General features: G+C 40.6%; 50 protein-coding genes (1 of these 50 running past the window's edge). 29 read left to right on the top strand and 21 right to left on the bottom strand.

Features of this window, described 5'->3' with window-relative positions; genetic code table 11:
• Nucleotides 1-112, bottom strand: partial view of an isoprenoid biosynthesis glyoxalase ElbB gene (gene elbB, locus CWC30_RS03085; RefSeq protein ID WP_028834474.1) — the 5' portion only. It extends 536 nt beyond the left edge of the window; the window shows 112 of its 648 coding nt (coding positions 1-112); the start codon lies at nt 110-112; its stop codon lies off the left edge, out of view.
• A gap of 510 nt (nt 113-622) precedes the next feature.
• Here elbB and polA point away from each other — a divergent pair.
• The 3 genes from polA (at nt 623) to CWC30_RS03070 (ending at nt 4,960) form a co-directional block, all read left to right on the top strand.
• Complete coding sequence (gene polA, locus CWC30_RS03080) at nt 623-3,358, top strand: DNA polymerase I (protein WP_138626391.1); 2,736 nt, start codon at nt 623-625, stop codon at nt 3,356-3,358.
• A 499-nt stretch (nt 3,359-3,857) separates the two neighbouring features.
• Nucleotides 3,858-4,445, top strand: coding sequence for a YceI family protein (locus tag CWC30_RS03075; protein ID WP_036981054.1), 588 nt, complete (start codon nt 3,858-3,860; stop codon nt 4,443-4,445).
• Complete coding sequence (locus CWC30_RS03070) at nt 4,442-4,960, top strand: DUF1285 domain-containing protein (RefSeq protein WP_138626390.1); 519 nt, start codon at nt 4,442-4,444, stop codon at nt 4,958-4,960. Before CWC30_RS03075 ends, CWC30_RS03070 begins: the two co-directional genes overlap by 4 nt.
• Here CWC30_RS03070 and yihA read toward each other — a convergent pair whose 3' ends face one another.
• The gene (gene yihA / locus CWC30_RS03065; protein ID WP_138626389.1) at nt 4,961-5,617 is read right to left on the bottom strand and encodes a ribosome biogenesis GTP-binding protein YihA/YsxC; all 657 of its coding nucleotides are present in this window, start codon (nt 5,615-5,617) and stop codon (nt 4,961-4,963) included.
• Between the two features lie 280 nt (nt 5,618-5,897).
• Here yihA and CWC30_RS03060 point away from each other — a divergent pair, with 280 nt between their 5' ends.
• The 3 genes from CWC30_RS03060 (at nt 5,898) to CWC30_RS03050 (ending at nt 8,376) form a co-directional block, all read left to right on the top strand.
• Entirely contained in the window at nt 5,898-6,530 is a 633-nt protein-coding gene (locus tag CWC30_RS03060) for a c-type cytochrome (protein ID WP_013463877.1), read from the top strand.
• A gap of 733 nt (nt 6,531-7,263) precedes the next feature.
• Entirely contained in the window at nt 7,264-7,848 is a 585-nt protein-coding gene (yihI, locus tag CWC30_RS03055; protein WP_036981057.1) for a Der GTPase-activating protein YihI, read from the top strand.
• Between the two features lie 12 nt (nt 7,849-7,860).
• A complete protein-coding gene (locus CWC30_RS03050; RefSeq protein WP_024602131.1) occupies nt 7,861-8,376 on the top strand; it encodes a DUF2489 domain-containing protein in 516 nt (171 codons plus the stop codon).
• Between the two features lie 69 nt (nt 8,377-8,445).
• Here the strand turns inward: CWC30_RS03050 and hemN are convergent, their stop codons facing one another.
• Together hemN and yjgA are read right to left on the bottom strand one after the other, a co-directional pair.
• Nucleotides 8,446-9,819 (bottom strand): oxygen-independent coproporphyrinogen III oxidase, encoded by a 1,374-nt coding sequence (hemN, locus tag CWC30_RS03045; RefSeq protein ID WP_036981059.1) that lies wholly within the window; start codon nt 9,817-9,819, stop codon nt 8,446-8,448.
• A gap of 115 nt (nt 9,820-9,934) precedes the next feature.
• Nucleotides 9,935-10,459, bottom strand: a complete 525-nt coding sequence (gene yjgA, locus CWC30_RS03040) for a ribosome biogenesis factor YjgA (protein WP_013463882.1) — start codon at nt 10,457-10,459, stop codon at nt 9,935-9,937.
• Between the two features lie 145 nt (nt 10,460-10,604).
• Here yjgA and pmbA point away from each other — a divergent pair, with 145 nt between their 5' ends.
• The 3 genes from pmbA (at nt 10,605) to CWC30_RS03025 (ending at nt 14,855) form a co-directional block, all read left to right on the top strand.
• Complete coding sequence (gene pmbA / locus CWC30_RS03035) at nt 10,605-11,954, top strand: metalloprotease PmbA (RefSeq protein ID WP_138626388.1); 1,350 nt, start codon at nt 10,605-10,607, stop codon at nt 11,952-11,954.
• A gap of 109 nt (nt 11,955-12,063) precedes the next feature.
• Nucleotides 12,064-12,543: a DciA family protein gene (locus CWC30_RS03030; RefSeq protein WP_036955747.1), complete on the top strand. Its 480-nt coding sequence runs from the start codon at nt 12,064-12,066 to the stop codon at nt 12,541-12,543.
• A 239-nt stretch (nt 12,544-12,782) separates the two neighbouring features.
• Nucleotides 12,783-14,855: a M13 family metallopeptidase gene (locus CWC30_RS03025; protein ID WP_138626387.1), complete on the top strand. Its 2,073-nt coding sequence runs from the start codon at nt 12,783-12,785 to the stop codon at nt 14,853-14,855.
• Between the two features lie 84 nt (nt 14,856-14,939).
• On the opposite strand, the gene mutT is transcribed toward CWC30_RS03025, so the two are convergent.
• On the bottom strand, nt 14,940-15,338 hold the full coding sequence (mutT, locus tag CWC30_RS03020; protein ID WP_138626386.1) for an 8-oxo-dGTP diphosphatase MutT: 399 nt from the start codon (nt 15,336-15,338) through the stop codon (nt 14,940-14,942).
• 70 nt (nt 15,339-15,408) lie between these two features.
• The gene (gene secA / locus CWC30_RS03015; RefSeq protein ID WP_036981064.1) at nt 15,409-18,117 is read right to left on the bottom strand and encodes a preprotein translocase subunit SecA; all 2,709 of its coding nucleotides are present in this window, start codon (nt 18,115-18,117) and stop codon (nt 15,409-15,411) included.
• Nucleotides 18,118-18,733: 616 nt separating this feature from the next.
• Between secA and CWC30_RS03010 the strand changes: the two genes are divergently transcribed.
• Entirely contained in the window at nt 18,734-19,504 is a 771-nt protein-coding gene (locus CWC30_RS03010) for a Rossmann-fold NAD(P)-binding domain-containing protein (RefSeq protein ID WP_069438804.1), read from the top strand.
• Here the strand turns inward: CWC30_RS03010 and hutH are convergent.
• From hutH to hutC, 3 genes are read right to left on the bottom strand one after another with little or no spacing between them, the layout of a single operon-like run.
• Nucleotides 19,501-21,033, bottom strand: coding sequence for a histidine ammonia-lyase (gene hutH, locus CWC30_RS03005; protein WP_138626385.1), 1,533 nt, complete (start codon nt 21,031-21,033; stop codon nt 19,501-19,503). The two genes, CWC30_RS03010 and hutH, sit on opposite strands and share 4 nt — an antisense overlap.
• Complete coding sequence (gene hutU, locus CWC30_RS03000) at nt 21,030-22,709, bottom strand: urocanate hydratase (RefSeq protein ID WP_069438806.1); 1,680 nt, start codon at nt 22,707-22,709, stop codon at nt 21,030-21,032. Before hutU ends, hutH begins: the two co-directional genes overlap by 4 nt.
• 22 nt (nt 22,710-22,731) lie before the next feature.
• Nucleotides 22,732-23,460 carry a histidine utilization transcriptional repressor HutC gene (hutC, locus tag CWC30_RS02995; protein WP_138626384.1) on the bottom strand — a complete coding sequence of 243 codons (729 nt, stop codon included), beginning with the start codon at nt 23,458-23,460 and terminating at the stop codon, nt 22,732-22,734.
• 110 nt (nt 23,461-23,570) lie between these two features.
• Here hutC and hutI point away from each other — a divergent pair, with 110 nt between their 5' ends.
• Together hutI and CWC30_RS02985 are read left to right on the top strand one after the other, a co-directional pair.
• Entirely contained in the window at nt 23,571-24,818 is a 1,248-nt protein-coding gene (gene hutI, locus CWC30_RS02990; protein WP_138626383.1) for an imidazolonepropionase, read from the top strand.
• Nucleotides 24,819-24,877: 59 nt separating this feature from the next.
• Nucleotides 24,878-26,602 carry a GGDEF domain-containing phosphodiesterase gene (locus CWC30_RS02985; protein ID WP_138626400.1) on the top strand — a complete coding sequence of 575 codons (1,725 nt, stop codon included), beginning with the start codon at nt 24,878-24,880 and terminating at the stop codon, nt 26,600-26,602.
• A 6-nt stretch (nt 26,603-26,608) separates the two neighbouring features.
• Here the strand turns inward: CWC30_RS02985 and CWC30_RS02980 are convergent, their stop codons facing one another.
• Entirely contained in the window at nt 26,609-27,658 is a 1,050-nt protein-coding gene (locus CWC30_RS02980) for a formimidoylglutamase (protein ID WP_138626382.1), read from the bottom strand.
• A gap of 1 nt (nt 27,659) precedes the next feature.
• A complete protein-coding gene (gene rraA / locus CWC30_RS02975) occupies nt 27,660-28,157 on the bottom strand; it encodes a ribonuclease E activity regulator RraA (protein ID WP_008115004.1) in 498 nt (165 codons plus the stop codon).
• A gap of 427 nt (nt 28,158-28,584) precedes the next feature.
• Here rraA and CWC30_RS02970 point away from each other — a divergent pair, with 427 nt between their 5' ends.
• Nucleotides 28,585-30,465: a methyl-accepting chemotaxis protein gene (locus CWC30_RS02970; RefSeq protein WP_138626381.1), complete on the top strand. Its 1,881-nt coding sequence runs from the start codon at nt 28,585-28,587 to the stop codon at nt 30,463-30,465.
• A gap of 70 nt (nt 30,466-30,535) precedes the next feature.
• On the opposite strand, the gene CWC30_RS02965 is transcribed toward CWC30_RS02970, so the two are convergent.
• The 5 genes from CWC30_RS02965 to priA form a co-directional block, all read right to left on the bottom strand.
• Nucleotides 30,536-30,910, bottom strand: a complete 375-nt coding sequence (locus CWC30_RS02965) for a gamma-butyrobetaine hydroxylase family protein (protein ID WP_036981078.1) — start codon at nt 30,908-30,910, stop codon at nt 30,536-30,538.
• A 65-nt stretch (nt 30,911-30,975) separates the two neighbouring features.
• Nucleotides 30,976-32,304 (bottom strand): ATP-dependent protease ATPase subunit HslU, encoded by a 1,329-nt coding sequence (hslU, locus tag CWC30_RS02960; RefSeq protein WP_013463899.1) that lies wholly within the window; start codon nt 32,302-32,304, stop codon nt 30,976-30,978.
• Nucleotides 32,305-32,316: 12 nt separating this feature from the next.
• Nucleotides 32,317-32,835 (bottom strand): ATP-dependent protease subunit HslV, encoded by a 519-nt coding sequence (gene hslV / locus CWC30_RS02955; RefSeq protein ID WP_008115012.1) that lies wholly within the window; start codon nt 32,833-32,835, stop codon nt 32,317-32,319.
• 80 nt (nt 32,836-32,915) lie between these two features.
• Nucleotides 32,916-33,443 (bottom strand): SPOR domain-containing protein, encoded by a 528-nt coding sequence (locus CWC30_RS02950; RefSeq protein WP_028834485.1) that lies wholly within the window; start codon nt 33,441-33,443, stop codon nt 32,916-32,918.
• Nucleotides 33,444-33,463: 20 nt separating this feature from the next.
• Nucleotides 33,464-35,647 (bottom strand): primosomal protein N', encoded by a 2,184-nt coding sequence (gene priA, locus CWC30_RS02945; protein WP_138626380.1) that lies wholly within the window; start codon nt 35,645-35,647, stop codon nt 33,464-33,466.
• A 230-nt stretch (nt 35,648-35,877) separates the two neighbouring features.
• On the opposite strand from priA, the gene rpmE reads away from it, so the two are divergent.
• Together rpmE and CWC30_RS02935 are read left to right on the top strand one after the other, a co-directional pair.
• Nucleotides 35,878-36,093: a 50S ribosomal protein L31 gene (gene rpmE / locus CWC30_RS02940; protein WP_008115018.1), complete on the top strand. Its 216-nt coding sequence runs from the start codon at nt 35,878-35,880 to the stop codon at nt 36,091-36,093.
• A gap of 524 nt (nt 36,094-36,617) precedes the next feature.
• Entirely contained in the window at nt 36,618-37,859 is a 1,242-nt protein-coding gene (locus tag CWC30_RS02935; protein WP_013463901.1) for a malic enzyme-like NAD(P)-binding protein, read from the top strand.
• Nucleotides 37,860-37,926: 67 nt separating this feature from the next.
• On the opposite strand, the gene metJ is transcribed toward CWC30_RS02935, so the two are convergent.
• The gene (gene metJ, locus CWC30_RS02930; RefSeq protein WP_008115021.1) at nt 37,927-38,247 is read right to left on the bottom strand and encodes a met regulon transcriptional regulator MetJ; all 321 of its coding nucleotides are present in this window, start codon (nt 38,245-38,247) and stop codon (nt 37,927-37,929) included.
• Between the two features lie 198 nt (nt 38,248-38,445).
• Here metJ and metB point away from each other — a divergent pair, with 198 nt between their 5' ends.
• The gene (gene metB / locus CWC30_RS02925) at nt 38,446-39,693 is read left to right on the top strand and encodes a cystathionine gamma-synthase (RefSeq protein WP_069438812.1); all 1,248 of its coding nucleotides are present in this window, start codon (nt 38,446-38,448) and stop codon (nt 39,691-39,693) included.
• A gap of 49 nt (nt 39,694-39,742) precedes the next feature.
• Nucleotides 39,743-42,088 (top strand): bifunctional aspartate kinase/homoserine dehydrogenase II, encoded by a 2,346-nt coding sequence (gene metL, locus CWC30_RS02920; RefSeq protein WP_036983361.1) that lies wholly within the window; start codon nt 39,743-39,745, stop codon nt 42,086-42,088.
• A gap of 48 nt (nt 42,089-42,136) precedes the next feature.
• Here the strand turns inward: metL and CWC30_RS02915 are convergent, their stop codons facing one another.
• On the bottom strand, nt 42,137-44,611 hold the full coding sequence (locus CWC30_RS02915; protein ID WP_138626379.1) for a penicillin-binding protein 1A: 2,475 nt from the start codon (nt 44,609-44,611) through the stop codon (nt 42,137-42,139).
• A gap of 131 nt (nt 44,612-44,742) precedes the next feature.
• On the opposite strand from CWC30_RS02915, the gene CWC30_RS02910 reads away from it, so the two are divergent.
• From CWC30_RS02910 to CWC30_RS02870, 9 genes are all read left to right on the top strand, one after another.
• Nucleotides 44,743-45,822, top strand: a complete 1,080-nt coding sequence (locus tag CWC30_RS02910) for a pilus assembly protein PilM (protein ID WP_036981089.1) — start codon at nt 44,743-44,745, stop codon at nt 45,820-45,822.
• Nucleotides 45,810-46,382, top strand: coding sequence for a PilN domain-containing protein (locus CWC30_RS02905; RefSeq protein WP_069438813.1), 573 nt, complete (start codon nt 45,810-45,812; stop codon nt 46,380-46,382). The genes CWC30_RS02910 and CWC30_RS02905 overlap by 13 nt, the downstream gene beginning before the upstream one ends.
• Complete coding sequence (locus CWC30_RS02900) at nt 46,372-46,974, top strand: type IV pilus inner membrane component PilO (protein ID WP_036981094.1); 603 nt, start codon at nt 46,372-46,374, stop codon at nt 46,972-46,974. Before CWC30_RS02905 ends, CWC30_RS02900 begins: the two co-directional genes overlap by 11 nt.
• Nucleotides 46,974-47,510, top strand: a complete 537-nt coding sequence (locus CWC30_RS02895) for a pilus assembly protein PilP (protein WP_036983362.1) — start codon at nt 46,974-46,976, stop codon at nt 47,508-47,510. Before CWC30_RS02900 ends, CWC30_RS02895 begins: the two co-directional genes overlap by 1 nt.
• Nucleotides 47,497-49,587 carry a type IV pilus secretin PilQ gene (locus CWC30_RS02890; RefSeq protein WP_138626377.1) on the top strand — a complete coding sequence of 697 codons (2,091 nt, stop codon included), beginning with the start codon at nt 47,497-47,499 and terminating at the stop codon, nt 49,585-49,587. The genes CWC30_RS02895 and CWC30_RS02890 overlap by 14 nt, the downstream gene beginning before the upstream one ends.
• A gap of 447 nt (nt 49,588-50,034) precedes the next feature.
• Nucleotides 50,035-50,553, top strand: a complete 519-nt coding sequence (gene aroK / locus CWC30_RS02885) for a shikimate kinase AroK (RefSeq protein WP_008466255.1) — start codon at nt 50,035-50,037, stop codon at nt 50,551-50,553.
• A gap of 29 nt (nt 50,554-50,582) precedes the next feature.
• A complete protein-coding gene (gene aroB / locus CWC30_RS02880) occupies nt 50,583-51,653 on the top strand; it encodes a 3-dehydroquinate synthase (protein ID WP_138626376.1) in 1,071 nt (356 codons plus the stop codon).
• A complete protein-coding gene (locus CWC30_RS02875; RefSeq protein WP_069438816.1) occupies nt 51,654-52,970 on the top strand; it encodes an AAA family ATPase in 1,317 nt (438 codons plus the stop codon).
• 53 nt (nt 52,971-53,023) lie between these two features.
• Nucleotides 53,024-53,875, top strand: a complete 852-nt coding sequence (locus CWC30_RS02870; protein ID WP_036981101.1) for a Dam family site-specific DNA-(adenine-N6)-methyltransferase — start codon at nt 53,024-53,026, stop codon at nt 53,873-53,875.
• On the opposite strand, the gene CWC30_RS02865 is transcribed toward CWC30_RS02870, so the two are convergent.
• Together CWC30_RS02865 and CWC30_RS02860 are read right to left on the bottom strand one after the other, a co-directional pair.
• Nucleotides 53,838-54,023, bottom strand: a complete 186-nt coding sequence (locus CWC30_RS02865; RefSeq protein WP_008115053.1) for a DUF2970 domain-containing protein — start codon at nt 54,021-54,023, stop codon at nt 53,838-53,840. The two genes, CWC30_RS02870 and CWC30_RS02865, sit on opposite strands and share 38 nt — an antisense overlap.
• Nucleotides 54,024-54,027: 4 nt before the next feature.
• On the bottom strand, nt 54,028-54,327 hold the full coding sequence (locus CWC30_RS02860; RefSeq protein ID WP_028834491.1) for a hypothetical protein: 300 nt from the start codon (nt 54,325-54,327) through the stop codon (nt 54,028-54,030).
• A gap of 302 nt (nt 54,328-54,629) precedes the next feature.
• Between CWC30_RS02860 and rpe the strand changes: the two genes are divergently transcribed.
• Genes rpe through trpS form a run of 3 tightly spaced genes read left to right on the top strand, consistent with a single transcriptional unit; the run spans nt 54,630 to nt 57,016 of the window.
• Nucleotides 54,630-55,313, top strand: coding sequence for a ribulose-phosphate 3-epimerase (gene rpe / locus CWC30_RS02855; RefSeq protein ID WP_036981104.1), 684 nt, complete (start codon nt 54,630-54,632; stop codon nt 55,311-55,313).
• Complete coding sequence (locus CWC30_RS02850; RefSeq protein WP_069438818.1) at nt 55,313-55,978, top strand: phosphoglycolate phosphatase; 666 nt, start codon at nt 55,313-55,315, stop codon at nt 55,976-55,978. The genes rpe and CWC30_RS02850 overlap by 1 nt, the downstream gene beginning before the upstream one ends.
• A gap of 33 nt (nt 55,979-56,011) precedes the next feature.
• On the top strand, nt 56,012-57,016 hold the full coding sequence (gene trpS / locus CWC30_RS02845) for a tryptophan--tRNA ligase (protein ID WP_138626375.1): 1,005 nt from the start codon (nt 56,012-56,014) through the stop codon (nt 57,014-57,016).
• 172 nt (nt 57,017-57,188) lie between these two features.
• Here trpS and CWC30_RS18595 read toward each other — a convergent pair whose 3' ends face one another.
• Nucleotides 57,189-57,479 carry a hypothetical protein gene (locus CWC30_RS18595; protein ID WP_249929815.1) on the bottom strand — a complete coding sequence of 97 codons (291 nt, stop codon included), beginning with the start codon at nt 57,477-57,479 and terminating at the stop codon, nt 57,189-57,191.
• Nucleotides 57,480-57,671: the final 192 nt, after the last annotated feature.

The following is a 57,671-nucleotide window of genomic DNA, read 5'->3' as shown; positions in this document are numbered from 1 at the left end:
ACTGATACTGAGCATTATTTTTTTCAATGTGTAATAAAGTCAGTACCACCTCATTAATTTCACTACCATCAAACACACCACAACCTGCTAAAATTACAGCTATATTTTTCATATCATTTCGCTCCATTAAAGTCTCTTAAATAAAGTTTAACACGATGAATCAGCCGATTTAAAAATTTATTTGCTCGTTTTTTAGGCGCAAAGCACCTTGTTATGCGCTATATGCCATTTAGTGATTAGTAGCCATGAAAAAAATTATAAAGGATCGCTATGATCTTTGATCCATTATGCTAGAATGCCCATCCAGTTATTTAAATGGACGTAAATAATTAAGGTGGGTTATAAAACCAGTGACGGTATAAATGCTTTTTCCACACTAATAAAAAAATAATAAAAAAGAACCTCGAATTATCTTTTTTTAGACAAAACAATAAATTACAAATTAATCTAGGCATTTTAAGATGCTTCGGATGAATTGTTCGTGGGTGTTATCTACATAGTTATCCACAACTTACCAAAAATGTAGCGCTATTACTCACATTAATTCACAGTCGTTTTATTTACTGCCTTATGGCATGCTTACACTCATATTACTTTTTTGTATTTAGGATCCAATTTTACCATGGCTCAGATCCCCGAAAACCCGCTTATTTTAGTTGATGGCTCTTCATATTTGTTTCGTGCTTATCATTCACCACCACATCTAACCAACTCTAAGGGTGAGGCCACCGGTGCCATTTATGGCGTGGTAAACATGCTTAAAAGTTTGATCAAACAATATGATCCCTCACATATGGTGGTGGTATTTGACGCCAAAGGTAAAACCTTCAGAAATGATATGTACAGTGAGTATAAAGCGAACCGTCCGCCAATGCCTGATGATCTGCGTACTCAAATAGCGCCGCTGCACAGTATTATCAAAGCAATGGGTTTTCCGTTAATTAGTATTGAGGGCGTGGAAGCCGATGACGTAATCGGTACTTTTGCACGGATTGCCTCTGAGCAACAACGTCATGTGCTGGTATCGACTGGTGATAAAGATATGGCGCAGTTGGTCAATGAGCATGTAACCTTGATTAATACCATGACCGACAGTATTTCAGATCCCGAAACTGTGGTTGAAAAGTTTGGTGTTGGACCTGAACTTATTATCGATTATTTAGCTTTAATGGGCGACAAAGTAGATAATATTCCTGGCGTTGAGGGTTGTGGACCTAAAACAGCAGTTAAATGGTTACAAAAGTACGGATCGCTTCAGGGCGTAATTGATAATGCTTCTGATATAAAAGGTAAAATAGGCGAGAAACTGGCAAAAGCGATTGATCATTTACCGTTAAGCTATGAGCTTGCCACTATTAAATGTGATGTTGAGGTTGAAGCTGATCTTGATACTTTTAAATTGCAAACACCGAATAAAGACGAATTAATTGCCTTATACGGTGAATGTGAGTTTCGTCGTTGGCTAGCTGAATTGCTAGACAACCCAAAAGATGCCGACACACATTTAGCAGTCCCAACGCAAGAGAATGAGCTGCCAAAAGTTGAAGATACGCACTATGAAACTATTTTAACTGAGGCCCAATTTGAGACATTAATAGAACAGCTTAATGAAGCTGAGCTATTTGCTTTTGATACAGAAACAACCAGTTTAGAGTATATGAAAGCGCAATTGGTCGGTATGAGCTTTGCGGTTAAAGCAGGGGAAGCGGCTTATTTACCAATAGCACACGATTACCCCGGTGCGCCCGAGCAGTTAAGCCTTGAATTTGTGATGCAAAAGTTGGGGCCGATATTAGCAGACGAAAATAAAGCTAAAGTAGGTCAAAATCTAAAATATGATAAAAGCGTGCTTGCCAATGCAGGCTACGAATTAAATGGTATTAAGTTCGACACTATGCTGGAGTCTTATGTATTTAATAGCGTAGGCACCCGTCATGATATGGACTCATTGGCGCTTAAATACTTAGGCCACAAAAATATTAGCTTTGAAGATATTGCTGGTAAAGGTAAAAAGCAGCTTACATTTAATCAAATAGAACTTGAAAAAGCAGCGCCTTATGCCGCTGAAGATGCCGATATTACTTTGCGTTTGCACCAAGTGTTATGGCCGAAACTTGAAGCGGATGAAAAACTAAAATCGGTGTTTGAAGATATAGAAATGCCACTAGTAAGTGTTATTTCTGATATTGAGCGCACCGGTGTTGCTATCGACAGCAACATGTTGGCCACGCATAGCCAACGTTTAGGTGAGCGATTACTTGAGCTTGAAAAAGAAGCGTTTGAAATCGCGGGCGAACCGTTTAACTTAAGCTCACCAAAGCAACTACAGGTGCTGTTATTTGAAAAGCTCGAATTGCCCGTTATCAAAAAAACACCTAAAGGCGCGCCCTCTACAGCAGAAGAAGTACTACAAGAGTTAGCGCATGATTACCCATTGCCTAAAGTGATTATTGAGCATCGTGGTTTATCTAAGCTCAAATCAACCTACACCGATAAGTTACCCTTGATAGTCAATGAACGCACGCAGCGAGTGCATACTTCTTATCACCAAGCGGTAACAGCAACAGGTCGATTAAGCTCAAGCGATCCTAATTTACAAAATATTCCTATTCGTTCAGAGGAAGGGCGTCGTATTCGTGAAGCGTTTATTGCCGCAGATGGATATAAAATTGTGGCTGCCGATTACAGCCAAATAGAACTGCGTATTATGGCGCATCTCTCGCAAGATAAGGGATTACTAAGCGCATTTGCTAATGGCTTAGATGTTCACAGTGCCACGGCTGCTGAAGTATTTGGGGTTGAGCTTGAAGAGGTAACATCAGATATGCGCCGTAAAGCTAAAGCGGTAAACTTTGGCTTAATTTATGGCATGTCAGCATTTGGCTTAGCACGTCAACTTGATGTACCACGCCATGAAGCGCAGCATTATATTGATAAATATTTTGAGCGTTTTCCAGGTGTTTTAGAATACATGGAAACAACGCGTGAGAAAGCGGCCGAAAAAGGCTATGTAGAAACAATTTTTGGCCGTCGCTTACATTTACCAGAAATAAATGCGCGTAATGGTGCTCGTCGCAAAGGCGCTGAGCGCGCAGCAATTAATGCGCCGATGCAAGGTACTGCGGCCGATATTATTAAAAAAGCGATGTTAAGCGTGCATGCTTGGGTTAATCAGCAAGCACCTAATACAGTTAAGCTGCTTATGCAGGTACACGATGAATTGGTATTTGAGATTAAAACAGAATGTACTGAGCAATATACCAAACAGATTTGTGAGCTGATGTCACAAGCGGCGCAGTTAGATGTACCACTTATTGTTGAAGCTGACGAAGGTGATAACTGGGAACAAGCACACTAATTTAGCGCTACTGTACTGGCTTTAATATAGGCCAAATACAGAGTTCAAAAAGATTATCATAAAGCGCCTAACGGCGCTTTTTCTTCATCTTGCAGGTTAAAAAAAAGTTAAATTAAACAGCAGTTTGTATTAAATCGTTAGGGGTTCGTCAATTCGCTACGATTATTAATAATATGCTTGTATTTTTACACTTGCTTTTGGTAAAGTGCCGCCCGTCCTCATCCTGTAGGGCATCCTGTTGATGATGCATCGTAAGATGCAACGTATTAATAGCTTCTCCCCAGTTTGCTATATCGGCCTATCATATATTTGATGGGCCGTTTTTTATTGCCTTGCATCCAAGCGTTAAATTTATTCTCTAATTGCACTTAGCGTTTCAAGTGATACCATCAGTCTACTTAGCATTTTCGATTTACCACACAGTAACTAATGATTTTCAGCTTGGCTGATCAAAGTATTATTTTTACCGGTATAAGTCTTTTTATTTTAGGAGTGCATTATGTTTAAAACGTTAGCTATCGCAGGTTTATCTTTATCATGTTTACTAGTTTCAGGTGCTGCATCGGCAAACTGGCAACTATTGAACGATAAAAGCCAATTAAGTTTTGTATCAATTAAAAAAAATAGCATTGCTGAAGCAAGTCACTTTACTCAGTTAGCAGGGCAGCTGAGCGATCAGGGTCAATTTAGCGTAAACGTTGATTTAACCTCAGCCGAAACCTTTATCCCAATCCGTAACGAACGTTTAAGTAAGATATTGTTTGAGTCTGACACGTTTGCAAACGCAGTATTAACCGCTGACTTATCTGATAAGTTGTCACTTATTAAGCAACCTGGGCAGTACGTATTAAAAGGTATTAGCGCTGAGCTAGACTTTCATGGCCATAAAAAGCCACTTGCTGTTGATGTACTCGTAAGCAGTGCGGCCAATGGAGATTTAAGTGTGGCATCATTCTCCCCTATTATTATCAACAGTGATGACTTTAAGATCACTGAAGGGGTAATGCAGTTACAAAAATTAGCCGGATTACCTTCAATTGCTACTGCTGTACCGGTTACTTTTGCACTAACATTTAAAAAACAGTGATTTCACTTAACGAGCTTAGCAAGCAACTCAGCGAGCCAAGCAAACCTTTTGAACAATGGCAGCCCGCTTATTGCGGGCAGTTACCATTATTGATTGATGAGCAAGGTAAATGGTTTTACGCAGGTAGTGAAATTACCCGTCAATCAATGGTGAAACTTTTTGCCAGTGTATTATGCAACGAAGATGGGCAGTTTTACTTAAAAACACCTGTAGAAAAAATCGCGATTGAGGTTAAGGATGCGCCTTTTATTATTGTAAATTGGCACAGTGAACCGACATCAGAGGGAAGCGTTATTTGTTGTATTGATAATTTAAACCGTACATGGCTATTAAGTCGTTCTGAGTCACTTTATATCAATGACTACAAAGGCGCGGCCGTGCCTTATATGCAGTTACCCTACGGCTGCTTTGCGCGAGTTGCGCGTAATGTGTTTTATCAGTGGGCTGAAATAGCCGAAACAGATGAGCTCGGCTATTTTATTACCTCCGCACAGCAAAAATTTTACTTACAGTAATTATTCGCTATCTGGCGTTGCTAAATCAGCAGGTGGAACGGCCACTATTGGGCCTAAATACCACTCATCTAGCTTTTTAGCGACTTCTGGTAAGCCGGTGCCTTTAAGTGATGAAAATGCATGAACCGTAATATCGCCATCTAATCCACTTAACTCACGACGAACACTAAGAACTTGTGATTTACGCGGACCTTGCTTTAGCTTATCGGCTTTAGTTAATAGTGCCAATACCGGAATTTCACTGCCTACAGCCCAATTAATTAAGTCGCGGTCTAAATCTTTTAATGGATGACGAATATCCATTAATACCACAATACCTTTTAAACTTTGACGTTTTTGCAGGTATTCGCCTAGCGATTTTTGCCATTTCTTTTTCATTTCAATCGGCACTTTTGCAAACCCATAGCCAGGTAGGTCAATTAGGCGCATATTATCTACATCGGCAAGTTCAAAGGTGTTGATCAGCTGAGTACGGCCGGGTGTTTTACTGGTTCGTGCTAACTTTTGATCGGTTAGGGCATTTAGCGCACTTGATTTACCTGCATTAGAGCGACCGGCAAACGCGACTTCAATTCCCGTATCAGCAGGTAATTTAGTGATGTCTGGCGCGCTTGTAACAAAAGACGCAGTGTTATACTTGATACGAGATTTGAGCACAGGCTCTCCTAAAACTTAAAAAATAACATTGGGTAAACCAAATTCACCCGTGACGCGTATTTTATACTATAAAGTAGCTATTAAAAAGTGTATTTGAGCATGTAAGATCATTGCTGACAGTACATTTTAACTGGCTTAGCGTTTAATTTTACTCAAAACCCTATAATTTATAGGTTTAATGTGTGTAGAAAACGTGCCAGAGAATTTAATATCGTGTAGAATATAAAAATCACAACATCCATATTGTAGATGATACAGGGTCGGAAACAGAGAATTCACCATGAAAAAAATAGCACTATCTTTAACTATATTGCTTGGTGCGTTGTCAGCAAGCAACGCAACAGCATTTGATGGCGATGTAAACGCAGGTAAAGAAAAATCAGCAACGTGTGCGGCTTGTCACGGCCCAGACGGTAATGCGCCGGTTAACATCTACCCAAAAATTGCAGGCCAACACGCAGATTACATATACAAGCAGCTTACTGAATTTAAATTAGGTATGACTTCGGGCGGTAAAGAAGGTCGTATGAATCCAGTAATGAGCGGCATGGCAATGCCATTAAGTGATCAAGATATGAAAGACTTGGCTGCTTACTTTGCTTCTTTGAACATGTCTGAAGGTGCTACACCGAAAGATGTTCAAGAAACAGGCGCCATGTTATATAAAGCAGGTGATGCTGAGCGCGGTATCCCATCATGTGCGGCTTGTCATGGTCCACGTGGTAATGGCTCTTCACTTGCTAAATTCCCAAAGATTTCTTTCCAACATCCAGAATACATCAAGTCACAACTTGAACAGTTCAGAGATGGTGTTCGTAATAACGACCTAAATGGTGTTATGCAGGACATTGCAAAGAAACTAACAGATAAAGACATTGAAACACTCTCTAAATACCTTGGTGGTCTACACTAAAGTCGTATTTATTTAGATGTTGTTAACATAATATATTGTTAATTAGTGAAAAAGGCAGCTTTAGCTGCTTTTTTTGTGCCTGCCGTGACCGATAAAGCTCCTTCTCTTGTAAGACATTGACCATGCTTTGATGTAAGAAAAATCTCATTTTATTTTTATTTTTTAATGTAACTTCTTGTAATTAATATTTTTTAGTGCTTTTTATCATGTGTAGTACAATAAAAAAGATATAAATTAGTTGTAACAAAATTATTAACGAGTAAATTAACCCCTGTCGCAAAAACAATAACAAATAGGAAAACGTTATAAGGATAGTAGCGCGGCACGACTGAATAGCACATAGAGTGTGCTACCAAAGGAAATATCAAAAAAGTGTTAGGAAGACCGAAAATAATAAAATACTCATGGAAGTTTAATAATAAAAACAAAATGGAATGCTACACGGAAGATAAATAATAAAAATACGGATAGAAAATAATAATAAAAACAATAAAGGCTAAAAAGTCGAAGGGAGAAGTGTCCATATAACGGCGCTCAGATTAGTAGGCGGTAGAGATGTTTTCTCTACCGCCTTTTTATTTGTCCTGTTACAATACCCCCCGTTTAAAAAAAAGCACCTTAACTGTGCTTTGGCGCACAAAATGCCCAAACTGAATTCTCCTGGCTAGGCCAGCACCGCGATGCCCATTGAGTTGCGCCTCGCTCAAAACCTCTTAAGTGAGACGATCAAGATATGAGTAGAAAGAAAAAGTCACGTAAAATACCATCAAATGGTCCCGTTCGTTTAAGCCAAGATAAGCTTAGAGAAATGCGCGCATTGAAAGAGCAACGTGTTAAAAAAACTAAGGGTGCTAAGCCTGGTTCACGTAATGCACCGGATGCATTGAGTAATGACACTCAAAAAGCAAGTTCGGCTACTAAAGATAAACGCGTTGGTAGTAAAAAAGCAGTGCCATTGGTTGCACCTGCTGCTGAACCAAAAATCGAAATGAAACGTAACCTTAAACCTGTAGCTGAGCTTAAAAAGGCCGTTGAACCAGAATTAACGCCTGAACAAGAGTTAGAAGTCCTTGAAAATGATGAGCGCTTACTTAAATTAGTTGAGCGTCATGAGCAAGGTGAAATGCTAACGGGTAAAGATGCAAAATACTTCAATAGCCGCATAGCGCGTCACCAAGTGCTTTGTAAATTATTAGGCATTGAAGATGAAGAAGAGTTTGAAGATGACTTCAGCGATGAAGACAGTAATTCAGACTTTGATCAATACCTATCAAACGATCTAGCGAATGAATGGCTAGATGACGACGAAGATAAGTAATAAGGACACGCAATGAGTACAGCAGTGATCTTAGCCTTAGTTGTAGGTGCTGCTATTATAGCGGGCTTGGCATTTTATGCGGGTCAGTTGCTCTATAAGCTAAATGTGCAAAAAAAGCTAATTAGCAAAAAACAGGCAGAGCAACAGCAAAAGCTAAAACAGTCGCGTTTAAAGCGTAACGCGAAGTTAGCCGATAGTATTCATTTAATTGCACGTGCTATGAATGAAAAGCAATGTGATTATTCTGAGGGGTGCTTACGTATTTGGGTGCTTATGTCGCAATATAGTTTTGATACTGAGCGCGACCTAACGAGTGCATACCCGGGTATTTATAAAATGTACGACGTGGTAAAAGAAATGCCAACCCATGATTCGCGCAAAAAGTACGCTAAAAAAGAAATTTTTAAGCAAGACACGGCGCGCTGGCGTGCAGAAGAATCACTGAGTGATGAAATTGAAGCTGACTGTAAAAAAATTATTGTTGAGTTTAAAGCAGCCCAAGGCAGCGAAAACGTGGTTTTTAACTAGCGCTTAGATTTTACGGCATATATAAAAAAGCAGACCTTGGTCTGCTTTTCTATACGTGCTAGTTTTAAATTATATAACGCGTGAGAAGCGAGTGGCATTTATCTGTTTTTGTAAATGCGCATCAAAGCACATACAAATAATACGAATAAATAAATTCCCTTTTGGTGTTACGCTAATTAGGTTGTTTTCTATTGTTACCATTTCATCGGCAATTAATGGTGCGAGTGCCTCTAAAGCATCTTGAAAGTAGTCATTAAAGCTGATTTTATGTCTGTTAGCGAATACGCTCATATCAAGCTCAAACTGGCAAATAAGCTGCTTAATCGCATCGGCGCGAATAAGATCATCTTGGGTTAAATGCATGCCTTTATTAATGGCACTGCCTGCTTGCTCATCAACTGCTTGATAATAATGTTTTAACTCTTTTTTATTTTGTAATATCGCTGTGCCTATTTGCGAAATAGACGAGACCCCTAAGCCCAATAAGTCGCACTCACCATGAGTGGTGTAGCCTTGAAAATTACGATGCAGCTGACCAGTATTTTGAGCAATAGCCAATTCATTATCAACTTTTGCAAAGTGATCCATACCTATAAATTGATAGCCCGCCTGCGTCATTTGCTCTAGTGTATTTTTAAACATGGTGAGCTTATTATGCGCACTGGGTAAATCGGCGTCTTTAATTTTACGTTGGGCGGCAAAACGTTCTGGTAAATGAGCATAGTTAAATACTGAAACTCGGTCAGGGTTTAAGGCAATCAGTTGCTCAATAGTTTGCTTAAAACTCTCAGGTGTTTGTAGAGGCAGGCCATAAATCATATCTGCATTAATTGATTTAAAGCCCAACTGTTTTGCTTGGGTAATTAATTGTTTTACCTCATCAACATGCTGAGGGCGATTAACAGCCAGCTGAACCTGATCATTAAAATCTTGAATACCAAATGACACACGATTAAACCCCAACTCGCTTAAATCAACCAGCATATTGTCAGCCAGTGAGCGAGGGTCGATTTCGATACCGCGCTCGCAGGTATCGCTAAAGTTAAAGTGTTGCTCTAGCAGTTTTACTAAGCGCGTCATTTGCGCTGCGGTTAAAAAGGTTGGTGTGCCGCCCCCCAAATGTAATTGCTCAACCCGATAATCTTGAAACAGCGGCGCTTGTGCTGCAATTTCTTTAGCTAAAAAGTCTAGGTAGGTATCGGCTTTAGATTGGTGGCGAGTAATGACTTTATTACAGCCACAGTAATAACAAAGCTGACTACAAAAAGGAATATGGATATATAAAGACAACGAACGGGTTTGCGATGATTCAATAGCGCTAATCAAATCTTGTTGCTGATAACCATCAGCTAACGAAAGTGCGGTCGGGTAAGACGTGTAACGCGGGCCCGATACATTGTATTTGTTTATTAAAGTTTGATCCCATTGAGGAAGTTTAATCATCACGCGCACCTTATCTTTTAAGTTGCTGCGTATTGTAAAAAAGCAAAGGGGAGGAGGCTTTGATCTACAACAAAAAAAGGTGCCGCAGCACCTTTTAATATATAACGCGGCTGCGTTACATTATGGCGTCTTTTAAGTACTGAAATAACTCTTTGTAGCTTCTCGCTGGTTTTTCAGCTTTTACTTCTTTGGCAGCATTACGCACCATTTGGCGCATTTTTTGGCGCTCAAGAGCTGGATATTGTTCAATTGTTTCGTTGATTAAGTCATCGCCTTGTTCAATTAAATCACTGCGCAGTTGCTCAATTTTTTTGATCATAACCTCAGCTTGGTTATTTTTATTTAGCATGACATCAATGATCGCTTTAATTTCTTCAATATTTTCTACCGTACGAAGGGTTTTTGCGATGTAATTTAAATGTCGGCGGTAGGCATCACTTTTATTACTTATTTTATCAGCAACCACCATTGCTTCTTTTAAGTCATCATTGAGCGGCAGGCGTTCGCGCTGCTTTTTACCCATTTTGGCAATTTCAGATCCTAACTGATGAAACTCTTGCGCCTCGCGCTTAAGTTCACTTTTTGATACATATATAATTTCTTCTTCAATTTCAGCAGGCTTGCCTTTTTTCTTCGCCATGGGGTGCTCTTAAGTAAAAATAACTTTATCTATTATACGCGATTCTTTTAGTGATTAATATTAGCTGATGTGGTGCAGTGAGTGTGTTAGCATTTAAATATAAAAAATGTGTGCAACATGGCCTTCAGGGCTCAGGACAGAATTTATGAAAAGCCAACACCAAGATCCAATATATTCGCAAATTTCTCAAGTAAAAGATGCCGTTTCTGAAGTACTTGAACATGCTAAAAAGCTAGGCGCTACTGCTGCAGAAGCTGCTATGTCAAGCACATCAGGGCTATCGGTAAGTACGCGCATGGGCGAGGTAGAAACCATTGAGTTTAATCAAGACGGTGGTTTAGGCATTAGCGTGTATGTTGGTAATAACAAAGGCTCGGCATCAACGGCTGATTTAAATCCTAAAACATTACGTGCTGTGGTCGAAAAAGCCATCGATATTGCTAAATTCACCTCAGATGATCCGTGCAATGGTATTGCTGATAAAGAACTGCTTGAGTTTTCGCCTAAAGATTTAGATTTATTTCATCCTTGGGATGTAAGCCCTGAGCAAGGAATTGATTTGTGTCATGCAGCAGAGCAAGCCGCATTAAACGCCGATGAGCGAATTGTGAATTCAGATGGCGCGAGCTTTTCATCGCATCAAGGTTTGCGAGTGTATGGTAATAGCCATGGTTTAATTGCCGGCTTCCCTCGAACTCGTCACAGCATTAGCACTATGGTAATAGGCAAAGAGGGTGAGCATATGCAGCGCGACTCAGCCTACACGATTTCTCGCGATCAAGCAGGGTTAAAAGATGCAGCAAGTGTTGGACTTGAAGCCGCTGAAGAAACCCTAGCAAAACTAAACAGCCAAAAACTAGGCACCATGAAAGTGCCGGTTATTTTTAGAGCCGATATTGCTAATTCATTGTTTGGCCATTTGGTATCAGCAATTGGTGGTGGCGCACTGTATCGTAAATCCAGCTTTTTATTGGATAGCTTAGGCACGCAGGTATTTAGCAAAACCGTTAATATTTCAGAGCGTCCGCACTTACTTAAAGGCTTAGCATCATCGCCATTTGATAGCGAAGGAGTTAAAACTCTCGACAGAGAAATAATTCACGGCGGCGAGCTGCAAACGTATTTATTAGCAAGCTATGCGGCACGTAAAATGAACATGACCCCAACAGGGCACGCTGGCGGTATTCATAATTGGTTAGTAGAACAAACGCATCAAGATTTAACTGCATTATTAAAAACCATGGGTACGGGCTTATTAGTTACAGAATTGATGGGGCAGGGCGTGAATACCGTAACCGGTGACTACTCTCGCGGTGCGGCTGGTTTTTGGGTTGAAAATGGGAAAATACAATACCCAGTAAGCGAAATTACGATTGCTGGTAATTTAAAAGATATGTTCAAAGGTATTTCTGCTATAGGTGGCGATATAGAGCGACGTGGTGGTATTCAAACGGGCTCAGTGCTGATTGAGCAAATGCAAGTAGCAGGTGCTTAATACCCATCCGCAATAACATTTAATTCAGCGAATTGGTATACACCCACTTTGTTTGCTTAAATTAAGTTTAATTTAAGCAAACCTTCTTTTGATGTTTTTAAGGTGTGATATGGCTAAAGATAGATATGCGCCAAAACCGTTAACCGATATTATGGCTGGGCTGAACAATCGTTTAGCAGCTTATGCGGGAAAAAGCCAAGCACTTGATACACAGCAACAATTGTTGCGCGATTTCTTAGGCCCTAAGTTAGGTGAAAAGTGCCGAGTAAGTAATTACCGTGACGGCACCTTAATGATAGAAGCCGTTTCTGCACCTATTGCGCTTAGGCTAAATTATTTAAAAATGGACATGCAATCGCATTTTAGAGCCGCGGGTATGGCTGAGCTTGGGCAAATAAAAATTACCGCCAATCCACAGGCAACTCAACGGTTAAGCACCCGACCTAAAGTGGCTGATGGCAAACCAACAAACTCCCTTAAAATGAGTGAACAAACGGCTGATTATTTAAATGCGATCGCCGATTCTGCTCCACCGTCATTAAAAGAAAAGCTTCAACGCTTAGCTTTGCATGGTAAAAATAAGCCCTAATTAAATACCATTTAACACCTTACTCGGTTTGTTTTGCTGGCTTTAAAATACTTTGTTACATATTCGATTTTATTGTTATTTAAATCAGGTTTATGATGCCTAGTTAGTACTTCCTAAATTAGGTTGTAGCTGATGCGTATTTCATTAAGCAGATAATAGACTTCATCCTATTGTTGTTTTTTTGAGTTATCAAACCTTAATGAAATGCGTATTTATTCTAATTAATATACGGAATTCTTATGAAAAAAATAACAATGACTGCCGCCAGTATTGCATTGGCGTTAGGTTTGGTTGGTTGCGGCGAAAAGCCACAAGAAATGCAAGCAGAAGCAACAACAGTAACCGCACCGGTGGCAACCCCTGGTGCCTTAGGTGTTGATTTACAAAATATCGATGAAAGTGTTCGTGCACAGGATGATTTTTACTATCACGTAAACGGTAAATGGTTAGAAAAAACTGAAATCCCTAGCGATAAGTCAAACTATGGGTCGTTCTCACAGTTATATGATGAATCGCAAAAGGCAATGAAAACAGTACTAGAAAACGCCAGTACCAATAGCAGCGCAAAGCCAGGTTCGGATGAATATAAGATCGGCGCATTTTATACTAGCTACATGGCTGAAAATGCTCGTGAAGAGTTAGGGATGTTACCACTTGAGCCGGCTATTAAAAGCATTGATACAGTAAAAGATAAAGCCGCGTTGGTCACACTGATGGCACAGCTACAAGTTAAAGGCGGAGATCTTCCTTTTGGCTGGTATGTTAATAATGATGCTAAAAACTCAAGTGAAAATGCGCTTTATGCCTATCAAGCGGGACTTGGTTTACCTGACCGTGATTATTATTTAAAAGATGATGAAAAATTCACAAAAATTCGCGCGGCATATCAAACCTATATTACCGATATTTTAGCTAAAGCTGGCGTTAATAATGCCGCTGATGCAGCCAAAGCGATACTTGCCCTTGAAACGACACTTGCTGATGCACAGTGGAGTCGGGTACAAAGTCGTGATGCAACAAAATCATATAATAAAATGTCAGTAGCTGCAGCTAACGAGCTAATGGGTGAATTTGATTTAAGTGCTTACTTTGAGGCAGTTGGTGTTGATGCCGAAGAACTGATTGTGAGCCAACCGAGTTACTTTGAAAAATTTGCAGACATTTTCAAAAATACAGACTTATCGGTTTGGCAAAACTACTTAAAATTTCATTTTGTTAGTAATTACGCGCAGTTGCTAAATAAAGACTTAGTGGATTTAAAGTTTAATTTTTACAGCACCACGTTACGCGGTGTTGAAGAGCAAGCGCCACTTTGGAAGCAAGCCGTTGATGCTTCAAACAGTGTACTGGGTGAAATTTTGGGTAAAGTCTACGTTAAAGAAAACTTCCCGCCAGAAGCGAAAGCGCGCATGGAAGAATTAGTTGATAACGTGATTAAAGGCTATTCAGTGGCAATTGAAAACCTTGAGTGGATGAGCCCTGAAACAAAAGTTGCGGCGCAAGAAAAGCTGGATAAGTTTACGCCTAAAATTGGTTACCCAGATAAATGGAAAGATTATTCAGATTTAGCGATTAACCCCGATGAGCTAGTAGGTAACTATATTCGCTACAGTGAGTGGGCTTATGCAGATATGATTGCTAAATTAGGTAAGCCAGTTGATCGCTCTGAGTGGCATATGACGCCACAAACGGTGAATGCTTACTACAACCCAGTGAATAACGAAATAGTATTCCCTGCGGCGATTCTGCAGCCTCCTTTCTTTAATTTAGAAGCAGATGATGCGGTTAACTATGGTGCTATTGGTGCGGTTATTGGCCATGAGTTAGGCCATGGCTTTGATGACCAAGGTGCAAAATACGACGGTGATGGCAATTTACGTAATTGGTGGAGCGAGTCAGACCTTAAGCAGTTTGAACAGCGAAGTGCAGCCTTAGTTGCGCAGTATAATCAATATAAACCGTTTGAAGATGCCAGCGTTAATGGTGAGCTGACACTGGGTGAAAACATTGGTGATTTAGGCGGCTTAACCGTCGCTTATAAAGCGTATCAATTATCGCTGGGTGATTCTAAAGCGCCCATTATTGAAGGCTATACGGGCGACCAACGCTTCTTTATGGGCTGGTCGCAAATTTGGCGTCGTAAATACCGTGATGAGGCATTGCGCAATCGTTTAATGACCGATTCACATTCACCGAGTCATTATCGCGTAATTGGTATTTTGTCGAACATGCCGGAATTTTACCAAGCGTTTGATGTTAAAGAGGGCGATAAAATGTATATCAAGCCTGAAGATCGCGTAAAAATTTGGTAATTTAAGCTAAAATTAGCTTAAACTAATCGAAAAATAAAAAGCCAGTGAGCATGATGCTCACTGGCTTTTTAGTTACTTATATACTTAGCTATATTTCGTTTTTATGGCGCTGATAATCTCGACATTGGCTGCAGGAAAATCATAGTTATCAAGTTCGTCTATACTTACCCATTCGCTTGGTTGCCCTTCTGCGCCATGAGCTTGACCATTAAAGTTACTGACCACGTGCACATTAAGTCGTACGCATTTATCGCCATAGTCATGCTTTATAGTGACAAGTTCGCTTGAGCTATGAATAGTCAGTCCTACTTCTTCAAATAATTCGCGCTTCAGTGCTTGAAAAACACTTTCTCCGGCTTCAACTTTTCCGCCTGGAAATTCCCATAAGCCACCTTGGTGCTGTTCATCTGCACGTTTACAAATAAACACATTGTTATTTTTTTTAATTACACCCACAGCAACATTGATGATTACTTTAGTCATTACCTCTCCCTTAAATAGCATAAAAAAAGCGACGCAAGCGTCGCTTTTTATCTAACGTAACAAAGTGGTGTTATTTTAATTTACCACAACATTGTTTGTATTTTTGACCTGAACCACATGGACATGGATCGTTACGACCCACTTTTGGCTCGCTACGCGCCATAACCTGAGCGCTTTGTGGTGCTTCACCACCTACATGCTCTGCTTCTTCATGTTGATATTCGCGAGGGGCATTTTCACTTTTACGGTGTTGCTCTTCTACTTTTTCAACATCTTCTTCAGCGCGAACTTGCACTTTACTTAAAATACCGACGACATCGACTTTTAAGTTTTCTAGCATTTCAGAGAACAATTCAAACGACTCACGTTTGTACTCTTGCTTAGGGTTCTTTTGTGCATAACCACGTAAGTGAATACCTTGGCGTAAGTGATCCATTGCAGCAAGATGGTCTTTCCAATGTTGGTCAAGACTTTGAAGCATAATGGCTTTTTCAAACTGACGAAGTACAGAATCGCCAACCATTTCTTCTTTTTGCTTGTAAGCTTGTTCAACCGCTTCTTCAATACGCTCACGCAGTTTCTCTTCGTATAGTTTATTGTCATCAGCTAGCCATTGCGCGATAGGCAACTCAATTAAGAAATCTTGTTTTAAGCGTTCTTCAAGCCCTGGTATATCCCACATTTCAGCCAAGCTTTGTGGGGCAATGTATTGGTCAATCACACCCGCGAGCACATCACCACGGATAGCGGTAATCGTTTCTGAAATATCACCTTCTTCAAGCAATTCATTTCGTTGAGAGTAAACAACACGACGTTGGTCGTTTGCTACATCATCGTACTCAAGTAGCTGTTTACGCACATCAAAGTTACGTGCTTCTACTTTACGCTGAGCGTTTTCGATTGCGCGGTTAACCCATGGATGTTCAATCGCTTCACCGCGTTGCATACCTAGTTTACGCATCATGTTAGTCATGCGCTCACCGGCAAAAATACGCATTAACGCATCGTCCATAGATAGGTAAAAACGGCTAGAGCCGGCATCACCCTGACGACCAGCACGGCCACGTAATTGGTTATCAATACGACGTGATTCATGACGCTCAGTACCAATAATGTGTAAGCCGCCAGCATCAATTACCGCATCATGGCGAGTTTTCCATGCTGCTTTTATTTCAGCAATTTGTTCGTCAGTTGGGTTCTCAAGTTTTTCAACTTCGCTGTTCCAGTTACCACCAAGTACGATATCGGTACCACGACCGGCCATGTTAGTGGCAATCGTAACTGTACCAGGTAAGCCCGCATCAGAAACAATGTCTGCTTCTTGTGCGTGGAATTTAGCATTAAGTACATTGTGCTTAATTTTTTCTTTGCGTAAAAACTGCGATAAGTACTCAGAGCTTTCAATTGATATAGTACCTACAAGTACCGGCTGACCACGTTCTTGACAGTCTTTAATGTCTGCTAAAATCGCTTCGTACTTTTCTTCCTGCGTTAAGTAAACTAAATCAGCGCGATCATCGCGGATCATTGGTTTATTGGTTGGCATAACCACAGTGTCTAAACCGTAGATAGACTGAAACTCAAACGCTTCTGTGTCGGCTGTGCCTGTCATACCTGCTAGCGTTTCGTACAAGCGGAAGTAATTTTGGAACGTAATAGAAGCTAACGTTTGGTTCTCGTTTTGAATTTTCACACCTTCTTTTGCCTCTACAGCTTGGTGTAAACCTTCTGACCAACGACGTCCTTCCATAGAGCGACCTGTATGCTCATCAATAATGATGACTTCGTTTTCTTTAATAACGTAGTCAACATCTTTTTGGTAAAGCTTGTGCGCACGAAGAGCTGCATAAACGTGGCTAAGTAGCGTGATGTTCGCTGCTGAATACAGTGAGTCACCTTCTTCAATTAGGCCGCGCTCGGTAAGTAACTCTTCTACTTTTATTTGCCCACGCTCAGTAAGATGAACTTGCTTAGATTTTTCATCGATTGTGAAATCGCCATCACCTTCAATTCCTTCCTCGTCTTCTTTTTCTTGTAATTCAAGTAGAGGAACAATGGTATTAATTTCAGTGTATAGCTCAGAGCTATCTTCAGCGGGACCAGAAATAATCAGTGGCGTACGTGCTTCATCAATAAGGATTGAATCCACTTCATCCACTACAGCATAAAATAATGGGCGTTGTACGCGCTCATCAATACTAAATGCCATATTGTCACGCAGGTAATCAAAACCAAATTCGTTATTGGTACCGTAAGTGATGTCAGCTGCATAAGCTTGTTTTTTCTGTTGCGGCATCATGCCCGGAACATTACAGCCTACGGTTAACCCTAAAAATTCAAATAATGGGCGATTGGTTTCAGCATCACGTTTGGCCAAGTAGTCATTCACGGTAATGACATGAACACCTTTACCTGTTAAACCATTTAAATAAGCCGGCAGTGTCGCTGTGAGTGTTTTACCTTCACCGGTACGCATTTCTGCGATACGACCTTGGTGTAAAACCATACCACCTAATAACTGCACGTCGAAATGACGCATACCGTTTACACGTTTTGATGCTTCACGTACCACTGCAAATGCTTCTGGTAGAATATCGCCTAAGCTTTGTCCGTTATTGTAACGCTCTCTAAACTCGGCTGTTTTAGCTTTTAAATCTTCATCTGAAAGCGCTTCTAGCTGCGTTTCAAGTGCATTGATCAGTGCGACCGTCTTTCTTAGGTTTTTAATAGTGCGGTCATTGCGACTACCAAAAATCTTGGTAAATAAATTAGATATCATGATAAAACCGTTACAATGTGTTTTTTTGCTAGCCGTGCATCGGCTAACCCATTTTTTACAATTGATAATTAATGTATTCTTTAAATTAACCTTTAGGACACATTAATTAGCAATTTTGTATTAAGCTGCTTAAAAAGCACTGTTTATTACCTGCGCTACTATACCAGACTCTGCTAAACATCAAACTACCTCAATAAAAAGATCTTCATTTAAAACAGAAAAATGAGATCTCGCTCATAAAAATAGCGTTATGTAACGAAACTTGATTAAAACTGCAGATAAGCAGACCCTGAAGATATGGTGCTGAATAAATTAAAAACAAGAGCAAAGCGCTTAAATTTCACCCTTAAACGCCTTGTTAGCAGCCATCGTTTTTTAAAGCTTAAATTGAGCAATCGTTTTATATATTACTCTCGGTAAGTCACTTAAGTCATACGCTTTATCTACATGTAATGAATGGTTGCGGTATCATTAAAGAGATTACTAATTGCAAAAAAGCGTGTGTAAATATCTTCTGCAACCAGCGTTTGCTAATATTATTTTTAGTCGCATAAAGTTAATTATATTTTTTATCGCTATAAAACGCGTTGATTGAGTTTTAATAAGGGTAAATAAAGTGCAAACCAACAAAGATAATTTAGTCGTTCTTGGCGCTGGCTGGCTTGGCCAAGCCTTATGTATTGATGCACAAAAACAAGGTTGGCAAGTGCAGGGGACTCATCGAAGTGACACTCATCAATTTGATTTTGAACGTCAGTTTGTTTTACAAAACGGCGAGTTGCAGCACCAAGTGGATTTACAAAATGCGTATTGGGTCTGTGCAATCCCGCCTCGCAGTCGAGATAGTCAAAGTGATTATCCGCAAGTGCTTGAGCAGGCGTTAAAGCTGGCAACTGAGCTTAATTGCAAAGGTTTTTTATTGTGCTCATCGACTGGGGTATATGACCAAGAACCTGGCGTTTATAGTGAAAGCAGCGATATATCAGGCACTAACGAGCGACAAATAAAGCTGTATGACGCCGAAGAGCAAGTGCTTGAACAGCAAGGTAAAGTGCTTCGCTTAGCTGGATTGTTGGGGCCAAATAGAGAGCCTGGTCGTTTTGTGGCGGGTAAAGAACTCAATACCTCTAGTAAGCAAGTAGTGAATATGGTGCATCAACAAGATGTGATCAATGCTATTTATGCGGTCCTTAATAACTGGTCGCAAGGACAGAGCATTTATAATGTGGTGAACCCAGCGCACCCGACCAAAGAAGATTATTATGCACAAAAGTGTGAGCTGTATGGCACACAAATGCCAAGCTTTAGTAGTAATGAGGTCGCTGAGCGCAAAGTTATTGGCTCAGCGATAGAAGCACTGGGTTTTAGTTATCAGTATGGTATTTAATAAGAAGGTAAGGGGGAGTGGCTTATGAAGTCACACAATTTACCTTCATTTAGTAGCGTGTTGGCCGCTTCAATATCGGGAGCAAAATACCGGTCTTTGTCGTAATAGCTAACATGTTGGCGTAGCAGTGCTTTGGCACTTTCTACTTTATCACACGCGCGTAGTGGCGCTCTAAACTCAAGCCCTTGGGCAGCACTGAGCCATTCTATGGCCAGTACGCCTTGCGTATTATTAGCCATATCAACCAGTCGTCGTGCTGCAAACGTTGCCATAGAAACATGGTCTTCCTGATTTGCTGAAGTCGGTAAGCTATCTACCGAGGCAGGGTGTGCTAAGGATTTGTTCTCAGAGGCGAGAGCAGCTGCGGTGACTTGAGCAATCATAAATCCTGAATTTACCCCACCGTTTTTTACTAAAAATGGCGGCAATTTTGATAAATTAGAGTCAATCAGTAGGGCAATACGTCGCTCAGCTAAGGCGCCAATTTCGGCAATGGCAATTGCAAGGTTATCAGCGGCCATAGCAACGGGCTCAGCATGAAAGTTTCCACCTGAAATAATATCCCCCACATCGGCAAAAACGAGTGGGTTATCGGTTACCCCGTTTGATTCACACAGTAATACTTCGGCGGCTTGGCGTATTTGGGTTAAACACGCACCAAGTACTTGCGGTTGGCAGCGCAGGCAATAAGGGTCTTGTACTTTTTCACAATTAATATGTGAGTCACTAATTTGTGAGTGGGTGCTTAATAGCTCTCTAAATACGTGCGCGGTATCAATTTGCCCTTTTTGACCACGAACCTCATGAATACGAGCATCAAACGGTGCGCGACTGCCCATGGCGGCCTCAATACTTATAGAGCCAATAACACAGCTTTGTGCGTACAAATCTTCTGCTCTAAATAAGCCCTGCAGTGCGAATGCAGTAGAGGCCTGTGTGCCATTTAATAGTGCTAAGCCTTCTTTAGCAGCTAATGTCAGTGGCTCTAGCCCTGCAATTTTTAACCCCTGTTCTGCGCTTATTAGCTCTCCTTGGTAACGCATTTGCCCTTCACCTAATAAAGGCAAACACATATGCGCAAGCGGTGCTAAATCGCCCGATGCGCCCACGGAGCCCTTTTTAGGCACGCAAGGGTAAACTTCACTTTTAAGCAGCTGCATAAAAAACTCAAGCACAGCTAAGCGAATGCCAGAATAACCGCGCGATAAGGAGTTTATTTTTAGCGTGATCATCAACCTAACGGTGCTGTCATCCATTAACTCACCAATACCTGCGGCGTGTGAAAGCACGATACTGCGTTGTAATAGTTCGAGTTCATCGTCAGCGATTTTAGTATTGGCCAATAACCCAAAGCCAGTATTAATACCATATACAGTGCGATGTTCGTTTATCACGTTTTGTACTGTTTGGGCACTGGCTGCTATTTGCGCCTGTGCATCATTGGCCAGAGTTAAGTGTATGGCTGATTTGTTAATTTTTCTTAGCGTGTTTAAGTCAAGCTGACCCGGTTTGAGTGTATATGAAATCATGACTTGTCCTCATTAAGCATTGGTAAGTCTAGCTGCTGCTGTTGCGCACAGTTTTTTGCAATTTCATAACCCGCATCAGCATGGCGCATTACACCGGTCGCGGGATCGTTCCATAATACTCGAGCAAGACGCTGCTCTGCTTCATCGGTACCATCGGCAACAATCACTACGCCTGAGTGCTGGCTAAACCCCATGCCTACACCACCGCCATGATGAAGCGATACCCAAGTAGCACCGCCTGCGGTATTAAGCAGGGCATTTAATAGTGGCCAATCGGAGACCGCGTCGGAGCCATCTTTCATACTTTCAGTTTCACGGTTAGGACTGGCAACTGAGCCTGAGTCGAGATGATCTCGTCCAATAACTACCGGCGCTTTAAGCTCACCGCTTTTAACCATATCGTTAAAGGCAACAGCAAGGCGCGCTCTATCTTTTAAACCGACCCAACAAATACGTGCAGGCAAGCCTTGAAATTGAATTCGCTCACGCGCCATATCAAGCCAATTATGCAAATGCTTATCATCAGGAATTAGCTCTTTTACTTTTGCGTCTGTTTTGTAAATATCTTCAGGATCGCCAGATAGTGCTACCCACCTAAACGGACCAATCCCTTCACAAAATAATGGACGAATATAAGCAGGCACAAATCCAGGGAAATCAAATGCATTTGCTACGCCTTCTTCGAGCGCCATTTGGCGAATATTATTGCCATAGTCAGTAGTTGCTGCGCCCGCATCTTGCAGTGCCAACATCGCTGTTACTTGAACAGCCATTGACTGTTTGGCCGCTTTGACTACTGCTTGTGGATTATCGATTCGCATTTTTTCTGCATGCTCCATACTCCAACCTTGTGGTAGGTAGCCGTTAAGCGGATCATGGGCTGAGGTTTGATCGGTGACTATATCGGGAGTAATACCACTTTTTACTAAGGTACTAAAAACATCAGCCGCGTTACCGAGTAAACCCACAGAAAGCGCTTCACCTTTGACACAGGCATCGGTTATTAATTTTAATGCATGCTCAAGATCTGTCGCTTTTACATCGACGTACCCTGTTTTTATTCGAAAATCGATACGGCTTTCATCACATTCCACCACTAAGGCACTAAAGCCAGCCATGGTTGCAGCTAATGGTTGTGCACCGCCCATTCCTCCCAGGCCACCTGTTAACACCCACTTACCTTTGGCATCGCCTGAGAAATGTTGTTTTGCCATAGCTACAAAGGTTTCGTAAGTGCCTTGAACAATTCCTTGAGAACCAATATAAATCCAAGAGCCAGCGGTCATTTGGCCGTACATCATCAAGCCTTTCTTATCTAACTCGTTAAAGTGTTCCCAGTTAGCCCAGTGCGGAACAAGGTTAGAATTTGCAATTAATACCCGCGGTGCATTGCTATGAGTTTTAAATACCCCCACTGGTTTACCTGATTGCACCAATAAGGTTTCGTCATCTTCAAGGCGCTCAAGCGTCTCAATTATTTTGTCATAGCTTGGCCAATCACGGGCTGCACGGCCAATCCCGCCGTACACCACCAAAGCTTGAGGGTGCTCGGCAACATCAGGGTCTAAATTATTCATTAGCATGCGTTTAGCTGCTTCGGTTTGCCAGCTTTTAGTAGATATTTGATTACCATGCTGTGCGCGTATTTCACGTTGTGTGTCCAGTCGATGATCCATTGTTCACTCCTGTTAAATAGTGTTAAGCGTTATGGGCTTTATTATTGTTTTTAAATGTTAATTGTCCGCCCAAGCGGTACTTACTACCCGGCGATATAAGTCGTGCAAAGCTAACAATCCCGTTAACCGACCAAGTGCGGCGTATTACTTGTAAGCATGGCTCTTCGTTATACAGGTTAAGCCATTGGCACATTTCACTGCTTGGTGTAATAGCCTCTACGGTGTGCCTTGCTTGTGTTAAAGGGGCAACCGTTGATAGGTATTCGTGTGGGGTGAGAGCGGTAAAATCTTGTTGTAAATAATTCTTGGCAAGTAACGGGTTTACAAAGCGTTCTTCAACTTGCAAGGGACTGTCGTTTTCGTTATGAATAATGACACTTCTATACACCACACTATCTACCTCAACACCTAAAGCAATAGCAATTGGCGCCACGGCATTGATTGATTCCAACACCTGTACTGTGCAGCTGTAGTTTCCGTTTCGCTCTTTGACTTCATGTGCAATGTTTTTTATTTCGAGTAATGATGATTGCGACTTAAAGCTTGCGACAAAAGTACCCAGCCCTTGGCTACGGGTTAAAATGCCTGTATCAGTTAGCTCACTTAACGCTCGACGTGCGGTCATTCTACTTACCGCAAACTGCTTTGCCAGTTCATTTTCTGAGGGCACGCGTTGGTTTTCAAGCCAAAGCCCACTACGTATTTTGTCCACAATAAACTGTTTTATTTGTGTAAATTTAGGTGTTGGCATAGACGCTTTTGATGTATTAAAAATAAACAATACTTAATAAGATGGCATAATTACCTTGTATATACAAGATGTGTTGTTAAACTTGTTTGAACATTATCGCGGAGAAACTTATGCAAGCCACAGAATCTACAGAACAGTTAAATGATATCGATTTATTGCTCACAGATGCCAACATTGCCACTATGGATAGCAATATTGATGCGCCTTATGGGGCAATAGAAAATGCGGCGCTAGCTATTAAAAATGGCAAAATAGTGTGGCTAGGTAAGCAAGCTGACTTACCTAATTTTGATGTGTTAGCCACCCCGATATTAAGTGTAAAAGGGCAATGGTTAACCCCTGGCTTAATTGATTGCCATACACATTTAGTGTTTGCCGGTTCTCGTGCGCAAGAGTTTGAGCAGCGTTTGCAGGGCGTGAGCTATCAGCAAATAGCCGCGCAGGGCGGGGGAATAGCAAGTACAGTTAAAGCAACCCGAGAGGCTGACCACGAACAGTTATTCGTAGCAACAAAAGAGCGTTTAAATGCATTGTTAGCTGAAGGGGTGACAACGGTTGAAATTAAGTCAGGATATGGGCTTGATATAGACAATGAGAAAAAAATATTGGAGGTGGCTAGGCTGTTAAATCAACATCATCCTATTGACGTGGTTAACACCTTTTTAGGGGCGCATGCACTACCTTTGGAGTTTAAAAACCGCAGTGATGATTACATAGATTTAGTATGCAATGAAATGCTAAGCACGCTTGTTGAACATGACCTAGTGGATGCAGTTGACGTATTTTGTGAAGACATTGGCTTTAGCTACGCACAAACTCAACGCGTATTTGATGCAGCTAAAAAACAGGGTTTGGCAATCAAGTGTCATGCCGAGCAATTATCAAATCAACACGGTGCAGCGCTGGTAGCACAATACAATGGCCTGTCGGCTGATCATTTAGAATACCTTGATGAAACAGGCGTTAAAGCTATGGCAAACGCAGGCACTGTGGCGGTATTACTGCCTGGGGCTTTTTATTTTTTAAAAGAAACGAAATACCCACCAATTGAACTGTTAAATAAATACAAAGTACCCATTGCGATCGCCAGTGACTTTAATCCCGGCACATCACCCTTATGTTCGTTGCAATTAATGATGAATATGGCCTGTACCTTATTTAATTTCACCCCAGAGCAGGCATTAACTGGCGTAACAGCACATGCGGCTCGTGCTTTAGGTTTTACTGATAGAGGGGTGTTAAAAGTTGGCGCTCGCGCAGATATAGCTCATTGGCAAATTGACCATCCTGCACAATTAAGTTATCAGTTTGGGGTAAATAAACTGTTAAATCTATGGATATTGGGTAAACTTAGCTAGTTTGTATAAAATTAACTCTTAAACCTATGTTTTATTTAATGTCAGTGAGTACGTCAGCTATGGATGGAACGTTATTGAGCTACATCAATTTAGCTATTTTTTTAAGTGGTGCACTTTTAATGGCAATGGTTGCCACGCTATTAACCGTTAAAAGTAACGTAATGAGACTCAGCTTTGTATGTACTGGGCTCATTGGCTTCGCTATGGTGAGTAGCGCAATACCCTGGCTCGCTATTTTACTAGCGCTTGGTTTTGGTTTTAATTTATATCAAGCGAAGTTACAAAAGCAAAAAAAACCATTTCTTATCAGTGCCTGTGCAAGCGCATTACTTGCTTTATTGTTAATAGGGTATCTCTTTTTTACGCTGCATTTAGCGTGGTTGCTCATGGCTATTTTACTGCTCTCAGTCAGTGGTTTTTTAGCTGATAATGAGCCTAAAACTACTGCGCCTTTAAAGCCACAAACCGAGCCTGAGGTGTATGTTGAAAACTCACCCTTAGCCAGCTTCCCCGATAAACAACAGTTACGTCAAAAGTATAATGAGCTTACTGATGAAGGTCCATTCAGAGCCGCACTTATTGTATTAAGGCTAGAGGGGTTTGCGCAGGTAAATCAACATATTGGACGAGATTTTGGTGACTTATTGTTGTCGCAGTCGGCAAATCGAATAAAAGACTTACTAGACAGTGATGAAGTGTTGTTCCTTGCTCCGCACGCTAAATTAGCGCATTTAGGCGGGTTAAATTTCGCGTTTATTTGTGTTCTACAAAGCCATAATCATTTACATCAACAGCTTATCAAGCAAATTATTGGCGCTACATTAAAGCCCTTTAACGTGGCAAATTGCACTATTGAAGTAAAGGTAAGAGCCAGTTATGTTCATTGCGATCAACAAAGTACGAACTTTGATGATTTAATTAGTCATGCTTACTTGGCACTTGATAGTCAGCCAAGCAAACAAATAGTGGCTTATCATCAACAAATGACGGTTGAGCATTTAGAGCAACAAGCGCGATTAACAGAGCTTGCGAATATCAGCTTTGCTGATGAGTTTGAGCTGTTTTTTCAACCCGTTATTCGCAACGGCGATGGCCAAATTGAATTTTTAGAATTGTTATTGCGTTGGCAACACCCCACGCAAGGCACCTTATCGGCAAGCCGATTTATAAATGATATTAGAATTGCAGGGCTTGGTTATTCACTGGCTACCTTTGTTATAGAGCGTGCTGGCGAATTAGCCATGGCACTTCGTATGGAAGGGATGTCGGTGCCTTTGAGTGTTAATTTATTTGGCCCAGAAATGCTCAATGAAGAGTTTGTTGATTTTGTTTACGGAGTAATTGGTGAGCATCAACTAAGACCAGGCGATTTAATTATTGAATGTCCGCTTCATGTTTTTACCAGCCTAGATGATAAAGGCAGAGCCATGATCGCAAGGCTTAACAGTTTAGGTTTAAAAGTATGCGTTGATGGCTTGGGAGATAACCCCGTATTACTATCTAAATTACCAAGTTTAGCGGTGGAGTATATTAAGGTATCTCCGGCCTTAACTGCTGACTTTAGTAATCAAAATAATATACGCAGCTTAGTAAGCGGCATGGTAGAAATGCATAATCAGCAACAAACAAAAGTGATTTTTGAAGGTGTTGAAACACTGGACCAACTTAAATTTGTGAAAAGTTTGAAAGCTTATGCCTCACAAGGCTACTACTTCGGACACCCTTTAAGTAGCTTAGGGTTAATGAGTTGGTTTAAACAGTGGTTACAGGCACAAGAAGACTAGGGAAGATTAAATTTTTTGCTTTGTTTGCAGGTAGGTATTTACTAAGGCGCTGATAACTTGACCACATTGTAATTTACCCGCAGCAAGAGAGTGAGGATGTTGCGACGGTGCTGCTTCGCATAAATGTAAATAAGCACTGTGATGATTACTTGCAGCTAAATAAACATAATGCTCGCCATCGCTAACATCAAAACCGCAATAATTAAATGCGCTTGCAGGCATGTTGGTTAGGCTATCTAAATCAACTTCTATTCCTAACGGTGCGTTATCAAATGCGTTTAGTGCATTGTTAGTTGCCTCCGTTAAACTTATTTCTCGCCTAACATTAATCGCTTGATAGCTGGTGAAACTAAATTTTGCACTTTGCATCGCATTAAAAATTTGTTGATTATTTTTAAGCTCATGTAAGCCAATTACATGGTAACTGTTAAGGTGCTGCTCTTGATAGGCGTAGTGAAAACCATTGCCACTGTGTCTGCCTTCACACTCTCTAAAGTCGGCATGGGGGTCTAAATTAATGGCGTTAATTGCGCTGTTTTTATATTTTGCAAGCGAGCGAATAATACCTAAGCAGTTGTTATGTCCGCCACCAATAATGATGGGTTCAAGACCGGCTTTAAAAATCATGCTTAAAATTGCTTCAACCCGCACATCAATCTCAGCGCACAACTGACGTAATTGGTCTAAATCGAGAGGATTTTGGTTATCAAGCGGGTGTACTTGTTCCATTAAGTCATCAAGGTTTACTTCGCCAAGGAGTAACACTTTTTGCATGGCAATAGCGTGATTGTGAGGTTGGTTTAAAAAGTGTTGTAAAAAAGCGGGCCAAGCATGCTGTGCTCCGCCTTTACCTAAATTGGCTCTAGGTCCAATGTCTTCGCAAACGCCCAGTAAAACAAAGCGCATACCAAACTGTGCAGCATCAGTAAGCGCTTGTTGTATATTAACGTTTTCGTCAAGTAATGCCATTGACTGCCACGCTTTTTGTTCACCTGCACGGTTAGAACAAATGCGCTTGAGCGTGCTTTCGTTATATACTTTAAGGTGAGCTGTCACGCTACAGCTCTATTATTTCTAGCTCTAATTCTTCAGCAGAAAGTACAATACCTGTACTGTCGGCATAAACAAAATCATCATCGAAAAATGATACACCCGCAAAGTTAACGCCTATGCCGCTTTCACCCGCGCCTTCACTGTCAGCTGCAACCGGAATTGATCCAATGGCTTGAATTCCTAAATCCAGTTCTTCAAGTTCATCAACATGGCGCAGTGCACCATATACAATAATACCTTGCCAATTGTTTTCAAGTGCCAGCTCAGCCAGTTCAATATCAATTAAGGCTCTGCGAGTGGAGCCTCCACCATCAATAAGTAAAATCTGATCTGTACCATCTTGAGAAAGCAATTGACGGATCAGTTCATTATTTTCAAAACATTTTACCGTTTTAATGCGGCCACCAAAACTGTGTCGACCACCAAAGTTGATGAACATAGGTTCAAGCACGTCAACCACATCAGCGAAATGGTCACATAAATCAGAAGTGCTGTAATCCATTATTTTATCCTCAAAAGATACATAAGTTAGTAACTTAGTATACCCTCCTTATATTCAATAACAACGACTTAATTGCAGTAAATTTAGCCAGAAATAGAACTAAATCAATAACACGACTCATAATTTTTTAATAAAATTGTCATCTTTATAAATAAATTTTTTTAAGCTATGGACTGAGCGCTTATAAGTGCGAGAGATGTAAGTTCTGATTGGCGAGACTGTTAAAATTAAATAATACTGTGATCAGGCCGATGATTATATTGTCCATTTGTATAAAGGGAGTTTGTAAATGGTTAAATTTTACTGGTAGCCCTTTTTTATGGTTTTTAATGATAGGCATTATTGTTTATTTCATGTAACAAAATTATGTTAATACAAGAAAGCATCACGTTATACTGAACTGGCAAATTTAATTTAGGTATTTACAATGAACTTTTTACAGAATCTAACGATTAAACGTCGTTTACAATTTAATGCATTAATCGTTGGCTTAGCCATGATTGTTATGCTGTGCATCATCATTTATGAAGCACGTATTATGCTTAAATTAAATGAAACTATTCAGTACGCTGAAGAGCTAGATGTGCATGAGCTTTCGATGCGTAAATACGAAAAAGACTTTTTGTTTTACAAAGATGAGTCTAGTTTAGAGCTATTTGCACAAGAATATAAAAAACTACAATTTAAACTAGAAAAGCTATCTGTTTTATCTGCAGATTTAAATATTGCTACGGCTCAGGTCAATCAATTTTCTACGTTAACCCAACAGTACTATGATGACTTTCAAAATGTTGTAAAACTACAGCGTAAAATCGGGTTGCACCCAAAAGACGCTTTATATGGCGAGCTGCGAGAAGCAGTTCATAAAATAGAAACATTGCTTAGTGAGCAAAATAATTACCAATTACTCACCACTATGCTACAGCTACGCCGAGCTGAAAAAGATTTTATGTTACGTTTAGATACCAAGTATTTAGATCGATTTAATAAATTAGCAAGCGAGTTGAAACAACAAGTAAATGCTGCAGAGCTACCCAATAATACACGTAATCAATTAGCCTCGTTAATGGCTAACTACCAAAATAAATTTACTGCATTGGTAGAGGCGCAGGTGGAATTAGGCGTCGATTTAGATTCGGGTGCCCTAGGGAAAATGAGAATAAGCGTCAAGAAAAGTGATGAAGTGGTTACTTTGATCACTAATGCGACTAAACAGCAAGTAACTGAAACGGCGCAGCAGGCGCAATTATTAGCAATAGTCATATTTATAATTGCAGGTATCATCGTTATGCTACTTGTGTACTTAACCAGTCGTTCAATTATCCAGCCTATTGAAAAAGTTTATCAAGCAATAGATCAGATCAGACGAAACAATGACTTAAGCTTATTCATAGAGCACAAAGGGAAAGGTGAAGTAACGAGGATGACCATAGACTTTAATAGTTTAATTAGTGACTTTAAAGATCTCATCTATGAAGTAAATACGGCTCTAACAACGCTTAATATAGCAACAGAGAATCTATCTGAAACAACCTCAGCGACAAGCTCTGGTATGCAAGAGCAATTACATGAAGCGGATATGGTAGCAACCGCTGCTACAGAAATGCAGGCAACGATTCAAGATATTTCACACAATACTGAAGCCGCCGCTAAAAAAGCTGAATCGACCAATGTAAGCGCCCAGCAAGGTCAGGTTGAAGTTGAGTCAACCATTAAGCATATTAATGCCTTATCTGATTCACTTGGTAAAGCTTCCAGCGTGGTGTCTCAGCTAGAAAAAGATGGTGAAACCATAGGTTCTGTGCTTGATGTGATACGTGCGATTGCAGAGCAAACTAATTTACTTGCTTTAAATGCTGCCATTGAAGCGGCGAGAGCGGGTGAACAAGGTCGTGGCTTTGCGGTTGTTGCAGATGAAGTGCGCTCACTTGCACAGCGTACGCAGGAGTCAACCAGCGAAATAGAAGGCATTATTAACACCCTACAACAGCGTACTCAAGAAGTTGTGAGTATCATGCACCAATGTCGTACTCAAGGTGGCGAAAGTGCTACACAAGCAACAAAAGCGGGTGAGCTGCTAGGATCAATTACCATTGATGTGCAAACTATTATGGAAATGAGTACACATATTGCTACTGCTATTGATGAGCAAAGTCAGGTGGCTTCTGAGGTAAATAAAAACGTGGTCCGTATTCGAGATATTGCAGAGGGGGCTGCGGCTCACTCACAAACTAATGCGCAAACCAGTGAAGAGGTCTCTGAGCAAGCAAGGGTACTTCATCAAGCAATTTCAAAATATAAGGTTTAACTACTAACAGAAAAAAGTGGCTTAATTGCCGCTTTTTTCTCATTCACAGAGTATAAGTTCAGACTAAATACTAGGGGACAAACTTTATGGGTACGCTGTCTTTGTTGTTTTCATGTTGTTTAACACGTTCTAAATACGTATCCCATAAGCTCGTTTGTTCAGCTTGTAACTTAGCAAAATATTGCCAGCTGAACAGCCCGCTATTATGGCCATCGTCAAACTCTAAACGTAACGCGTAATGCCCTACTGGCGTAATGGTTTTAATTCCCACTGCTTGTTTATTTAGTACTAACTTCATAGGCTCAGTTCCATGGCCTTGAACCTCTGCTGAGGGAGAGTGTACCCGTAAAAACTCAGCGCTAAATATAACTTCAGAGTTATCATCAAAATAAACATCTAAATTTTTACTCACACTATGATAGTGCACTTTTGTAACTTGTTTCATCGTCATCTCGCTTACAAAAAAGCCTCCATATTGGAGGCTTTTAGTATAACTGTTTGTGTTTTCAATTAAAGAATAAAACGACTTAAGTCTTCATCTTCAACTAGCGCACCTAAGTGTTTTTCAACGTAGGCGGCATCAATAACAAGGCTTGAACCCGCTTTTTCAGAAGCGTCATATGAAATCTCTTCCATTAGCCTTTCCATAACTGTATGAAGGCGACGCGCACCGATATTTTCGGTTTTTTCGTTTACTTGCCATGCTGCCTTAGCAATACGCTCAATTGCGTCGTCGCTAAATTCAATAGCGACTTGTTCTGTTTTGAGTAGCTCGCGTTGTTGCTCAGTAAGTGACGCGTGTGGCTCAGTTAATATACGTTTAAAGTCATCGGCTGTGAGTGCTTCAAGTTCAACACGAATAGGTAAACGGCCTTGTAACTCAGGGATCATGTCTGATGGTTTAGACATTTGGAATGCGCCTGAGGCAATAAACAACATGTGGTCAGTTTTTACCATGCCGTGCTTGGTATTAACGGTAGAGCCTTCAATAAGCGGAAGTAAATCACGTTGTACACCTTCACGACTTACATCTGGGCCAGAGGCTTCACCACGTTTACAAATTTTGTCTATTTCATCAATAAACACAATGCCGTTTTGCTCTACTGCAAAAATGGCCTGTTCTTTTAATTCTTCAGGATTAACCAGTTTACCGGCTTCTTCTTCAGTAAGTAACTTAAACGCTTCTTTAATTTTAAGCTTACGCTTAGTGCGTTTATCACCACCCATGTTTTGAAACATTCCCTGTAACTGGTTGGTCATTTCTTCCATACCAGGAGGAGCCATAATTTCAATATTAGGTTGAGCTTGGGCTAAATCAATATCAATTTCTTTGTCATCTAATTGGCCTTCGCGTAACTTTTTACGAAACGATTGGCGTGTCGATGAATTTTCATCGCGCTGAACTTCACCGTATTGATCTTTCGCTGGAGGCAGTAATACATCTAAAATACGTTCTTCAGCCGCTTCTTCAGCGCGATGTTTGAACTTTTTAGTTTGTTGCTCTCGTGTCATTTTAATTGAAACATCAACTAAATCACGGATGATAGTTTCAACTTCTTTGCCGACATAACCTACTTCTGTAAATTTAGTGGCTTCAACTTTAATAAAAGGTGCGTTGGCAAGCTTTGCTAAACGACGAGCAATCTCAGTTTTACCTACACCCGTAGGGCCAATCATTAAGATGTTTTTTGGCGTTACTTCTGCGCGTAAGTCTTCGTTTAACTGCATACGGCGCCAGCGATTACGAAGGGCAATAGCAACCGCTTTTTTCGCTTTAGCTTGGCCAATAATATGTTGGTCTAGCTCATGAACAATTTCTCTTGGGGTCATATCAGACATAGCGAGTTCCTATTACAATTCTTCGATAGTTTGGAAGTTATTCGTAAATACACAGATGTTGCCAGCAATTGTTAGACTTTTCTCTACAATTTCACGAGCACTTAAGTCGGTATTTTCTAATAAGGCGGTTGCAGCTGATTGCGCAAAGTTACCGCCGCTGCCAATTGCGATTAGGTCGTTTTCTGGTTGCACCACGTCACCGTTGCCGGTAATAATTAGCGAAGCTGTTTCATCAGCAACAGCAAGTAAAGCTTCAAGTTTACGCAGGGCACGATCGCTACGCCAATCTTTAGCCATTTCTACAGCCGCTTTAGTGAGGTTACCTTGGTGCATTTCTAGTTTGCTTTCAAAACGTTCGAAAAGAGTAAAGGCATCAGCAGTGCCGCCAGCAAACCCAGCGATAACTTTGCCATTATAAAGACGTCGAACTTTTCGGGCATTGCCCTTCATTACTGTGTTACCAAGAGATACTTGGCCGTCACCACCAATAACAACTTTGTCATCACGGCGTACACTTACGATTGTAGTCATGTTATTCCTCATCATCGCGCTGCAAGGGGCAGCGCGTAAAAAACGATTATGAAGAGGTTATATGGGTGAATGGTTTAAATTCAAGTCCAGCCCCAAATTCCGCAGCCGACAATATTAATTCGTTTAAGTTTGTTCTTGTCACTTTCTGCATGACGCTTGGTTTCATAAGGCCCTAAACGCACTTTGTACCAAATACCATTGCTGCCTGTGGTTTTTTTGATTTCTGAAATTAATCCTGCAAACGCTATTTTAGCTTTTAAGGTTTCAGCTTGCTGATGGGTTCTAAATGAACCACATTGCATGACATAAGGACCTTTTTGTTCAAGTTCTTTTACTTCAACCTGAATCTCATGCTCTTTAATTTCTTTAATAAATTTAGGTGGCCGCGGTTTAGCTATTTCTACTTGTTTTTCGGGTGTTGGATTTGCTTGCTTTTCAACAAGCTCTGGATCGGCATTGTTTTTAACAAACCAGAGTCCGTATGCAAAACCACCGACTAGTAACAAGGCAATAATGATTAACAAAAACGGGAAGGGTTTTTTTGCCGGCTCTTGTTTAGTGTTTTTTCTATTTTTTGGTTTTTTATTAATATAATCGTGCTGTGCCATGGTGTTATATGTGGCCTTACCTAAATCATGTCTGTAGGGTCTACGTCTAAACTCCAGCGAACTTTTTGTGCAAGTTTGCTAGTGCTGAGATAATCAACCATTTGCGCGAGATACTGATGTAGTATGCGTCGATCTTGCGCTTGAATATGTAATTGAAAACGATACATTCCCGCAATTTTTTCTAAAGGCGCGGGGATCGGTCCGAGCAATTGTATACCAGATACCCCATTGACAGGAACCAAATCCGTTAGAAAGTCGACGACTTGCTTTATGTTATGCCCTTGTGCGCGAACAATTGCCATACTTGTAATAGGTGGCAACTGTGCATCACTTCGCTCAGTGAGTGCAAAGCGGGCAAAATCTTGATAGCCATTATTAACTAAGTCTTGTAATAAGGGGTGCTCAGGAAAGTGCGTTTGTAATAATACTTCACCGGGTTCGCCAGAACGTCCCGCGCGTCCTGCAACTTGTGTTACTAATTGTGCTAAATGCTCAGTAGCCCTAAAGTCACACGAATACAAACCACTATCGACATCTAAAATAAGTACTAGGCTAACATCAGCAAAATGATGGCCTTTTGCCAGCATTTGCGTACCAACTAAAATACGTGCGCCGCCTTGGTTTATTTCATCCAGTGCTTTTTCAAGGCTACCTTTACGCCGAGTTGAGTCACGGTCGATACGGCTGATCGGGGTGTCTGCAAATTCACTACTTAAAAACTCTTCTATTTGCTCGGTGCCTTTGCCGTTAGGAAATATTTGCGTACTGCCACAGTCAGGGCATTGATGCGGTACATGATATTGATCGCCACAATGGTGGCAAATCATTTGGCCTATTGCCTTATGGAAAGTCGCACTGGTGCTGCATCGGCTACATTCACTCAACCAACCACATTCATGACAAATCAAGGTAGGAGAAAACCCACGGCGATTTAAAAATACCATCACCTGCTTTCCTCTATTTAGGTGCTGGCGCATTATTGCAAGACTGGCATGCGCAATACCGGCTCGATCAGGCTGACCTTTCATGTCGAGCAGCTTAAACTGATTATCGGTGGCGGTTTGCGCGCGCTCACTTAATGTGAGTAACTGGTATTTGTTATTAATTGCTTTATGCAGTGTTTCTAATGCCGGCGTGGCGCTACCTAAAATAAGTGGAATTTGATGCTGATAGGCACGATACGCAGCTAAATCACGGGCATGATAGCGTAAAGTGTCTTGTTGTTTAAATGAGGCATCATGCTCCTCATCAACCACAATCATCCCGAGCTTTAAAAATGGCAGAAAAATACTCGAACGGGTGCCTATAACAATGGCACAACTGCCTTTTTCACAAAAGCGCCATGTTTGTAGACGTTCGTTATCGGTTAATGCCGAGTGCCATAACATAATAGGGGTATCAGGAAAGCGACGTCTAAAACGATTGACCGTTTGAGGCGTTAGCCCTATTTCAGGAACAAGCACTAGCGCCTGTTCGCCACGTTTTAATACTTCTTCTAGGCATTGTAGGTAAACTTCGGTTTTTCCGCTGCCAGTGACACCTTCTAGCAAAAAGCTCTTAAACCCAGTACTTTGATTAATTGCAGTGCAGGCAATGGCTTGCTCTTTATTCAAACGAGGTTTGCTGCCAACCGTTGGCGAGGTATGTTGCCATTGATTGTCGTGTTCAATGGTTTGAATTATTAGCTCTTTATCTAAAAGGGTATCAATGGTTTTTTTATTAAACCCGAGGGCTTTGAGTTCGGTTAATGATGATTTACCGGATGCTGATAATTGCTTAAGCAGATTAAGCTGTGTTTTAGCTTTTAAAGACGGTAAAAGTGCCCCCTTTTCGCTTAATGTCACCATGTTTATACTGGTTTTATCAGGGCACTCACCTTGGCGCAGTGCACTGGGCAATGCAATATGAATAGTTTCACCGAGTGGATAGCAATAATAACGCGCTGTAAACTTCAGTAGCTCTAAATGCTGCGCAGATAACACCGGTGAGTCGTCAATAACTTCAATAATAGATTTTATTTTGCCTTCGGGGACTGCTGTATCCGCTTTTAAGCTAAGAATAACCCCTACTTTACGTTGATTGCCAAAAGGGACTAACGCGCGCATACCAGGCTGTAATTGAGTCAGCGGTACTAATTGCTCATCCACTTTATAATCAAAGGTGCGAGGCAAGGGGACTTTTATTGCAACTTCAGCAAAATGCATAACAACTCAACCAATTAACGTAATGGTTTAATGTACTAAAAATAGCATTAAAAGCCTACCGACAAATCAGTAATGAATAGGTGTTTGCCGACTTTTTAGCAAAAAGGGTAATTAAAGCTTGTGTGCTTGCGGGTTGTTGGATAAAATTCGCGACCAATAAATTTGTTTTAACGACGTATGGTGCCAGACTTCGGGTTTGGAGAGCGATGCGGCCTTAACTAGAGGTTCCTATGAAAGAAGGTATTCACCCTAAGTACGAAGTAATTTCTGCAACTTGTTCATGCGGAAACAAATTCGAAACTCGTTCTACTCTGTGTAAAGACATTCACTTAGACGTATGTTCTGCGTGTCACCCGTTTTACACTGGTAAGCAAAAGATTTTAGACACTGGCGGCCGTGTTGATCGCTTCAACAAGCGCTTCGGTGCACTTAGCAGCAAAAAATAATTTTTTGTTTCTATGTAAAAAAAGCACCTTAGGGTGCTTTTTTTGTGGTCAAAATTTACTTTCCTATCTGCTTTCTTAGCAATTTTGTATTTATTTTTTTTGCATAACTATTTCCTGTTCTTATTCTGAGTATGCATAAACATTTGCAGACAAAACAGCCAATATTCTCTATATTTTTATTTGTTAAACTTTTAAGATGGTACTCAAATGCAGGTAACGTGAGGTTATTTGTGTTTAAAGTTAAATAAAATTCGGTATTTCGCTATTTTAATTTAAGACTAAAAAATACGCTTTATAAAAATAGAACAAGGGCAAAAAGTACCTGTGTTTTTCATTTTTATGACGAATTTATATTTTAAAAATGTCAGGATAATCTAGGGAAGTTGCTGATAAATCACTTAAAATTAACAGTTCTAGCATATAACAGGATAGACCTGATATTGCTTGGAATTTAAAAATAATAAAGGTATCGTAGATTAAAACTACCTCTCACTTTAACTTAAATTGCAGGATATAATCGCGTTATGTCAGATTTTCGTGAACAAGCACTACATTACCATGCCCATCCCGTTCCAGGTAAAATCAGTATTGAGCTGACCAAGCCCGCTGAGACGGTTAAAGACCTCGCGCTCGCATACAGCCCTGGTGTCGCAGAACCTGTTCGTGAAATTGCCGCTGATCCAGCAAATGCCTACAAATATACTGGTAAAGGAAATATGGTTGCGGTTATTACTAACGGCACCGCAATTTTAGGCTTAGGTAATTTAGGTCCACTCGCTTCAAAACCCGTTATGGAAGGTAAAGCGCTACTATTTAAGCGTTTTGCAGGGTTAGACTCTATAGATATTGAAGTTAAGCACCGTACTACCGAAGACTTTATTAACACGGTGGCTAATATTGCCGACACCTTTGGTGGAATTAATTTAGAAGATATTAAAGCGCCAGAGTGTTTTGAAATAGAAAAAGCGCTTATAGAGCGTTGTAGCATTCCTGTTTTTCATGATGATCAGCATGGTACGGCTATTGTAACGGCTGCGGGTATGCTAAACGCGCTGGAAGTACAGGGCAAAGCAATTGAAGATGCAATTATTGTATGTTTAGGTGCCGGCGCTGCAGCTGTTGCCTGTATGGAGCTTTTAATTAAGTGTGGCGCGTTGCGTGAACATATTTATATGTTAGATCGCAAAGGAGTTATTCATACGCGTCGTGATGACTTGAATGAATATAAGCAATTATTTGCAAACAATACCGATAAACGTACTTTACAAGATGTAATTGAAGATGCCGATGTGTTTGTGGGTGTATCGGGCCCTAATTTATTAGCCCCTGAAGATTTAAAATTAATGGCTGATAGACCCGTGGTATTTGCTTGTTCAAACCCCGATCCTGAAATCGATCCGCAATTAGCACACGCTGCACGTAACGATTTAATTATGGCTACAGGTCGCTCTGATTATCCGAATCAAGTTAATAACGTATTGTGTTTTCCGTTTATTTTCCGTGGTGCGTTAGATGTACGTGCCAGTGAAATAAACGACGAGATGAAAATTGCTGCTGTGGAAGCAATTCGCAGTATTGCTAAAGAGCCCGTGCCGACTGAAGTGCTTACTGCCGCAGGCATCGACAAATTAGAGTTTGGTGCTAAATATATTATACCAAAACCAATGGATCCACGTTTGTTACCACGTATAGCTAAAGCGGTTGCGCAGGCGGCGGTAGACTCTGGTGTGGCACAAATTGATATGCCAGAAAACTACATGGCGTAATTGTTACGTGTAAATTAGCGCAAAAAAAACCTCAGCATTTGCTGAGGTTTTTTGTATAAAGACCCTTCTAGTCTTCATTTAAAATAGGCACTTCTAGTCCCATTTCTTGCATTATTTTCTTTACTTCTTCAGGTACTTTTTCTGCGTTATCTTTACGCAAATCATCATCATTAGGCAGCGGTTGCCCGGTAAACGCATGCAAAAACGCTTCGCATAAAAGCTCGCTATTTGTTGCATGACGTAAGTTGTTTATTTGACGACGAGTACGTTCATCAGTTAATACTTTTAATACATTTAGCGGGATCGAAACGGTGATCTTCTTTACTTGTTCGGATTTTTTCCCGTGTTCTGCGTATGGGTGAATATATTCACCATTCCATTTAGCCATAAGATGTATCGTTGCCTCAGATTATAAATTGCTCACACAGCATCAAAGCGTGTAAATATGCGTGAAATTCTATCGGTTTAAAAAAGATAGTCAAATACTAGTTATTTAGCTATCTAGACATTTAAATGTTTTGACATCTTAAATTGCATGCGCTACCTTTTAGACGTCTAAACATCCAAATCAGTAAAGGTAGCGAAAATGAGTGAAAAAAATAAGGCAACAATTGCTGTTCGTAGTGGAATAGAAGCCGACAAGCATCATGGTGCGGTTGTTCCACCGCTTTATTTATCAACAACTTACTCATTTGCTGACTTTGATACAAAGCGCCAATATGATTATGGCCGTAGTGGTAACCCTAATCGTGACATTTTGGCTGAGGCGCTCACGGAGCTTGAAGGTGGCGCTAAAGGCATTATTACCGCAACAGGCATGGCAGCCGTTCACCTAACAACACAATTACTTAATAGTGACGATACGTTAGTGATCCCTCATGACTGTTATGGGGGCAGCTATCGCTTATTTACTTCGCTAGAAAAGCGCGGCTTATTAAAACTAGAAGTGGTCGATTTTACCAAAAGCGACAGTTTGACACGCATCTTTGCTATTAAACCTAAGCTGATTTGGATTGAAACACCTAGCAATCCTATTTTACGCTTAACAGATATTAAAGCAGTAACTGATACAGCTAAACAGTGTGGTGCACTGGTTGCCGCCGACAACACGTTTTTATCGCCAGCATTACAAAACCCGATTAAGTTTGGCGCTGATATTGTGGTGCACTCAACCACAAAATATATCAATGGCCATTCAGACGTTGTTGGTGGCGCGGTTATCGCAGCGACTGCTGAGTTAGGTGAAGAGTTAGCGTGGTGGGCAAATAACATTGGCATCACCGGCGCGCCATTTGATAGCTATTTAACTCTCAGAGGCTTACGTACTTTAAACGTGCGTTTAAGGCAACACCAAGAAAATGCACTCGCCATTGCACAGTATTTAGAACGCTCTCAGTTTGTTGCCCAAGTTTACTACCCAGGTCTTGAATCACACTCTCAACATGCGCTAGCTAAGGCGCAGCAGCTTGGCTTTGGTGCTATGGTTAGTTTTGATATAAAAGGCGATATAAACGATGCTGCAGCGTTTTTAACGCGCTTAAATGAATTTAGCTTAGCGGAATCATTAGGTGGAGTAGAAAGTTTGATTTGTCACCCTGCGACTATGACCCACGCCGGCATGGACGCAACCGCGCGTGCAGAAGCCGGAGTAGGCGACACGCTTATTCGTATCTCGGTGGGTATTGAAGATGTAAATGATTTACTCGCTGACTTAGACAGGGTATTTAATTTGGTGCGCCCAGGGCACGCCGATCCCGGCCTATCGGCAAAAAGTGGTGCTAGTGAATCATTTGGTTCAGCAAAGTTAAACGCGGCGCATCCGGCGTTATGGTAGTGCATACCATTCTTCAAAATACAAAACATAAATGCGAGTCGGTATTAATATGGTAAATCAGGTTCATAAATTTGGTGGTTCGAGTTTAAGCTCAGCGGATCGCTTTAAAAGTGTCGCAAATATTATTTTAACTCACGCTCACGCTGGGGATTGTGTGGTGGTATCGGCCGCCGGTAAAACCACCGATACCTTAGTTAAACTGTGGCAAAGCTATCAACAGCAAGACACTCAAGCTATTGCTGATATTGTATTGCTATTGAGTAACCATCAAATAGCTCTGATTGAGCAATTATTAATAGCTAACGCTAAGCACCATGCGCTTGATTTACTTGAAACTGAGCTCAGTATTATTACCAAGCAGGCTAAGCAAGGGACATTAGCTGAAGCTGCGTTATTAGCACATGGTGAATTGTGGTCTGCAAGGTTACTAAGCGCTTACTTAGAACAGCTTAACGTTAGCGCTTGTGCCCATGACGCTAGGCAGTTATTTACGTTAGATGCCGGACAGCTGCAGCATGCTAATAATCAGCAGCAGTGCTTAAAAGCCATACAGACGAGTAAAATTAATGTAGTTACGGGGTTTATTGCGGCTGATTTACATGGTGAAACAGTGACCTTAGGGCGAAATGGCAGTGATTACAGTGCCACTTTATTAGCGCGGTATTGCAATGCTAAAAAAGTCTCTATTTGGACTGACACTCAAGGTGTTTTTAGTACTGATCCGCGTAAGGTTGCTAATGCGGTTAAGTATGCGCGAGTGTGCCGTGATCAAGCTAATTTATTAGCGAGGTTAGGTAATCCAGTATTACACGCTAAAACATTATCGCCATTAAAAGATACCGATATAGAATTAGTTGTTCGCAGTAGTTACGATCCTCAAGGCAGTCATACCGAAATAGTTAAACTAGGAATGAGTAAACAAAAACGCTTTTTAACCACAGTAAATAATGTGGATTTACTCATTGTTGATGATCTGAGTGAAGGCGAAGTAGCACATGTTAGCCAACTTATTCAGCATAGTTTGCATCACTTTGAACACGAAGGCGAAATCTACTTACTAGTCCCTGCGTCAGCGACACATCAGGTGGCTAATTATTTTGCTGGCCGCGCCAATATTAGTGAGTCAAACTTAAATGGGGTGGCGATTATTGCACCTGATCAAGAGGTAGCGCCGCTTGGTAAGCAAAGTGAAGCCTTATTACAAACACAATCTATCCAGCCTCGGTTTACCCATTACGGTGAGGGATATACGTTACTATTAACCGATCAAGTACTTGAAAGTGATGTGCTGAGCCTGTTACATGACAAGCTCATTAATAAAGCACAAGAAATAGCTATAATTATTGCAGGACTTGGTAATGTAGGTGCTGAGTTTATGCGCCAATTACCTGCTCAACTAGCACGCTTATCAACTGATTTTAACGTCAAGTTAGTAGCGCTTTTACGCTCAGAGCAGATGCTGGTGAATGCTAATGGGTTAGACTGTGAAAGCTGGCAACTTCAATGGGAAAACCATGCAAGCTCCTATAAACAAGCCGATTTATTGTCATACATAGATACTCTTGAGTATGAACATAAAATAGTGATCGACATGACCGCAAGTGAATATTTTAGTCAGCTTTATAGTAAGTTAGTTGAATTAAACTGCCATCTAATTAGTGCTAATAAATACGCGGGAACCGCATCGCTTTCGTGGTATCAAACACTACGTGAAAGCCTTGCTCAACGTGGCTTACATTGGCGTTATAATGCAAGTGTAGGGGCCGGACTACCGATTAATTTTGCCTTGGCTGATTTACAAAATAGTGGCGATAAAATAACGCGAATAGAAGGCGTATTTTCAGGCACGCTGTCATGGTTATGCAGTATGTATGATGGCAGTAAAGCGTTTTCAGATTTAGTTCTAGAAGCGCAAGCTTTGGGGTTCACAGAGCCTGATCCTCGAGAAGACTTATCTGGACGAGATATGCAACGTAAGTTGCTTATTTTAGCGCGTGAATTAGGTATTGAATTGGAACTTGATGACATTTCTTTATCCGCATTGATGCCCGATGAGTTAAGTGCTGGCAGCTGGAATGACTTTATTGATAACAAGGCTCGTTTAGATGCGTTTATTGAGCAGCATGCGCAAGCGGCTCAGCAACAAAATGCTGCACTGTGCTACACCGGGTTATTAGAGTTTGAAAACAACACGCTAAACGCTAAGGTAGGGATTGCCTATGTACCAAAAAGCGAAGCGGTTGCGAATTTGACCCCTGGCGATAATATTTTTGTGATTAATACCCAGTGGTATAACCAAAACGCATTAGTGATACAAGGCCCCGGTGCGGGTAAAGAAGTGACTGCTGCTGGCGTTCACTCTGACTTATACTGGCTGGTACAAAATATTAGTTAGACCATCAAAAAGGCCGCTAATTAGCGGCCTTTTCATTGTTCACTATATTTAAAATAGCTCTTCTTCAGTTTTAGTGTTTTCTTCAAATATATCATTTGGTTGTGATAATACATACTTGGTAGGAGCGGTGCCTTTTTCAAAGTATTCAAAACGGCTGGTGTAATCGTTTTTATGACTTAATAACCCGGTTTCTAAATCAATACGAATAGAAACTAAGCCTTCAGGTGGTTCGATCGGCGCAGCAGGTTTACCATCCAGTGCAGCGCGCATAAAATCAACCCATGCAGGCTGAGCTGTTTTTGCGCCTGACTCAGCACCTGATATTTGACCACTTCCTAAGTTGTTATTGTAGGTTGAGCGTCCCAGTGTATTACCTGGGTTATCAAAGCCAACCCAAACTGATGTCATCACATCGCGGTTAAAGCCACTAAACCAAGTATCTACAGAATCATTAGTCGTGCCTGTTTTACCAGAAAGATCGCGACGTTTTAGCGCTTGTGCACGCCAGCCTGTTCCACTCCAACCGGTTTTATGTGACCAGCTACCGCCACCCCAAATAGCACTATTCATTGCGCTGGCAATTAAAAATGCATTTTGTTTAGAGATGATCTGCGGCGCACAATTTGGTGCTACTTGCTCACCTAGCATTAGCGAGCTAGGTGTTGTCGTTTCATCATCACAAATAATGGTGGGATTGGTTTTAAATAACGTATTACCCATTGCATCTTGGATTTGTGAAATAAAGTACGGCTCAATTAGGTGACCGCCATTAGCAAAAGCACTCATCCCACGAGCTAATTCAAGCGGCGTAATGGATGCACTGCCTAATGCCAGTGACTCACTACGATTTATATCTTTATCGTCAAAACCAAATTTTAATAAATGATCGGCTGTTCTTTGCAGTCCAACGCCCCTTAATAAGCGTACGGAAATTACATTCTTAGATTGGGCTAAAGCACGACGAATGCGAATTGGACCATTATAAATAGCTGGGCTGTTTTTTGGTCGCCATGCAACGCCTTGGCTCTTATCCCATTGATTTATAGGAGCATCATTTAAAATTGACGCTAGTGTGTAGCCTTTTTCAAGCGCAGCTGAATATATAAACGGCTTAATATTTGAGCCTACTTGGCGTTTAGCTTGTACAGCTCGGTTGTATTGGCTTTGTTCAAAACTATATCCACCAACAATGGCTTTTATGCGCCCGTCTTGTGGGTCTAAAGAAACAATGGCGCTCGCCGCTTCAGGTATTTGACTTAAAATATAGCTATTATCGTCATTTTTGCGCAGCCATATTTGCATGCCTGGGGTTAATATATCGCTTGCTGTTTCAGGCGCAAAGCTTTGGCGATAGCGTGTAATAAACTTACGTGCCCATTTTAGGTTATCCCAAGTAAGGGTTGTGCGCTCGCCGCTTTTAAGTATAACTTCAGCGCTTTTATCGCTCACGCTTAACACCGCAGCCGTTTTTAAAGGGCCAAATTCATTAACAGCTTTTAAAGTATTTAATAATTTCGACTGCGTTAATGGCGGCTCTGTTTGCGGATCCCACAATATGGCTTCAGGGCCTCTAAAGCCATGGCGCATATCGTAGGCATGTAGGTTATTAACTAGAGCTGTTTGTGCTGCTTTTTGAACATCTGATTCAACAGAAGTGTACACTTTAAACCCTGAGTTATAGGCTTTATCTATACCGTAGCGTGACACCATTTCTGCTCGTACCATTTCTGAAATGTACGGCGCATATAAGTCAATTTCAGCTCCATGAAAATACGCGGTAATTGGTTGGTTAGTGGCTTCATTATACTGCGCTCTTGAAATATACTTCTCTTCAAGCATTCTTCCTAACACCACATTTCTTCTTGCTTTAGCACGTTCTGGATTACGAATAGGATTAAGTGCTGAAGGAGCTTTTGGTAAACCAGCAATCATTGCCATTTGCGCAAGAGTTAACTCTTTTAGTTCTTTACCATAATAAACTTGAGCCGCAGCACCAATACCAAAGGCACGATTTCCTAATTCGATTTTATTTAGGTAAAGCTCAAATATTTCATCTTTTGAGAGGAGGTTTTCGATATGAATGGCAATAAATATTTCTTTTACTTTACGAATGTAGGCTTTTTCTCGTGTTAAAAAGAAGTTACGAGCTAATTGCATGGTAATAGTACTGGCACCTTGCTTTTTCTCACCAGTAGAAATAAGTACTAGTGCTGAGCGCACAATACCAATTGGATCAATACCGATATGATCGTAAAAGCGGTTATCTTCAGTTGCCAAAAAAGCCTGCAATAAAGGCCGGGGAATTTGGTCTATAGTTACAGGGATCCGTCTTTTTTCACCAAATTGGTTGATTAAAAGCCCATCTTTAGTAAATACTTGCATAGGCGTTTGTAATTGCACGTTTTTTAAAACTTGCACGCTGGGAATATCGGATTTAACGTAGTAATAAAGGCTGAGCAATGTAATTAGTGCAAGTAATGCACAAAGGATCAAAAATTGTAAAGTTCTTTTTAATAAAATCACTGATATTTCCCTAAACGGACTCCCAATTACAGGTTGAGACTGCTAGTATATATTGATTAAAAATTGAATAATATTTTTTAAGATATAAATTATAACTTGTTTATTATTAAAGCAAAGGCAAAGTTGCAAACATGCTAAGTCAACTAATAAAAAAACCATCACCAATGATGGTAGGTATTGATATTGGATCGCACTCTATCAAGGCCGTACTTTTAAGTGAAACAGAAACTGGGCTTCGACTAGAAGCACTTGCAATTGAACCTATGCCAAAAGGCGCCATGAGCGAGCGTAATATTCAAGATATTGAAGCAATTGGTAATGTGATAATCAAGTTAAAACGAAAGCTACCAAAGTCGCTAAAATTCGCGTCTGTTGCCGTCTCTGGGCAAACCGTGATTACCAAAGTTATTTTTATGGATGTTTCCTTAAGCGACGCTGAATTAGAGTCGCAGATTGAAATTGAAGCCGACAGCTTAATTCCTTACCCACTAGATGAAGTGAGTCTTGATTTTGAAAAGCTCTCTATAAATAGTGCTGACCCGAGCAAAATAAATGTACTGCTCTCTGCCGCTAGAACCGAAAGCGTTGAAGCCAGAGTCGGTGCGTTAAGTGCTGCGAATTTAACCGCAAAAGTAGTGGACGTTGAAAGCTATGCACTAAGTCGCGCTATGGATGTTTACTACCAACAGTTACCATCAGATGCATATGACAAAACAGTTGCAGTGGTTGATATTGGTGCTGTACTCACCTTGGTGAGTGTAGTGCAATCTGGTGAGACAATTTATACCCGTGACCAAGTATTTGGTGGCGACCATTACACAAATAGTATCGTTGCTTACTACAACAAAGGCTTTGATGAAGCTGAAATTGGCAAAACAACCGGTGATTTACCTCCAAACTATACATTTGAAGTGTTAGCTCCTTTTCAAACATCGTTACTCCAGCAGGTTCGTCGTGCTGTTCAAATGTTTTTAACTACCACAGGTAAAGAACAATTGGACTATATTGTATTGACGGGCGGCTCAGCGATGATTAAAGGCATTGATAGATTGCTGATTGAAGAATTAGGAATACACACAGTTGTTGTTGAACCATTTGATAAGATGGAAATATCCCCTAGAGTTGATCGTAATATAATACAGCGCCACCGCACTCAATTTGCAATTGCGACTGGCCTGGCGTTGAGGAGCTTTTCATCATGCCACATATAAATTTATTACCTTGGCGTGAGCTACAGCGTGAGCAGTCTAAAAAGAAATTTATAACACTTCTTATGGCTGTGGTTATCGTCTGTTTTGCTGGTATGTATATGCTGAGTGTGTTTTATGGTGCTCTAAAAGAAGGGCAAACGTTAAAAAATAATTATCTTAGTTCAGAAATTACAACGCTCGACAATAAAATTCGCGACATACGTGATTTAGACAAGAAAAAAGAAAACTTACAACAACGTATGCGTTTAATTGAAGAGTTACAAAGTAGCCGTAATTTAGGCACCCAAATAATGGATGAAGTGGCAAAAATAGTGCCTGCAGGGGTTTATTTAACCAAGCTGGAGCGCAAAGGTAATCAAATTCAAGTGTTAGGCAAAAGTGAGTCTAATAATCGTTTATCTACTATGCTCAGACAGGTACAAAGCTCTTACTTATTAGAGCGCCCGACTATGCAAGGTATTGTTGCCGGCGATCAATCTTCACGTTTACTCAGCGATTTTAATATGGAGTTTTACGTAAAACCATTTGGCAAAATAGGTGAGGTACGCAATGAACCTTGATTTTAAATCGTTTACAGAAATCGATTGGAATGAAATCGAGCTCGATAACATCGGTGAGTGGCCCGTTATTGTAAAAGCAATATGCGTAACTTTTGTAGCTTGTTTGGTGTTGTTTTTTAGCTACAGTTTATTAGTGTCGGATGAAATAGACAGCTACCACAATGCCGTTGCTAAGGAAATTGAGTTACGCACAACCTACCGAACTAAATATGCAGTTGCCAGTAAGCTTGATATTTATCGTGAGCAAATGGTTGAGATGGAAGATAAATTCTCTCAATTATTAAAACGCCTACCTACTTCAAATGAGACGCCAGGATTATTGGACGACCTTTCTTATGTGGGTACAACCAGCGGGTTAACATTTTTAAAAATTGGTTGGTTGCCAGAAGTTGAAAAAGAGTTTTATACCGAGTTGCCAATTAAAATTGAGGTGGTAGGTACTTATCATGAGTTTGGCGAATTTGTAGGGAAAGTGGCTCAACTACCAAGAATTGTCAGTTTACATGACTTTTCTATTTTATCATCTGGCGAAAAGCAGCTAACATTCAGTGTAGTAGCAAAAACTTACCGTTATGAAGAGGGGGTGAGATGATGAAGCAGCTTCTCTTTTTAACCACCGCGATGTTGCTGCTCAGTGGCTGTAACGAGGATACATCGGAGCAAAAAGAATTTATTGATCAGGTTAAAGCAAATACCACGGCACGTATTGAAAAAATACCTGAGCTAGTTAAGTTTGAGCACTTTGAATATAACGCCAAAGACTTACGTAGCCCTTTTGTAGCACCAGAACCAGAAATTATTCAAAACAAGCTAACACAAGTTAAAAACTGTCTTCACCCAGACCCAGAGCGTGTTCGTCAGCCACTGGAGAAGTACCCATTAGATAATTTAGCAATGAGGGGCACAATAGGATCGAACGGCAAAACATGGGCGCTCATTACAGCTGCTGATGACACCTTGCACCGAGTAACAATAGGAAGCTACTTAGGCACCTATGACGGAAAAGTAAGCAGTGTTAATAGTGACTATATTGAATTAGTAGAATTAATCCCTGATGGGTCAGGTTGTTGGAAAGAACGTTTGACCAAATTAGAAATGTTAGAGGCGGCAACCAATGGCGCAAATTAATAAGAAAAAAGGTATACCCTATATGCATAAAGGTGAGTGTTCGCATCATCGTATTTTATCTGCTTTATTGTTTGTTTTTTTACTACTAATGACAAAAGCCGTAAGTGCAGCCCCTTTACTCTATGACGTTCGATATAATCCATTGCTTAAAGGTGAAACCGAATTACAGCTAGTTTTTGATGAAGAGTTGCAGCAGCAACCAGCAGTACAAGTTTTTAATAGCCCTGCAAGAATAGAGCTACTATTTGATGGGGTAGAATTAGATGAAGGGTTGACGAATATCGCTATCAACCAAGCTGGTATCAGTAACATCACGAGTATGATGACCAGTGCGGGTTTAAAAGTGACCATTAACTTGGACCGATTAAAAATTTATGAGACTGAAGTAAACAATAATTTAGTTTCTATTAGAATTTCAGATAACCCACTTACAGAGCAAATTTTAACAACCAGCGAAGATGAGCCTGCTTACACGTCTAATTATATTAACGGTATTCAAGCAATTGATTTTCGACGTGGAGAAAAAGGTGAAGCGAAAGTACTTGTTTATCTACAAGATACTCAGGCAGCTGTAGAGGTGCATGAAAGCGGTGGAAAAATCATTGCCGAGTTTCATCATACCGATATTTTAGATGATTTATTGTATGAATTAGATGTACTTGATTTTGGTACTGTGGTGAGCAGTATTGAAACGTTTAAAGAAGATAACCTTACACGTTTAGTGATTGAACCAAACACTGCATTTGCCTATACCTATCAGCAAATTGAGAATATTTTTACCTTAACGGTTGAGAAAGATGAAACGCAAAATGCCTACTTAGATGGTGGTAAAGAGTACTTGGGTCGTCCTATGACGCTTAATTTTCAAGATATCTCTGTTCGTGCTGTATTACAGATTATTGCCGGTTACAATGATTTTAACTTGGTAACAAGCGACTCAGTGACAGGCAATATTACTCTTCGCCTTGATGGGGTTCCGTGGGATCAGGCGTTAGATGTCGTGCTTAGAATAAAAGGCTTAGACAAACGCATGGACGGTTCTATTTTAATGGTTGCACCATCTGAAGAGCTGGCTGCCCGTGAAGCAAAAGAGTTAAAAGCTAAACAGCAAGTTGAGGATTTAGAGCCACTTTACAGTGAATACATCCGCTTAAATTATGCAAAAGCAGAAGACTTTGCCGACTTATTAAAAACAGATACCAATAGTATTATTACAGCCAGAGGGAGCGTGTCTGTTGATCAACGTACCAATACGTTATTAATGAAAGACACTGCAAAAAGTATTGAAAGTGTTCGTCGTATGGTCGAAACTTTAGATATACCAGTTAAACAAGTAGTTATTGAAGCGCGTATGGTAACCGTACGTGACAACGTAACTGAAGACTTGGGGGTTCGTTGGGGGTTTAGTGATCAGCAAGGCTCAGACGGTGTTTCTGGCACATTAGAAGGAGCTGAAACGATTTCTAATGGTAATATTCCTAGTCTTTCTGATCGACTTAACGTTAATTTACCAGTGGCGAATCCATCGGCAAGTATAGGTATGCACATTGCTAAATTGGCTAACGGAACATTAATTGATTTAGAATTAACCGCCCTTGAAGAAGAAAACAAAGGTGAAATCATTGCAAGCCCACGCATTACTGCTGCTAATCAGCAAAAAGCGCGTATTGAACAAGGTACTGAGATCCCGTATGTGGAGTCAGCTTCAAGTGGTGCAACAACCGTAAGTTTTAAAAAGGCGGTACTAAGCCTAGAAGTGACACCTCATATCACACCCGATAACAAAGTTATTTTAAATTTAATCATTACTCAAGATACCCGAGGGGATACGGTTCAAACAGGTACAGGCCCAGCGGTTGCCATCGATACGCAACAAATTGAGACTCAAGTACTCGTTGAGAATGGACAAACGGTAGTGTTGGGTGGTATTTTCCAACAGCAAATTATTAATTCGACCAAAAAAGTACCTTTATTGGGCGACCTTCCTTACGTAGGAAGACTATTTAAAAGCACAAGCGAGTTCAATGAAAAGCGCGAACTGCTGATTTTTGTTACACCTAAAATCCAAATAGACTAAATATTTAAGCTATCTAGGTTGAATACCAGCCTAGATAGTATGGGTATGTAATTTAGTTATCGTGGTGTGAACACTCCCTATAAATGTACAATAAGACAGTATATAATTTTGATCATGTACTGTACTGCGGATGTATTTAAGGCTGCGTTTATGTTGTTTGTAATTCAGGCTCTTGTAAAGTTACCATGCAAAAGCTTTCATGAAGCAACAATGTAGTAACCTTAATTGCATAAATTTTAACCCTAGAAGATAAACTTGCCTATAATAAGGTGCTTTTTTGTTAACCAGTGGGTAATTATTTAGTTTAATTGCTCGTTATATGGCTTTTTATCCTAATTGACTTGAAATACCCGACCGATTACTGAGATAATCCCTTTCTTAATTTTGGGGCCAGGTCGTTAGGCGGGGTTTTATTTCAAATTTTAGAGTTCGTTTGTACTAAAAGATATGGCTGAGAAACGTAATATATTTCTAGTTGGCCCCATGGGGGCTGGCAAAAGCACGATTGGTCGTCACATCGCTGACCAATTACACCTTGAATTTGTTGATTCTGATCAAGAAATCGAACGTCGCACGGGCGCAGATATTGCCTGGGTATTCGATCTTGAAGGTGAAGAAGGCTTTAGACTTCGTGAAGAATCTGTTATTGGTGACTTAACCGAAATGCAAGGTATTGTACTTGCAACCGGTGGTGGTTCTGTAATGAGTAAAGAAGTTCGAAACAAGCTTTCGGCTCGCGGTATTGTTGTATACTTAGAGACACCGATTGAAAAGCAAGTTGCACGTACGCAACGCGACAAGCGTCGCCCATTATTGCAAACAGAAGAAGCACCTCGTGATGTACTTGAGCGCTTAGCAGAAGAGCGTGAACCATTATATAAAGAAGTAGCTGATTTTGTTGTACGCACTGATGAGCAGAGCGCGAAAGTTGTTGCTAACCAAATCATCGAGAAATTGGATTTTTAAAAGCCAGTATTAAAAAGGACTAACCCAGCATGCTTGAATTAACTGTTAATTTAGACGAGCGAAGTTATCCTATTTATATTGGTCAATCTGCACTTCAAGATACAGGCCGTCTAATCCATCACATTGGTGATTGTCGGCCTATCATCATTACTAATGAAACGATTACACCGTTGTACCTTCAACAGTTGCTTGATTCATTAGCACAGCTAAACCCACTGCATTTTATTATTCCAGATGGTGAGCAATATAAATCACTCACTTGGTTTGAAAAAATATCGGCATTCCTACTTGAGAATAATTGCGGCCGTGACACCTGCTTAATTGCATTAGGTGGTGGCGTTGTAGGTGATTTAACTGGATTTGTTGCTGCTTGTTATCAGCGTGGCGTCCCATTTATCCAAATACCAACCACTTTATTATCTCAAGTTGATTCTTCAGTTGGCGGTAAAACAGCGGTTAATCACCCGCTAGGTAAAAATATGATTGGGGCTTTTTATCAACCCCAAGCTGTATTTATTGACACACGTTCGTTGCATACCTTACCAACACGCGAGTTTGCTGCAGGTATGGCTGAAGTTATTAAGTATGGCTTGATTTACGATACTGAACTGTTTGCTTATCTAGAGCATAACATCGCTAAATTACAACAATTAGACGAGGCGTGTTTACAGCACATCATCTTCAGATGCTGTGAAATTAAAGCGCTTATTGTTGCACAAGATGAAAAAGAGCAGGGCCTTCGTGCGTTGTTAAATTTAGGGCACACGTTTGCGCATGCTATTGAAGCGCAAATGGGTTACGGTGTCTGGTTACATGGAGAAGCGGTCGCGACAGGTATGGTGCTTGCTGCAAAGCTTGCTTATACTCGCCAAGATTTAACACGAGAAGATGTAGAGCGTATTGCTACATTAATAGCGCAATATAGCTTACCAATCGAGATACCTAGCGATATGACCAGTGAGCACTTTTTACTGCATATGCGAAAAGATAAAAAGAATAAAAAAGGGACTATCAGATTCATTTTACCCACCGAATTTGGTCAATGTGCATTAGTTGATGATGTGTCTGATGAGCAAGTCAGAGCATTGATCGAGCAATAAATGCAGTCACAAATTTTACCGAGCCGTGCGGCTTTGGTGGATAGAATCGCATTGCAATTTGAATATGGTCAAAACCTAATTGTTTTGTTGGGCACTTCTGGTTTAGGTAAAAGCTATTTGCTTGAAACCTTCATCACTGATAAATATAACGATTTTAATAAAGCGTTTGTGCAAGTTGGCGCTCAGATGACTGATGTGCAATTGATGACTCAATTATTAGAGCAAAGCTTTAATGGCCCTTTAATTGATCACAACCTGAGCTTATCACAAAATTATTATCAATTAGCGAAGCAACAACAATGCGGCGCGTGTTTATGGGTTATCGATGGCGGCAGGCACTTATCTGATGAGCTAATTGCAGAGCTCGAGCTGTTATCAAAAAGTGCGCCCAATGTGCTTTACATTATGATTGCATCGCAGTCTAAATTGCCGTTTAAAGAGGCAGTTAATATTCATTTAGAGCCATTAAACTTGGTTGAAAGTAAGCAGCTAATGGGATGGTACTTCACGGCGCTACCTTATGATGAAGACCCTGTATTTAAAACCTTTTTAGTTGAAGCCCAAGGTAACCCAAGTCTTTTATTAGCCTGGCAGCCTAGCGAACAAGTTGCTGATATTATAGTAAAAGACAAAGTATCTTGGCGCTTACAGTTGCTCACACTATTACTCATAATTATGTTATTGATTATTGGCGTTGTATACAAAGCTGATATGACCCAATGGTGGAAAAATGCTAATAGTCAAAGCGATGAGCAAGTCCTCACAACCGCTATTACAACCGAGCAAGCTATTCAAAATAAACAACAACCGGCTAAATCACCAACCCTGTTTACCTCACCACAGCCTATAACTAAAGAGCCAACTACAGATGAGCGTGCCCACAATGACGTGCCAGCAATTGTAGGAAGTTTAACTGAGCCATCGACTTTAACTGAACAAGAAAAGCCAGCACCGCCGCCGGTTGAAGAAGTCATTAGCGTACCTGAGGTGGTAAAGCAGCAAAGCCAAATGGTAAAAATACCTAGTAACTGGTACCTGGAACAACCTGAAGATAATTTTGTTATTCAGCTATTAGCCGTAACTCAGCAGCAGGTAAGCAATGAGTTTATTGCTGAACATAAGCTAGAAAGTATTACCAATACATACCAAACTAAGCGAAATGGTAAAATGTGGTGGGTGGTAACAACAGGCAGTTTTGCTAACTTAAATGAGGCAAAACAAGCACTGCAAGCACTCCCTGCTGGAGTAAGAAAAAATAAACCTTTCTATAAAAAAATTAGCAAAATAAAACAAGAAATTGCACGAGTTGATCAGTAAACTCAGTGACTTTAGTGTAAAATCGCGCAACACCGAATTGAAGTAAAGAGCCAATGCAGCAAAAGAGTAGAGCCTTCCTTAAATGGGCAGGCGGAAAATACAGCCTCGTTGAAGATATTAACGCGCGACTAAATCAAGCAAGTAAACATGCAGATACCTTGGTTGAACCTTTTGTTGGTGCGGGCTCAGTGTTTTTAAATAGTAATTTTAAACACTACGTACTTAACGATATAAATGCTGATTTAATCAATTTATATAAAGAGCTTAAACGTTCGCCGGATGAGTTTATTAGCGATGCAAAAAAACTATTTGTTGATTTAAATAACCATCCAGATGCGTATTACGATTATCGTGTGCAGTTTAACCAAAGCAGCGATGTGTATGAGCGAGCTATTTTATTTTTATATATGAACCGCCATGGTTATAACGGATTATGTCGCTATAACTTAAAGGGCATTTTTAATGTGCCTTTTGGTAAATATAAAAAGCCTTATTTTCCTGAAAAAGAAATGTACTTTTTTGCCAGCAAAGCACAAAAAGCAACATTTACCTGCTTAGGCTACGATGATGTATTTAAACTGGTCCCTAAAAATGCGGTGATATACTGCGATCCGCCCTATGTGCCATTAAGTAAAACCGCATCGTTTACCTCTTACGCTAAAGGCGGATTTAACTTAGATGATCAGGCTAATTTAGCTAACTTGGCTGAGCAAGCGGCATTTGAGAATAACACGCCAGTCCTTATTTCAAACCACGATACCGTGTGGACACGCAAAATTTACAGTCAAGCATCACTGGATAAAATTCAGGTTAAACGTACGATTAGTCCAAAGGGCGGTTCACGAAATAAAGTGGATGAGCTAATGGCTATGTATTTAGCACCGAAGTCACGGTTGCATAAATAGCCAGTACAAATAATACAAACAGTACTACGGCAATAGCTATCAGCGTAATTGGAGAGTGGTACTTAAAGTCTGTTTTGCGCTTATCTTCAGATTGAACACCAAAAAATGCAGCCAGTACGCTTTGTAACGCGCTAAAAAAGTGCTGCATTTAATTAAAATAATGGCTTGATTGAAGAGGGTTTGTGTTTGTCATCAGTACCCGTTAACAACTCTAGCAAGTCTAAGTAATGAAACTGAGCGCTACGGCTATCACCTGTTAACCAAGAGGCCCAAGACGAATCCTCTTCAATTTGAATGCAACGGGTTGCGCTATTATTAATAGCGTTGGTTTGCTCTTTATGAAGACAAATGTTGGCAGAGCTTAAATCTTGCTCAGTATTTGAGCAAAGCGATGTTGCTCCAATAATAACACTTACCGACGTGATTAATAATCCAATTTTAAAAGCACGCATAATATAAACCTAATAATTTAGTTCTTTGCCCAGCATAACAAAAACTGCTTAAATAATACACTTTATTTTTATTTTTGTTATTGTTTATTTGTATTGTGTTTTAAATACTGAGTGGCCCCCGCTTAAAAACTGATTCTTTTTTTAATTATAAAGCCTACACCCTCAGCAGGTTATTCTTTTTCATGAATAGCCACAATAAGGCTTTAACATTACTTATTTGGCGCTATTTTAAAGGTGCTACTTGGGTAACTTCGCTAATTAAGTTACATTAACGGCATAAATTATTCATTAACGGATTAGCGATGCTCAACTGTGAACAAAAATACTTAATAGCGCCCTCAATATTATCTGCAGACTTTGCACGATTAGGCGAAGATGTTGACAAAGTGTTAGCCGCTGGTGCTGATGTCGTTCATTTTGATGTAATGGATAACCATTACGTACCTAACTTAACGATTGGCCCAATGGTATGTAAAGCACTTCGCGACTACGGGATTAAAGCCCCGATTGATGTGCATTTAATGGTAAAACCGGTAGATAGCTTAATTCCACAATTTGCCGAGGCGGGTGCATCAATTATTACCTTCCATCCAGAGGCGAGTGAGCATATTGACCGTACTTTGCAATTGATAAAAGATAAAGGTTGTCAAGCAGGCTTAGTGTTCAACCCTGCAACAAGTTTAAGCTACCTCGATCACGTAATGGATAAAGTAGATGTGATCTTATTAATGTCAGTAAATCCTGGGTTTGGTGGGCAAAGTTTTATTCCACAAACACTCGAGAAACTGCGAGAGGCAAAACAACGCATTGTTGAATCTGGACGTGATATTCGTTTAGAAGTAGATGGTGGTATTAAAGTAGATAACATAGCCGCGGCGGCTGAAGCGGGAGCCGATATGTTTGTTGCAGGCTCAGCTATTTTTAATCAGCCTGATTATAAAACGGTGATTGATGAGATGCGTCAGCAATTAGAAAGTGTTAAATAATGAAATATGATGCAGCGTTTTTTGACTTAGACGGCACCCTAGTTGATAGCGTGTACGACTTGTATATGGCTTTAAATTTAACACTTAGCGATTTAGCGTTTCCAATTGTCAGTCAGCGATTAGTTGAAAGCTGGGTAGGTAATGGCATTGAGGTGTTAGTTAAACGAGCTCTTTGCGGCGATATGCAAATTAGTGAGCATCTCGATGAGGCTTTAAGCGAACGAGCTACCAACCTGTTTTATCAACATTACAGTGAGCAGGTCGGTGAATACAGTGTGTTATATCAGCATGTTGAAACTGGTCTTGCTGCTCTCAGTGGTATGCCTAAAGCACTTATTACTAATAAAGCACGCCGCTTTACTGAAATGCTTTTAGATAAGCTCGCTATTCGCAGTCATTTTGAAGTGATTGTTTGCGGTGATGACATGGCAAAAAAACCGTCACCTGAGCCGCTATTATTTGCTTGCGATGCATTAAATATAACGCCTGATAAAGCGATTATGATTGGTGATTCAAAGAGTGACATACTCGCAGCGCAAGCCGCTAACATTGACGTGATAGCGCTTACTTATGGGTATCATCAGGGAGAGCAGTTAGCGGATTATAATCCGCAGTACCTATGCGATAACTTCTTAGCTATAATACCGACACTAACACAGCGTTAAGCATATTTAATTAAGTAAAAATAAAGGAAAATCATGAGTAAACCAGTAGTATTAAGTGGCATGCAGCCAACCGGTGGTATGACAATAGGCAACTATGTTGGCGCTATTAACCAGTGGGTTAAGCTACAGGAAGAATATGATAGCTACTTTATGCTTGCAGACTTGCATGCAATTACCGTACGCCAAGACCCTGAATTATTGCGTGCTCGTGTACTCGATGGCGTTGCGTTATATACGGCATGCGGTATTAACCCAGAAAAAGCGGCGTTATTTGTACAATCTCAGGTACCTGAGCATGCGCAACTTGGCTGGGTATTAAACTGTTATGCGCAAATGGGTGAGCTTAATCGCATGACCCAGTTTAAAGATAAGTCGGCAACGCATGCTAATAATATTAATGTGGGGTTATTTGCTTATCCGGCTTTGCAAGCGGCTGATATTTTACTGTACCAAGCAGACAAAGTACCTGTAGGTGAAGATCAAAAACAGCACCTTGAACTAACGCGTGATATTGCAACTCGCTTTAATAATGTTTACGGCGATATTTTTACGCTGCCAGAACCGTATATTCCAGAATTTGGTGCGCGAGTAATGAGCCTGCAAGATCCACTGAAGAAAATGTCTAAGTCAGATGAAAATCCAAATGGCTTTATTATGATGTTAGACGAGCCGAAAAAGATTGAGAAAAAGCTTAAAAAAGCAGTTACCGATTCTGACGAGCAAGCGCGTATTTACTTTGATCGCAAAGAAAAGCCAGGTGTATCTAATTTACTTACACTACTAAGTGTGGCAACTAAGCGCTCAATTGAAGAGTTAGTCCCTGAATACGAAGACAAAATGTATGGCCATTTGAAAAAAGACACCGCAGCAGCTGTTGTCAGCATGATTGAGCCAATTCAAACACGTTTTAAAGAAATTCGTGAAGATCAAACACTTCTTAATGACATCATGAGAGCAGGGGCTGAAAAAGCCGGCGCGCGTGCAGAAACTACATTAAAAGCAGTTTATGATGCGGTTGGGTTTATTCCACGCCCATAGGCTCGTTTATTTGCAGATACAAAAATGCCGCTAATTTAGCGGCATTTTTTGTATTTTAATGTTTTGTAGCAGAAATACCGGCAGCCTCACAGGCTCTAACTATAAATTTATAACCGTAAGGCATGCTTTGATCAGGCGTTATTTCAATAATTTCTTAATCATTTAGCTCTATTCACTTACTCTGTGTTGATTTCTTACAGCGTGAATAACTGTCAGCTTCATAACTATAGGCAAACATGGCAATTAAGCGCTTACTATGTTCAAAGTAGCCTTTAGTATCTAAAAACTGCCTAACCGTTTGAGTGTTCTCATCTTCGCCTTCTAAGCGAATACCAAATGTTTTTGTCTGAGCGCCGTCATCGTCTGAAGAGGGAAGTTTTTTCTTTATTTGCTTACTCAACTTTTCTATGGCTTGCTCTTGTTCAGCGGGGGGGGTTATTTGCGAGCGATTGGCTATTTTCAAAGCTATTTACTATATCGTTTAATACTTTTTCAGGTGGTTTTTCATCAATAAATGCAATCAGACTTACAAACACTACCGTCGGTGACTACTCACCGCCTTATCAGGCGATGCTTCTTATTTCGTTAGCCGTTGCTCGGTAGTATCGAGACTTACGCAGCTTCCATAAGCAGAGACGACTGTCCAGCCGCCTTT

Source organism: Pseudoalteromonas sp. S4741 (genome assembly GCF_005886135.1).
GTDB lineage: Bacteria > Pseudomonadota > Gammaproteobacteria > Enterobacterales > Alteromonadaceae > Pseudoalteromonas > Pseudoalteromonas tetraodonis.
Note: the sequence above shows the minus strand (reverse complement) of the source record. Positions and strands in the feature narration are given on the sequence as shown.

What these genes read in the sequence shown, in the direction of transcription:
- polA (WP_138626391.1), top strand. Translation starts at nt 623, where the DNA reads ATGGCTCAGATCCCCGAAAACCCGCTTATTTTAGTTGATGGCTCTTCA.
- CWC30_RS03075 (WP_036981054.1), top strand. Translation starts at nt 3,858, where the DNA reads ATGTTTAAAACGTTAGCTATCGCAGGTTTATCTTTATCATGTTTACTA.
- CWC30_RS03060 (WP_013463877.1), top strand. Translation starts at nt 5,898, where the DNA reads ATGAAAAAAATAGCACTATCTTTAACTATATTGCTTGGTGCGTTGTCA.
- yihI (WP_036981057.1), top strand. Translation starts at nt 7,264, where the DNA reads ATGAGTAGAAAGAAAAAGTCACGTAAAATACCATCAAATGGTCCCGTT.
- CWC30_RS03050 (WP_024602131.1), top strand. Translation starts at nt 7,861, where the DNA reads ATGAGTACAGCAGTGATCTTAGCCTTAGTTGTAGGTGCTGCTATTATA.
- hemN (WP_036981059.1), bottom strand. Translation starts at nt 9,819, where the DNA reads ATGATTAAACTTCCTCAATGGGATCAAACTTTAATAAACAAATACAAT.
- yjgA (WP_013463882.1), bottom strand. Translation starts at nt 10,459, where the DNA reads ATGGCGAAGAAAAAAGGCAAGCCTGCTGAAATTGAAGAAGAAATTATA.
- pmbA (WP_138626388.1), top strand. Translation starts at nt 10,605, where the DNA reads ATGAAAAGCCAACACCAAGATCCAATATATTCGCAAATTTCTCAAGTA.
- CWC30_RS03030 (WP_036955747.1), top strand. Translation starts at nt 12,064, where the DNA reads ATGGCTAAAGATAGATATGCGCCAAAACCGTTAACCGATATTATGGCT.
- CWC30_RS03025 (WP_138626387.1), top strand. Translation starts at nt 12,783, where the DNA reads ATGAAAAAAATAACAATGACTGCCGCCAGTATTGCATTGGCGTTAGGT.
- mutT (WP_138626386.1), bottom strand. Translation starts at nt 15,338, where the DNA reads ATGACTAAAGTAATCATCAATGTTGCTGTGGGTGTAATTAAAAAAAAT.
- secA (WP_036981064.1), bottom strand. Translation starts at nt 18,117, where the DNA reads ATGATATCTAATTTATTTACCAAGATTTTTGGTAGTCGCAATGACCGC.
- hutH (WP_138626385.1), bottom strand. Translation starts at nt 21,033, where the DNA reads ATGATTTCATATACACTCAAACCGGGTCAGCTTGACTTAAACACGCTA.
- hutU (WP_069438806.1), bottom strand. Translation starts at nt 22,709, where the DNA reads ATGGATCATCGACTGGACACACAACGTGAAATACGCGCACAGCATGGT.
- hutC (WP_138626384.1), bottom strand. Translation starts at nt 23,460, where the DNA reads ATGCCAACACCTAAATTTACACAAATAAAACAGTTTATTGTGGACAAA.
- hutI (WP_138626383.1), top strand. Translation starts at nt 23,571, where the DNA reads ATGCAAGCCACAGAATCTACAGAACAGTTAAATGATATCGATTTATTG.
- CWC30_RS02985 (WP_138626400.1), top strand. Translation starts at nt 24,878, where the DNA reads ATGGATGGAACGTTATTGAGCTACATCAATTTAGCTATTTTTTTAAGT.
- rraA (WP_008115004.1), bottom strand. Translation starts at nt 28,157, where the DNA reads ATGGATTACAGCACTTCTGATTTATGTGACCATTTCGCTGATGTGGTT.
- CWC30_RS02970 (WP_138626381.1), top strand. Translation starts at nt 28,585, where the DNA reads ATGAACTTTTTACAGAATCTAACGATTAAACGTCGTTTACAATTTAAT.
- CWC30_RS02965 (WP_036981078.1), bottom strand. Translation starts at nt 30,910, where the DNA reads ATGAAACAAGTTACAAAAGTGCACTATCATAGTGTGAGTAAAAATTTA.
- hslU (WP_013463899.1), bottom strand. Translation starts at nt 32,304, where the DNA reads ATGTCTGATATGACCCCAAGAGAAATTGTTCATGAGCTAGACCAACAT.
- hslV (WP_008115012.1), bottom strand. Translation starts at nt 32,835, where the DNA reads ATGACTACAATCGTAAGTGTACGCCGTGATGACAAAGTTGTTATTGGT.
- CWC30_RS02950 (WP_028834485.1), bottom strand. Translation starts at nt 33,443, where the DNA reads ATGGCACAGCACGATTATATTAATAAAAAACCAAAAAATAGAAAAAAC.
- priA (WP_138626380.1), bottom strand. Translation starts at nt 35,647, where the DNA reads ATGCATTTTGCTGAAGTTGCAATAAAAGTCCCCTTGCCTCGCACCTTT.
- rpmE (WP_008115018.1), top strand. Translation starts at nt 35,878, where the DNA reads ATGAAAGAAGGTATTCACCCTAAGTACGAAGTAATTTCTGCAACTTGT.
- CWC30_RS02935 (WP_013463901.1), top strand. Translation starts at nt 36,618, where the DNA reads ATGTCAGATTTTCGTGAACAAGCACTACATTACCATGCCCATCCCGTT.
- metJ (WP_008115021.1), bottom strand. Translation starts at nt 38,247, where the DNA reads ATGGCTAAATGGAATGGTGAATATATTCACCCATACGCAGAACACGGG.
- metB (WP_069438812.1), top strand. Translation starts at nt 38,446, where the DNA reads ATGAGTGAAAAAAATAAGGCAACAATTGCTGTTCGTAGTGGAATAGAA.
- metL (WP_036983361.1), top strand. Translation starts at nt 39,743, where the DNA reads ATGGTAAATCAGGTTCATAAATTTGGTGGTTCGAGTTTAAGCTCAGCG.
- CWC30_RS02910 (WP_036981089.1), top strand. Translation starts at nt 44,743, where the DNA reads ATGCTAAGTCAACTAATAAAAAAACCATCACCAATGATGGTAGGTATT.
- CWC30_RS02905 (WP_069438813.1), top strand. Translation starts at nt 45,810, where the DNA reads ATGCCACATATAAATTTATTACCTTGGCGTGAGCTACAGCGTGAGCAG.
- CWC30_RS02900 (WP_036981094.1), top strand. Translation starts at nt 46,372, where the DNA reads ATGAACCTTGATTTTAAATCGTTTACAGAAATCGATTGGAATGAAATC.
- CWC30_RS02895 (WP_036983362.1), top strand. Translation starts at nt 46,974, where the DNA reads ATGAAGCAGCTTCTCTTTTTAACCACCGCGATGTTGCTGCTCAGTGGC.
- CWC30_RS02890 (WP_138626377.1), top strand. Translation starts at nt 47,497, where the DNA reads ATGGCGCAAATTAATAAGAAAAAAGGTATACCCTATATGCATAAAGGT.
- aroK (WP_008466255.1), top strand. Translation starts at nt 50,035, where the DNA reads ATGGCTGAGAAACGTAATATATTTCTAGTTGGCCCCATGGGGGCTGGC.
- aroB (WP_138626376.1), top strand. Translation starts at nt 50,583, where the DNA reads ATGCTTGAATTAACTGTTAATTTAGACGAGCGAAGTTATCCTATTTAT.
- CWC30_RS02875 (WP_069438816.1), top strand. Translation starts at nt 51,654, where the DNA reads ATGCAGTCACAAATTTTACCGAGCCGTGCGGCTTTGGTGGATAGAATC.
- CWC30_RS02870 (WP_036981101.1), top strand. Translation starts at nt 53,024, where the DNA reads ATGCAGCAAAAGAGTAGAGCCTTCCTTAAATGGGCAGGCGGAAAATAC.
- CWC30_RS02865 (WP_008115053.1), bottom strand. Translation starts at nt 54,023, where the DNA reads ATGCAGCACTTTTTTAGCGCGTTACAAAGCGTACTGGCTGCATTTTTT.
- CWC30_RS02860 (WP_028834491.1), bottom strand. Translation starts at nt 54,327, where the DNA reads ATGCGTGCTTTTAAAATTGGATTATTAATCACGTCGGTAAGTGTTATT.
- rpe (WP_036981104.1), top strand. Translation starts at nt 54,630, where the DNA reads ATGCTCAACTGTGAACAAAAATACTTAATAGCGCCCTCAATATTATCT.
- CWC30_RS02850 (WP_069438818.1), top strand. Translation starts at nt 55,313, where the DNA reads ATGAAATATGATGCAGCGTTTTTTGACTTAGACGGCACCCTAGTTGAT.
- trpS (WP_138626375.1), top strand. Translation starts at nt 56,012, where the DNA reads ATGAGTAAACCAGTAGTATTAAGTGGCATGCAGCCAACCGGTGGTATG.